The organism is Planococcus sp. TJ-307 (assembly GCF_058268435.1).
Map to the genome: position 1 here is coordinate 401,237 of NZ_JBZDOJ010000001.1, position 57,404 is coordinate 458,640.

A 57,404-nucleotide genomic window follows, 5' to 3' on the forward strand; every position below is an offset into this window, starting at 1 on the left:
GGGTTTTAATTCGTTATTTTGGTTCTTTTTGATAGATTATAAAAACCGATAAATTTTATTAGAATAATTATTATATTCTAATTTGTATTAAAAATTAATTTTCTACAGGTGAAGTGGCACTGGAATGAATAATAATCTTTAAAGTGTCTATTTACCTGCTATTTGAAAAAACTTTTAATATGGTAAATTAAGTAACGATAATATCCTATTAAATAACCATATTTAGTAATCTTTAGTTAGTGTTCACTAATTATTCACACTTATTTAAAGAATTATCCAAAAAAGATTGTGAAAAAGCGCAAGGTGCAGTATATTTAAAATAGTTAGAATATTAATTAGGGAGCAGGAGTATATATGAAACAGTTGAGTAAACGAATCAAGGACTTGAGAGAAGCGAAGGGACTATCTACTGAAGAGTTGGCAGAAGCAATCGGCTTTGCGAAAAGTACGGTCTGGGCTTATGAAAGTGGAAAGAAACAAGTTTCTGTAGTACATCTCGAAAGACTTGCCGACTATTTTGAGATATCGGTCGACAGTTTGTTGGATCGCAGCGAACGGACAATTAATGTGGACCTTCAGAATACGAGTTTCTTAAACGATTACAACCTAATGCTTGATGATCAGCCGCTTAATCAGCACGAGATTGCTGAAGCTGCTTCTTTTATCCAAGTTAAGCGCCGTATGGGCAGTTATGGAGTAGCGACTTCATAATTGCTGCAAAGACCAATATAAATGCCCAATCCATTTCTGTGGATTGGGCATTTATTGCGTTGTTTAAAAAAACTGGAGAAATGCGCGAGCTTAGTTAAAACTTCGTTTACTTCATACTTTACCGGGAAGACAAGTAGTATGGGAATTTAATTATTAGGAGGATGAAATAAATGAGTAAAACAATCTTTATCACAGGTGCAGGAAGTGGACTGGCGAAAGGAACAGCATTCGGGCTGGCGGCGCAGGGGCATAAAGTTATCGCTCCGGTAGAAACAGCTCCGCAAGTAACAGCATTGCGTGAAGAAGCCGCCGCAGAAGGTTTGGATCTAGAAGTGTTCAAGATGGATATTAAAAATCCCCAGGACTTAGCGCAAATGTTGGATTACGACTTTGACATTTTTGTGGCCAATGCCGCAGTCAACGAAGGCGGACCGCTTTCGGAAGTGCCAATGGCGAATTTTAGAGAGTTATTCGAGGTAAATGTTTTTAGCACTTTGGAAACTGCTCAGATCGCTGCACGAAAATTTGTGGATAAAGGCAAAGGCAAAATTATTTTCATGTCTTCAATGGCTGGAATCATGGCAACTCCTTATGTAGGCCCATATACGGCGACAAAGCATGCGATTGAAGCTATTGCGGCGACGATGCAGCAGGAGTTAGAAGGCCACGGCGTTCAAGTGGCAACCATCAATCCTGGAGCATTTGCGACAGGCTTTAACGACCGCAGTGCAGAGGCAAAATGGAAGTGGTACGATGAATCCATCCATTTCACTAGAAAAGAAGATATGGAAGAAGGCGACAAAGCGCTGGAAAATCAATACGATCCAGCAGACATGATCAAGAAAATGATTGAAGTCATACCGCTGGATACACATAAATTCCGCACAGCCTTTCCTGAAGAAACGGAAAAGCAGATGAAGGAAGAAGAAGCCAAGCGATGGGATTTGGAAGTTTAAAACTAATAGTATGCGTTATAAAGGAAAAAAGTCAGTTGATTTACTGGGAAAACAAGCATTCTTTTCCTTTGCTTGAAAATATGTCTTGAACGAGAGAACCGTCTTGAAAGCGAAAGCTTAAGGGACGGTTCTCTCTGTGTTTTCATAGCAGTTAATCAAAGAAAAAGGGGCGAAAATGTGGTAAGCTAACTCATACGATACGAGTATTAGGAGTGTTCTATTTTGTTGGAAAGTGCGAAAAAATTATTGCAGTCCCATTTCGGTTACGAGTCTTTCCGGGTCGGTCAGGAACAAGCAATTACGCAGGTATTTGAAGGACACAATTCGATTTGTGTCATGCCGACAGGCGGGGGCAAGTCCATGTGCTATCAAATTCCAGCGCTAGTTATGGAAGGGACAACGATTGTCGTGTCTCCTCTGATTTCATTGATGAAAGACCAAGTGGATGCCCTTTTGGCTGCCGGTATTCCAGCAGCTTATATAAATAGCTCTTTAGGTTTTGATGAAGTACGAGAAACGCTGATAGATGTTCAGCGTGGAGCCATCAAGTTGCTGTATATTGCTCCTGAACGGCTGGACTCGGAAATGTTCTTGAATGAACTGCAGGGAGTCCATGTTCCGTTGATTGCGGTCGATGAAGCTCACTGTATTTCTCAATGGGGCCATGATTTCCGCCCGAGTTACCGGTTGATCAGCCGTATGACAGAACTGTTTCCAAATAATCCGACAGTACTTGCTCTAACGGCGACAGCTACACCTCAAGTGCGTGAAGACATTTGCCGAATTTTGAACATTGAAGAACAACATACTATAATGACTGGATTCGAACGGGCCAATTTGACGTTTTCCGTCATACGGGGACAAGACCGGGAACGTTTTGTAAAGGAATATGTGACGAAAAACGACAACGAAGCAGGAATCATCTATGCTGCCACTCGCAAAACAGTAGATTCAGTATATGAAATGCTGGTAAAAAAAGGCATTAAGGCAGCGAAATATCATGCGGGAATGCCGGATCAAGAGAGAAAGATTGGGCAAGAACGTTTCTTAAATGACGAGGTGACGGTCATGGTAGCTACCAATGCGTTTGGCATGGGTATCGACAAATCCAATATTCGGTTTGTCATCCATTATCAAGTCCCTAAAAACATGGAAAGCTATTATCAGGAGGCAGGACGTGCTGGGCGAGATGGTTTGCCGAGTGAATGCATCGTGCTATACGCGTCACAAGATGTCCAGACGCAACGTTTTCTGATTGATCAAGCGCAAGATCCTAGCCGTATTCCAGGTGAATTGGTGAAACTTCAGGGAATGGTTGATTATTGCCATACTGAAAGTTGTTTGCAGCAATTTATCATCCACTATTTTGGGGATACAGCCGCTGAAAAATGTGGACACTGTGGCAATTGTTTAGATGACAGAGAAAGTCTGGATGTGACAAAAGACGTTCAAATGGTGCTGTCATGCGTCATCCGGATGGGCCAAAAATTTGGCAAGGCGATGACTGCCCAAGTGCTGACGGGATCACGAAACAAAAAGGTGCTGGATTTTGGTTTTGATAAGCTGTCGACTTATGGCATTTTAAAGCATCAAAATGCCAAAGAAGTTTCGAACTTGATTGAATTCATGATTTCACAGGAACTTTTAGCAGTTGAACATGGTTCATTCCCTACTATTTATGTACCGGATGGTGGAAGAGACGTGTTGCTCGGCAAGCGCCAAGTGTTGAGAAAAGGGGCGGTTGTTACGAAGCGCATTGCTTCAAACGATCCTTTGTTTGAGGAGCTGCGGGTAGTTCGAAAGCGGCTGGCTGACGAAGCAGGCGTGCCGCCTTTCGTCATTTTCTCAGATAAATCCTTGCAGGATATGGTAGCGAGAAAACCCAAAAATGAAGAAGATTTTTTAGAAGTCAATGGCGTCGGCGCCAACAAGCTTGAGAAGTATGGCGAAGCTTTTTTACAAGCTATTCGGTCATTTGATAGCCTTGAAAAGTGAATAAATATAAGCAGAAAACTCCGTTTAAATCGGGGTTTTTTTATTTTTAAATTGTCTGACTTGTATAAATATGCAGGTTTCTATTATAAATAACGATTTCATTTTTTAGGATTTGGAAGCGTTTTCAAATAGGTATAGGATTTTTGACTTAGAATTAACATTTTTTTACTCGGAGTAATTGTATATATATTCAGACTTATGATATACTATCAAAATATTATGACACAACAGTGTAATGAAGGAGGCGGTTTGATGAGCAAGAAAGAATATCCAATCCCACAAGGACTTTATCATCCAGATCAAGAGCATGAGGCGTGCGGAATAGGTATGATCGCCAATATTAACGGACATAAATCACATGCAATCGTTCAAAATGCCATAAATATATTGTGTAACCTGGAACATCGCGGCGGCCAGTCGTCTGATACAAGCACGGGAGACGGTGCTGGAATCTTAACTCAAATTCCCCATCGTTTTTTCCTAAAACAATGTGAAAAAGAAGGCATTACATTGCCTGAAGAAGGCAAGTATGGAATTGGTATGCTATTTATGCCGCAGGATTATGATCTTCGCATGAAAACAAAAGAAATGATTCAGCAAATCATTCAGGAAGAAGGACAAATCTGCCTTGGATGGCGTCCGGTTCCGGTCAATGATTCGTTTGTTGGAAAAGTTGCAGCAAAAAGCAAGCCAGTTATTCGCCAAGTATTTATTGGAGCTGCCCACGGTTTAGAAAACCGAATAGACCTTGAGCGCCGGTTGTATATTATTCGCAAGCGGATCGAACAGGTAATGCTTGGCCACGAGGATTTTAAAGATGTGTATTTTAGCAGTCTTTCAGCGGGTACCATTGTCTACAAAGGCATGTTAATCCCTGAACAGCTGGATTCCTTTTACATTGACTTGAACCATCCGGAATTTAAATCGGCAGTAGCCCTTGTCCACTCACGCTTCAGCACGAATACCTTCCCGAGCTGGCAGCGTTCACACCCTAACCGCTACTCAATCCACAATGGCGAATTCAATACACTGCGAGGCAATGTCAATTGGATGCGAGCCCGTCAGATGCTGTGTACGTCCCCGGCATTCAACGAAGAAGACCTTCAAAAAGTTCTTCCAGTCATTGATGAAACAGGCAGTGACTCATCTATGTTTGATAACTGTTTTGAATTTTTGCATTTGTCTGGCAGATCGTTGGCGCACACTGCGATGATGATGGTACCAGAACCTTGGGTCAATGATCCGACCATCAAACAGGAGAAAAGAGATTTTTATGAATACCACAGCACATTGATGGAGCCATGGGATGGACCGGCTGCATTGGTCTTTACTGACGGCAAACAGATTGCGGCTTGCCTGGATCGAAATGGCCTTCGCCCTGCGCGTTACTATGTGACAAAGAGCGGCATGATTGTTATGGGATCAGAAGTAGGGGCATTGGATATTTTTGCGGACGATATTATTTACAAAGATCGTCTGCGTCCAGGAAAAATGCTTTTGGTGGACCTGGAAGAAGGAAAAATCATTCCGGACGAAGAAATTAAGCTTCAAATTGCAGCGGAACTGCCATATAAGGATTTTATCGAGAAAAATATGTTCGATTTGGAAGATCTTCCAGAGCCGGTAAAACCTTCAAACCCTGACGTTGCGCAACCCTTGATCAAACGGCAGTTGGCTTTTGGCTATACGATGGAAGAAGTCCAAAAAATCATCAAACCGCTTGCAACCGAAGGCAAAGATCCTGTCGGTTCAATGGGCTATGATTCGCCATTAGCTGTCTTATCGAAAAAACCACAGCTACTCTACAATTACTTTAAACAATTGTTTGCTCAAGTGACGAACCCGCCAATTGACGCGATTCGTGAACATATTATTACAGCTGCACGGACCACTATCGGCGCAGAGGGAAACCTGGTTCAGCCAAGCCCTGAAAGTGCCCGCCACATTCGACTGGAAACTCCAGTTTTGACTGATGCCGAACTTGAAAAGTTGCGTCAGCAGAATATAGAGGACTTTAAAGCTGAAACCATTTCTATTTTGTTTTCAAAACATGATGGTGTGGAAGCAATGGAACAAAAGTTGGCAACAGTTTTTGCGGAAGCAGATCAAGCACTTGAGAACGGTGCGACATTATTGATTTTATCTGATCGTGGCGTAAATGAAGACTTTGCAGCCATCCCTGCGCTTCTTGCTGTATCAGGCCTTCACCATCACTTAATTCGTCAAGGAACGCGCACGCAAATGAGTATTTTATTGGAATCTGCGGAACCACGCGAAGTGCATCATTTTGCGGCTCTTCTTGGCTATGGTGCAGAAGGCATCAACCCTTATTTGGCTTTTGAGACGATCCAGAACCTCGTTGAAATTGAAGATATTCCAAATATGAGTTTTGAACAAGCAGAACAAACATATGTGAAAGCTGTTACAGACGGCATCATCAAAGTGCTGTCCAAAATGGGTATTTCAACTATCCAAAGTTATCGTGGCGCACAAATTTTTGAGGCAGTCGGCATTCATATGGATGTAATTGATAAATACTTCACGCGTACATCTTCACGCTTGGGCGGTATTGGGCTTGATATCATTGCAAAAGAAGTCCTTATGCGGCATGCAACAGCTTACCCATCTGCTCAGGGAGATGACCAAGCACTGGAGTCGGGTGACGAATTCCAATACCGTGAAAATGGGGAAAATCACCAGTACAATCCAAAAACGATTCATACTTTGCAGCATGCATGTCGGACCAATAATTACGATGTTTTCAAAAAATACACCAATCTTTTAACTGATGAAAAAGCCAATCTTCAATCCCTGCGCGGTTTAATGTCCTTTAAAAAACAGACGTCAGTCCCGATTGAAGAGGTAGAAACAATTGAAGAAATCTGTGCACGTTTTAAAACAGGTGCTATGTCTTATGGTTCTATCAGCAAGGAAGCGCACGAAGCTCTTGCGGTTGCGATGAACCGGATCGGTGGAAAGAGCAATTCTGGAGAAGGCGGAGAAGAAATTTCACGCTTTATTCCCGACGAAAATGGCGATAATCGCCGCAGTTCCATTAAACAAGTGGCATCCGGACGTTTTGGTGTAACCAGCCACTATTTAGTGAATGCAGATGAAATTCAAATTAAAGTAGCACAGGGAGCAAAACCAGGAGAAGGCGGACACTTGCCTGGCAAAAAAGTTTATCCTTGGATTGCAGAAGTCCGTGGATCAACTCCGGGTGTCGAATTGATTTCGCCGCCTCCGCATCACGATATCTATTCGATTGAAGATTTAGCAGAATTGATTTTCAACTTGAAAAATGCAAATCCAGATGCGCGTATAAGTGTTAAATTGGTATCTGCCGTCGGTGTCGGAACAATTGCTGCCGGCGTTGCAAAAGGCCGTGCTGATGTTGTGTTGATTAGTGGCTATGATGGCGGTACAGGTGCAGCACCGAAAACCAGCTTGAAGCATACGGGTCTTCCATGGGAAATTGGTTTGGCTGAAACGCATCAGACCCTTCTATTGAACGGTTTGCGTGATCGGATCGTTGTCGAAACAGATGGCAAGATGATGACTGGACGCGACGTAGTAACAGCGGCTCTTCTTGGCGCTGAAGAATTTGGTTTCTCCACTGCACCACTTGTCGTGCTTGGCTGTGTTATGATGCGCGTCTGCCATTTGGATACGTGTCCTGTCGGCATTGCTACTCAGAATCCAGAGCTGCGTGAAAAATACGGCGGAGATCCGGAACATGTGGCGAACTTCATGCGCTTTATCGCACGAGAAACGCGTGAGCTGATGGCAGAACTCGGCTTCCGTACTATTGATGAAATGATTGGACGGACCGATGTTATCGAAGCCAATCAGGCAGTAGACCACTGGAAAGCTGGCGGTATTGACTTGAGTGCCTTGTTGTATCAGCCGGAACTTCCTGAAAAAGTTGGGCGTTATGCAACTATCAAACAAAATCATGAATTGGAAAAAACTTTGGACCATCAGGAACTGTTGCCGCGTTGCCGGAATGCTATTGAAACGGGTGAACGCGTTGAAGTAGCGACTGCTATCCGCAATATCCACAGAGCGACTGGTACAATTGTGGGCAGCGCGATTTCGAAGCGTTACGGTGCAGAAGGCTTGCCTGAAGACACGGTTAACTTGAACTTCCAAGGGTCTGCAGGACAAAGTTTTGGGGCGTTCATTCCAAAAGGAATGTCGATGAACCTCATCGGAGATGCCAATGACTTTGTTGGAAAAGGCTTATCGGGCGGTAAAATTATGGTGTATCCGGCATTGGATTCAACATTCCTGCCAGAAAACAATATTATTATCGGAAATGTATCGTTTTATGGAGCATCTGCCGGTGAAGCTTATATTTACGGAGTTGCAGGCGAGCGTTTTGCGGTCAGAAACAGCGGAGCCAAAATTGTCGTCGAAGGTGTGGGCGACCATGGCTGTGAATACATGACGGGCGGCCGTGTTGCGATTCTCGGACAAACCGGCAAAAACTTTGCAGCCGGCATGTCTGGCGGCGTAGCGTATGTACTTGATGAAGAAGGTACATTCAGCGAACGCTGCAATGCGGAAATGGTTCATTTGCAGCCGCTTGCGGACCCAGCAGAAATTGAAGAATTGCGCCAAATGATTCAAAAACACGTACATTACACAAGCAGTGCCAAGGGAACTCGTTTATTGGCGCATTGGGATATTTATACCGCCAAATTTGTGCGTGTCATTCCAAAAGCTTATCTCCAAATTAACGAACGGATCAGCAAACTGCAAAGCAGCGGCATGGCGAAGCCCGAAGCAGAAATGGCTGCTTTTGAAGAAAGCAAAATGGCAGGCGCTGGGAAGTAGAAAAGCGACAGCGCCCATGTAGCTCTGACGGACACAAGACAGGCCAGCGAAGTGGTGCTCTTTGCCACACAGCACGAAAAGCGAAAGTGCCTGTACAGCTCTGACAGGTGTAAGACGATTTGGCGAAGAGGCGTGTTTTCAGCCGCACAGCCAGAGTGGCTTACATCCCGAAGAGCTAGGCACTGCAACTGGACAGCTAGGTTGGTTTATGACCCGAAGAGCTGGGCGCTGGAGTCTGGACAAAGAAAAGCGGAAGCGCCCATGTAGCTCTGACGGGCATAAGACAGACCAGCGAAGTGGCGCTCTTTGCCACACAGCTGGGTTGGTTTATGACCCGAAGAGCTGGGCGCTGGAGTCTAGACAAAGAAAAGCGAAAAGATACTAGAGACTCGACAAAATAAAAATCCCGGGTTTTCGCGAATAGGCGAAAGTTTCGCGGATTCATCATGAGAAACTGTGAGTAGGAGGGAAATGATGGGCAAACCAACTGGATTTATGGAATACGACAGACAAACAGTCAAAGAGCGCCAACCGGCTGAACGGACAAAAGATTGGAATGACTATACAATCCCTATGTCAGACGAAGAAGTGGCAAAACAAGGTGCACGCTGTATGGATTGTGGCGTGCCAACGTGCCATACCGGTATGGACTTGGACAATGTAACGACCGGTTGTCCTGTGAACCATCTTATCCCTGAATGGAATGATCTGGTTTACCGTGGACAATGGAAGGAAGCTTTGCACCGCGAGCATTTAAAGAATAACTTTCCTGAGTTTACTGGAACTGCCTGTCCTGCTCCTTGTGAAGGAGCTTGTGTTCTTGGGATCAACGAACCGCCTGTAGCCATCCGCACAGTGGAAAGATCCATTATTGAGCGAGGTTTTGCTGAGGGATGGGTTGTGCCAGAACCGCCTAAATCGCGGACTGGCAAAAAAGTCGCGGTAATCGGTTCAGGACCTGCTGGACTTGCAGCAGCGGCTCAATTGAACAAAGCAGGGCATTTGGTAACCGTATTTGAAAAAAGCGACCGCGTGGGCGGTTTGCTGACATACGGAATTCCAGAAATGAAATTGTCTTACGATATGGTGCAAAGACGTGTGGATATTCTTAAGCAAGAAGGAATCACGTTTATCACCAGTGTCGAAGTTGGGAAGAACTATCCATCTGCAAAACTGAATGAGGATTTTGATGCGGTGGTTATGTGCACAGGGTCGACTGTTCATCGCAACATTGACGTAGAAGGCCGTGATTTGAAAGGCGTTCATTTTGCAATGGACTTTCTTCACGCCAGCACGAAAAGCTTGTTAGATTCAAATTTTGAAGATGGCCAGTACATTTCCGCAAAAGGTAAAAACGTCATTGTCATTGGAGGCGGAGATACGGGAACTGATTGCTTAGCAACGTCCGTCCGTCATGATTGTGCGAGTCTTGTGCAATTCGATGTTTATGATAAAAAAGGTGCGATTCGTGACGAAAAAGGCAATCCATGGCCGCAATATCCAAAAATTCACCGCATAGAGTATGGCCATAAAGAAGCGGCTGCCACTTTTGGTGAAGATCCTAGAGCATATGCTGTTATGACAAAGAAATTTGTCGGCGATGAAAGCGGGCAAATCAAAGAAGTGCATACAGTAAACGTGAAATTAAAGATAGATGAAAACGGCAATCGAATTCGTGAAGAAATTCCGGGTACTGAAAAAGTATGGAAAGCAGATTTGGTATTGATCGCTATTGGTTTCAGCGGGCCTGAGCAAGATCTCATTCAGCAGCTGGAACTGGAAACGGAAACAAATTCACGAGTGAAAGCAGAGTATGGAAAGTATACAACCAATGTAGAAGGTGTCTTTGCTGCCGGCGATGTACGCCGTGGTCAGAGTCTGATCGTTTGGGCTATCAATGAGGGCCGGGAAGCAGCACGCGAATGTGATCGCTATTTGATGGGTGCAACGGTGTTACCTTAAAAAAAGATGAAACTATTGCGAAAAGCTGCGGCAAACTCGATTTCGAGTCTGCCGCAGCTTTTTCTACAGCAATTATTTGTGCACAAACAATATTATATAGATGAAAAGAAAAATGAAAGACACTGGAATTCTGATAATTACATGATTTCAAATTATTATATGGATGTAAAAATTGTGTCTTTTATCTAAATAATTAAATAATTAGTTGTGCAAAAGACCTGGTAGGTATATACTATAGAAGGTGAGAGCTGTCATTTTAAGTAAAATTTAGGTGATATGATATACACATTCACTTATAAGGTTTAAAATTTCAGTACTTCTAAAAAGAAAATTGGAGGAATGTGTATGTTGAAAAAGAGTTTGATCGCCGTATTATTTTCATTTATCATGGTTTTAGGAATGGGCATGAACGTGTTTGCAGAAAGCAATAATGAAGCTTTAAAATATGAGGTTACAAACGAAATGACACCAGAAATTGCTAAAGCGATTACTGAAGTCAATAAAACAAATGATAAAATATATGATGAAATCAACAAAGCGGTAGAAAAATCCGAAAAGATGTACGCTAAATACCAAAAAGACAAATCGAAATATAAAGATGCAGCCAAACAGGCTAAGTTGACGAAAGAATATGAAAAAAAGTCAGCTAAATTAATCAACGACTTAAAAGAAAAAACTGAAAAAATGACATTAAAAGGGATCGGGAAAGCTGAGAAATCAGGATTAATAGTAGCAATTGAATTTGTTCCAATTGAGTTTGCCGATCGTACTGAATTAATTGATCCGATTGTTGTGATTGCTTGGTAAACAAGTTGTCTAAAAAACTTTAATTGGAGTAATATGAGAGTAGAGAGATTCTTCTCTATTCTCATATTTTTTTGGAAAAGGAAGTGCGTGTGTGAAAGGCTTTAATATATTAACAAACGGTCATCTAGAAAAAGTGAGAAACGGCTCAACCACGCTAAGTCTTTTAGCACGTGGAAGTGGAATAGAATTAATGAAGCAAACTGTTGTTCAAGGAAGTACTTTTATGCTTTTTCCAGGAGATCAGGAAGATGCACAAGAATTTTTCTATATATTAGCTGGTGAAGTAGAAGCCGAAGTAGACGGCGGTGTTTTAAGGCTGACAACCGATGATTTTTTTTCATGTAAAAATTTAGAAAGCGCAATTCATTTTACAGTTTTAAAAGAAGTTACCTTCCTATCCGTTTCTACCACTCCGGTATTTCACTATTTGAGCAATATGATCAGCGAGTTAAGGAAAATTGGCGAAGCTGTTGAAAAAAAAGATCGATATACATTCAATCATAGTTCAAGAGTAGCTAACTACTCGGTAAAAACCGCGGCAAAAATGAAGTTGGGCAAAGATCAGATAGAGAACTTGTTCTTAGCTTCAATACTGCACGATATTGGTAAGATAAATATTCCAGAAGAAGTTTTGAAAAAACCGACCAAGTTAACAAATGATGAATTTGAAGTTGTGAAGAAACATCCTAGCGATGGTGCAGATATGATAAGAAAAACAGCCTATGCTGATTTGGCAAATATTGTTGAACAGCATCATGAACGTGTTGACGGAAGTGGCTATCCATTTGGATTAGTAGGCGAAGAAATATTGATAGAAGCAAGAATTATCGGTGTATGCGATACGTTTGACGCGATGACTGAGGACAGAGCATACCGCTCAGCATTTTCTTCTGAATATGCGATGACTGAACTTAAAAGTCTGGTAGGAGTTCAATACGATGAGAACGTTGTGAAGGCTTTTGAACAAGTTTTGAAAGAAGAAGGAAAGCTAAGTGAATAGCTGCTGAATTTAGACACCAAGAATGTTTTAGGGTGTCTTTTATTTTATTTGAAATGTTTAAAATAATGAAATTTAGTCAATACTTTATACACAATGTTTTATACAAAATTAAGGAGGAGATTCATATGGCTAGAAAATCATCAGGTGGCATGTTCGGCAAACTTGTATTGATTGGTCTTGGTGCAGTGATTGGTGCAGCAATGACACAAAAGAAAACAGAAACAGGCGGAACTTCTCAAACCAATAAAGAAGATATGAAAGCAAACATTAAAAAAGGATTAGACCGTCTAAATGAACAATCAGGCGGTATGGTTGATAAAGTGAAGCCAACCGTCAACAAAGCGGTGGAAAAAGTGAAGACGGCAATTGATGCACAGCAAGATATGATGAACAAAGAAAAAGACGCACTGGATCAAGCCAACAAAACGTTTCAGGATGACGTAGGTGGAAATGCTGATAAGAGCAACGATTCAACGTCTGACAAATCTGATTCAAGCAGCGTTTCTCCTAGCTCCAACAAGCCAACAGGTGGAGTTTATGGAGGCAGCACAGCGTATACTGAATCATTGAAAAAAGATTCATCGGATGATGCGTCTTCAAAGAATGAGTCGACGTTTGGAAAAACGAACTCATCAGCTACCCCTCCTTCCGGTGCAAGTACAGAATATGCGGATTCCCTAAAAAAGGATTTATCGGATAAATCAACGAAAAAAGACGATTCATCTTCAAATGATTCAACATTCGGAAAATAATTTAGGTATAATAGAATGAAGATAAGCTATGCGCATATATAGAAGCGGCATAGCTTTTTCTTAATTCATTTTTTATCTGAATATTCTACGTATGGAAGGAGCTGCTCGTTTGTTTAAACGTTATTCGACAGGAACATTTTTTGATGAAATGTTCACACCGCAAGGAAAACCCAAATCGCATTACCAAAAGTTTTTCGATGTCCTCCAAAATTTCTCAGCGGAAGAACTGAAAGAAAAACATGAGACAGCTCAGCTGTCGTTCTTAAGGCAAGGGATTACGTTCACGGTTTATAACAATAATGTCGGTACAGAAAGAACGATGCCATTTGACTTTGTTCCAATCATTATCCCATCTGAAGAATGGGAAGTGGTGGAAAAAGGAATGATTCAGCGGGCCGAAGCACTCAATCAGTTTTTGGAAGACGTATACCATGAAAAACGGATTCTTCAGGATGGCGTCGTACCAAGGCGATTAGTTGAAGAAAATCCATATTATTACGAGGAACAGGTGAAAGGCGTCGATATTCCGTTGAAAAATCATATTTTTTTAGCGGGAATTGATTTGATTCGCGACGAAAGTGGCAAGTATCATGTGCTTGAAGATAATTTACGCAATCCATCCGGCTTGTCTTATGTTTATCAAAACCGTTATGTGATGCGCCAAGTTTACCCCGAATTTTTTGCAAGCCAATCGGTTCATACCCTCGAGCACCAGCTTTCCCATTTGCACCAAGCGATACTGGATCATGCACCGGAATCGAGAAAAGACAAGGCATTTGCTGTTCTGTTAACACCGGGTATGTACAATTCTGCTTACTATGACCATGTGTTTTTAGCGCAGCAAATGGGAATTGACTTGGTCGAAGGAAGGGATCTGATCGTCAAAAAGAACATTGTCTATATGAAATCGATACGGGGGCTAAAGCGTGTGGATATTATTTACCGCCGAATTGATGACGACTATTTGGATCCGGAAGCATTTCTGGCAGAATCCGCACTGGGTGTTCCCGGTTTGTTAATCGCTTATAGAAAGGGCAATGTGGCCATTTTGAATGGCATCGGCAATGGAGTGGCAGACGATAAGGCTATTTATGCTTATGTTCCGGACATGATTCGGTATTACCTCGGCGAAGAACCAATCATTGACAATGTCAAAACCTACCTATTGGACAATCCAGAAGAGCGGGAATGGGTATTGGACCACTTGAATGAATTGGTGGTCAAAAATGTCGGAGCTTCAGGCGGCTATGATATGCTGGTTGGACCGCACGCTTCTGAAGAATTGATTGCGGAGTTCCGCGAAAAAATTATTGAATCGCCGCATCAATATATTGCACAGCCCACTATAAAATTATCCAGAGCTCCGGCATATCAAGGAGAAGAATTTTATCCGTGTCACGTCGACTTAAGGGTCTTTGTAGTCCGGGGAGTAGATACGCATGTTATGCCGGGTGGACTTTCCCGTGTAGCTTTAAAAGAAGGATCGCTCGTTGTAAACTCTTCGCAAGGCGGTGGAGGCAAAGATACATGGGTGTTCAAAAAAAGAGATGAAGAGGGGGACGCCTGATGCTGAGCCGTGTAGCGAATTCACTATACTGGATGTCACGAAATGTTGAAAGGGCCGAAAACAACGCCCGTATTTTAGATGTACAGTTGCTGCAGATGATTGAAGCAGCTGATGAAGAGCTGATTCGGGACAGCGATTGGAAACTGATTTACGAAATTTGTGCGTCAACTGAAACCATGGAGCAGATTAAATCCTTGCCCAGCTATCAGGAAGACCAGCTTGTCCATTATTTAGCGATGGAGGAAAACAACTTCAATTCCGTTGCAAGCTGTGTAAAAGTTGTTCGGGAAAATGCCAGAATTAGCCGAGATCATATTCCGGATGACTACTGGGAAGCTTGGAACGGATGCTATTTGACTTTAATGGATATGGATCAAAAAAGCTGTACCGTTAAAGAGATGCGCCAGTTTCTCGAACAAGTTAAATTGACCTCGCTGATCACCCAGGGAATTGTTGAATCCGCGATGTCCCGAGGTGTTCCGTACCAAATTATTAGAATTGCAAAATGGCTGGAACGGGCCGAAAAAACAGCTCGGATTTTGAATGTGGTATGCGAGCGCACGCGGGAGCGCGTATTGCAAGCACAGTCTGAAGATTACTATTACTGGCTGGCGGCATTGCGAATGACAAATGGCTATAACGCATATTTGAAAGCAAATCCGCCGCAGATGAATCCAAAAAGAGTTTTGACTTTCTTAATTGCCAATATGGACTTTCCGCGGTCGATTCGCTATTGCTTAACGCATGTCCGAAAAGCGGTCAATGAATTGGAAGGCGGCAAAATCTCTCATTATTCTTGGGAACTGTACGCAAAGTTAGATCAACTGCAGGAAGAGTTTGAAGAGATTAACATAGACGAGTTGAATTCTGATGAAATCATGGACTTCCTCAATGATTTTCAAAATGGCTGCAACGAAGTCGGAGAAGTTTTTTCAAAAACCTATTATTTAAGCGATTCCGAGACTAAACCGAGGGAGTCCAGCCAATCACAGAGCATGGGCGCGAAAGGAATAACTTCTATGAAATATAAAGTTGAACATACCAATATTTTTCAATATGAAACCATTGTAGACCAAAGCATGAACTCAATCCGGTTAAAGCCGAGAACCGATGAATGCCAGCGCCTATTGTCTTACCGTGCGGACATAACCCCTGCCTCATTAACAAAAGAACATATTGATATTTGGGGCAACCATGTTGAAACATTTTTTATCGCAGAACATCATCAACATTTGGAAGTAAAGACAACGTCTATCGTCAGTATCCAAAAAAGTCCATTTATTCATCGAATTGATTATTCTCCCGAAATGAGTGCCATTTTTCATTCGCAATTATTCAGGGAGCATTATTTAGCATTTTTGAGCAATACGGCGTATACGTATTTAACGATGGAACAAATGAGCCAAATCGATCGGGAATTGGGGATTATGAAAAACCCGGTGCAGTATGCGATTGATGTCATGGAATATATTCATCAGCATTTTACCTACGATGGGGAGTCAACCACTGTCGAAACAAAGGCTGAAGAATCTTTTGATTTAAGAAAAGGCGTTTGTCAGGATATCACCCACGTGATGCTGGGAATTCTCCGCAGCAAATACATCCCTGCGCGTTACGTCAGCGGTTATTTATATGTGGGGGAAAATTCTGCGCTGGTCGGTGACGCTGCAAGCCATGCATGGGTGGAAGTGATGGTTCCAGGCATCGGTTGGGTTGGGTTGGATCCGACCAATAATGTAGAGGCGCTGGAAAATCACATCCGTGTTGGTGTGGGACGCGACTATAACGACGTCAGCCCTGTCCAAGGCGTTTACCGGGGCGGCAGCCAGTCGTTGGATGTTAAAGTCTCCGTGAGCCTGATGGATCAATAAAAGCCAATTGGTGGCCAAGAGCATTGAATGGGATAAATCTTAATAATTGTTTAACAGCAGAATTTTCTAATCCGTGCGATAATAGGAGAACCTGAAATTTTGAACGGAGATGGAAAATAATTATGAAAACGCAAAAATTTAGCGATTACGAAATAAGTGAACCTATTGTGAAGGCGCTTGAAGGCCTTGGCTATACAGAACCTACAGAGGTTCAAAGAAAAGTCATTCCAGTCGCGCTGTCAAAGACTGACCTAACGGTAAAGTCTCAAACAGGAAGCGGTAAAACAGCGGCATTTGGCATTCCGATTTGTGAACTGGTCGATTGGGAAGAAAACAAACCACAGGCGTTGATTTTAACGCCTACCCGTGAATTGGCGGATCAAGTAAAAGAAGACGTCACGAATATTGGCCGTTTCAAGCGCATTAAAGCGGCGGCGGTCTATGGCAAGCAGCCTTTTGCTTATCAGCAGGCTGAACTGAAGCAAAAATGCCACGTAGTAGTTGGAACGCCGGGGCGTGTTTTTGACCATATTGAACGCGGGACATTAAACCTTGAACGAATTGAGTATCTGGTCCTGGATGAAGCAGATGAAATGTTGAATATGGGCTTTGTGGAACAAGTGGAAGCCATCATTAACAAATTGCCAAAGCAGCGTACAACGATGTTGTTTTCAGCCACCTTGCCTGAAAATGTTGAAAACTTGCAAAGAAAATACATGATCGATCCTCAGCACATCGAAATTGCTGCTTCAGAAAATTTAACAGCTCAAATCGATCATTCATTATTTGTTGTGGCCGAACAGAAAAAATTTGCTTTGCTGCGTGATGTTTCCATTATTGAAAATCCGGACAGCTGCATTATTTTTTGTCGGACAAAAGACAATGTCGATTTTGTCATGGAACAATTGGAGAAACATTTTTACACGTGCGACAAATTGCACGGGGGCATGCTTCAGGAAGACCGTACTGCGGTCATGAACGATTTTAAACGTGGTGAGTTCCGTTATTTGGTAGCGACAGATGTCGCAGCAAGAGGAATTGATATTGACAGCATCACACATGTTATCAATTATGATTTGCCGATGGAAAGAGAAAGTTACGTGCATCGTGCTGGCCGTACCGGCCGTGCAGGAAAGACTGGGAAAGCGATCTCGTTCGTTACACCAAACGAAGATAAATTCTTAACTGAGATTGAAGAATATATCGGATTTGAAATTCCGCGCAGAACGTCACCTTCTACATACGAAGTAGAAGAAGCAACGCAGGCATTCACCGAAAAACTTGAAAGCCGTCCGAAACTGAAGAAAAATAAAAATGAACAAGTCAATAAAGATATTCTGAAGCTCTATTTTAACGGAGGCAAGAAAAAGAAGCTTCGCGCCTTTGATTTTGTCGGAACGTTAACTAGCATCCCAGGAGTAACAGCAGAAGACATTGGGATCATCAAAATTCAGGACACGGTAACGTATATCGATATTCTGAATGGCAAAGGACCAATGGTATTGAAAGCGATGAAAGACAAGACCATTAAAGGCAAGACATTGAAAGTGCACAAAGCAAATAAATAAACAGAAAGCATAGGCAAATCAAAGCCTATGCTTTTTTATTTCCCTGGAAATAATTCTATGGCAATGTCATATAGAATGGTAAAAAAGTCTTTTTATGTTCCATTATTTAGGGTTCTAAAAGAAGTTAAACAATACTTATGTCACAAGTTGAAGCGGTATTGTAATGAAACATGCGATTTATTGTTACGTGTTTGTAATATTCCCATGCTATTTTAATTGTACTTACAAAAAGCAAAGGGGATAGCAAATTGAAAAAAATAGTAGCAATCTTAAGTTTTGCACTGATTTTATTCCTAGCAACTTCGATTGACAGCTCAGCTGCATCAAATACATACACAGTAAAAAGCGGGGATACATTATATAAAATTTCAAAAACGCAAAAAGTGTCAATCAGCAACTTGAAGATTTGGAACGGCTTAAAGTCCAACACAATTCACCCAAAACAAAAACTCCAACTAAAGAAACCTGTAGCTAAGACAGTTTCCAAAAAAAATACTCCATCCCGTTCAACAAGCGGATCGGTAGTAAAAGAATTTACGGTTAGTGCAACGGCTTATACGGCCTACTGCAAAGGATGTTCAGGGGTTACAAGAACTGGGCTTAACTTGAAAAAGAATCCGGGACTGAAAGTTATTGCGGTAGACCCGAAAGTCATTCCACTAGGAACAAAAGTCCATGTTGAGGGCTATGGTTATGCTGTCGCTGGAGATACAGGCGGCGCCATCAAAGGAAACAAAATCGATGTCTTCATTCCAACTCAAAGCAATGCACTGAAGTGGGGACGCAAGAACGTAAAAATAAAAATATTGAAGTAAGCAATTCCGGCTCATAAATTCGAGCCGGATTTTTTGTGCTTTTAATTTCTTGAAAAGCTCTAAGGGGTAGTTTTCATCAGTGATGCGTCCGCTCTGTGATCGGATGTTCATTCTAGAGTTTATTCTGCTAAATGGAGATTCGATGGGCTAAAAGAATATAAAAGAGGGTAAATTCAAATAAATAGTCTTTTTTTGAGATTGACGGTATAATATTTGTATAATAAATGTAGAATTATTAGGGTTAATTGAATTGGAGGCATCTGTTATGTCGGAAAAGATGATTGTGATAGGAGCCGGTCCTGGCGGCTTAGCTGCGGCTATGTTATTGGCCAGTAGAGGTTACGAAGTGGACGTTTACGAGAAACAGCCATGGATTGGCGGCAGAAATGCAGAGCTGCGTTTAGGTGATTTTACGTTTGATACGGGCCCGACCTTTTTGAGCATGCTTCATTTAGTAGAAGAGTTATTTGAAACGACTGGCCGCAATTTAAAAGATTACATGAATGCAGTTGAATTAGATCCGATGTACGAGTTGATCTTTGAAGATCAGAACCTGATTATGACACGCAACAACCAAGAAATGAAAAAACAAATCAATGAAAACTTTAAAGGCGACGGAGATGGCTACGAGCGTTTCATGAAAGAAACAGGCAAGAAACTGGAAGTATTGTCGCCTATGCTGCAATCGAAAATGGACAGTTATTTCAGCATGATTCAACCGAAAGTGTTAAGAGCTTTGCCTGAACTTGAAGTGAACAAGACTTTGTACGATGTGTTGTCTCGATACTTTAAGGATGAACGACTAAAAATGGCTTTTGCGTTCCAGTCTAAATACTTGGGGATGTCTCCATGGGAATGTCCTGGAGCTTTTTCAATCCTGTCTTATATGGAACATGCTTATGGCATTTACCACCCGATTGGCGGAGTGAACCAATTATCTCAGGCAATGGCTAAAGTTGTTGAAGAACTTGGCGGGAAGATTCATACTAGCACAGGCGTCAAAAAGCTGTGGATCGAAAACCGCAAAGTTAAAGGAGTAGACCTTGAAAACGGTGAACGGATGGCCGCAGATGAAGTCATTATAAATGGTGACTTTGCCCATGTCATGAATCATTTGGTCGAACCAGGGATTTTGAAAAAGTACACGCCGGAAAAACTGGCGAAGAAAAAATATTCCTGTTCCACATTTATGTTGTACTTAGGTCTGGATAAAAAATATGACCTTTCTCACCACACCATTATTTTTTCGAAAGATTACAAGAAGAACGTGGAGGAAATGACGAAATCGCGCATTCTTTCTGCTGACCCTTCCATCTATGTACAAAATGCGAGTGTGACAGATCCAACGCTTGCGCCTGAAGGAAAATCAGCGATTTATATTTTAGCTCCAGTGCCAAACAACTTCAGTGACATTGGATGGGAAAACGAACAGCATGCATTCCGGGAACTGGTTTTGGATATTATTGAAGAAAAATCCGAGTTTAAAAATCTGCGCGACCATATCGAAGTCGAAAAAATGCTGACGCCTATGGGATGGCAGGAAGATTACTCGGTGTACCAAGGGGCGACCTTTAACCTGGGCCATCAATTAACTCAAATGATGGTATTCCGTCCACACAATAAGTTTGAAGAGTTAGGCAATTGCTGGTTGGTTGGCGGGGGAACTCATCCTGGAAGCGGATTGCCAACGATTCTGGAATCTGCTCGCATTACAGCCAATGGTATTCTGGAACAGCATGGCAAAAAAGGAATTCCGATTCTGCCGCTTCCGGCACTGGAGGGATTTGCATGAAAATTGCTATGATTGGCGGGGGCGTCGGCGGTATGATGGGGGCCCTATATTTAACGAACATGGGCTTTGATGTGACCATTTTTGAAAAAGAGGAAAAACTTGGCGGTCGTTTGACTTTTGTGGAAAGAGATGGCTTTAAGGTCGATCAAGGACCTACCATTGTTTTGCTGCCCGAAATGTTTCAGGATTTGCTTCAACAAGCAGGGATTGCTGCTGAAGATATCGAATTATTACTGTGTGACCCACTTTATTCAATTCGTTTTCCGGACGGTACTGTGTACACGAAATATCCCGATATCGATCGTCAGTTGGAAGAAATTGAAAGTGTCTTTCCGACTGAAAAAGAAGGGTTTCTTCGGTATATTTCAGAAGGACGCAAGCGGTTTGAAATCGGAAAATCTTCATTTTTAGAGCATTCATTCGTAAATAAATCCGATTTTTTTACCGCTGCGAACATAAAGAAATTAATGAAGTTAAAACCTCAGCAGTCTGTGAAAAAGCTAACGTCTAATTACTTCCGTGATGAGCGGCTTCAGTTGGCTTACTCTCTGCAATCTCTGTACATTGGTGGGGATCCATTCCGTGCACCAGCCATGTATTCACTTGTTCCTTTCAGTGAACATGAACATGGCGTCTATTATTTAAAAGGCGGCTACGGCAGCCTCATTCCCGTGTTGGAAAAAGCATTGCGGTTACGGCAAAATGTCACCATCAAAACAAGCAGACCGGTTAAGCAGATTGTGACAGAAGACGGAAAAGCTAAAGCAATCGAAACAGCAGACGGCTATGAAGAGTTTGATGCTATCGTCTATAACGGTGATTTCCCTGGCATTGAAAAAGTACTGCCTGAACAGAAGAAGAAAAGCTACACAGCTTCTTCCGGATGTGTGTTATTGTATTTTGGCTTAAACAAAGTGTTTGAAGAAGGAAATGTCCATCAATTCTTCATCGGGGATAGCTACGAAGACCATATGGATGATGTATTTGTGAAAAAGCGGAAAACAGAAAATCCAGCCATTTATACCTTCCATCCGTCGAAGATAGATGATTCATTGGCTCCTGAAGGAAAAGGCGTCCTGTATGTATTGGTTCCTGTGCCTTCAGGGACGGATATTGATTGGGCAAGTGACACAGCTTGGATCGAAAAAATCATTGACCGTATGGAAGAGTTGGCTTTCCCGAATTTCCGGGAAGCAGTTGAATGGATGGAAGTCCGTACGCCGACCGAAGCCGAAGCTTTTGGCCTATTTAAAGGCGGCAGTTTTGGAATCGGTCCAACCTTGTTCCAGTCGGGTGTTTTCCGTCCTCAAGTCAAACCTTATAAAACGGATCGCTTGTATGCAGTTGGCGCTTCTGTCCATCCCGGAGGAGGCATTCCAATTGTCATGCAAGGTGCAAAGCTGCTGGCAGAGCAAATCCAAGGCGATTTTGCAAAGGAAAGGAGCAATGCATGATGAATTTAAAAGATGCTTATACCTCCTGTGAACAAGTTATCGCTGTAAATTCAAAAAGTTTTTACAAAGCATTTTCCTTGTTGCCGAAGGAAAAACGCAAAGCCGTTTGGGCTGTTTACACGTTTTGCCGGACAGTAGATGACATTGTGGATGAAGGGCAGAATTCCAAAGAAGAACTTGAACAATTCAAAATTGAATTCGAAAAATTTCTAACTGGCATTTATGATACTGAAAATCCGATGTGGGTAGCTTTAGCGCATGTTTTCGAAAACTACGAGATGGATGTCGAAGCCTTCTCTGGCCTGATTACCGGTCAGGAAATGGATTTGACCATCAACCGGTATCGAACGATGGAAGAGCTGTTGAATTACAGTTACCATGTCGCGAGTACTGTTGGACTGATGCTGCTGCCGATTTTGGCGCCAGGCAAGACTGGTGCTCTAAAGGAAGGCGCGATTTCACTTGGATATGCGATGCAAATCACGAATATTCTCCGTGATATCGGTGAAGACCTGAAAATGGGTCGAATTTATTTGCCAGAAGAAATCATGGGAAAATATGAACTGTGCGAAGAAGAGCTGCGCTCCGGCGTGGTAACCCCGCAATTTATCGCAGTGTGGGAAGAACTGGCGGAAAAAGCCGAATTTCATTACAAAAAAGCGTTCGAAACGATACAGGATTATCCATTATCTTCGAGAGTTCCTGTAAAAGGCGCCGCATTAGTTTACCGGGAAATTCTCGTCACCATCCGTTCCAAGCAATACAATGTCTTCCGGGAAAAACATTACGTCCCGGAAGAATCAAAACAAGCAATACTCGCTTGTTTGTAACAAGAAAAGCGTAAGCGCCCGTGTAGCTCTGCCGGGCATAAGACAGACCGGCGAAGCGGCGTTCTTTGCCGCACAGTCGGGCTGGCTTATGACCCAAAGAGCTGGGCGCTGAAGCCTGGACAATAAAGAAAAGCGTAAGCGCCCGTGTAGATTCGACGGGCATAAGACGCACTGGCGAAGCGGCGTTTCTTCAGCCGCACAGCCAGAGTGGCTTATGACCCTAGAATCTGGGTGCTTCCAATAACTGCAAAAGACACCGCCATCACACTGATGGCGGTGTCTTTTTGGCTTTCGCAATGATGTTATTCGCTACATTCAAACCGCTTAAGACGACCATGGGCGACCCGCCGCCAGGGTGAGTGCTGCCGCCGACAAAAAACAAATTGCGAATATCACGGCTGGCATTTGGCGGCCGCAGGAAGGCATCTTTTGGCCGATTGGAGGAAGGGCCATAAAGAGCGCCGCGGAAGGAACCGAATTTGTCACGGATAAACGATGGTGTAAAAATTTTTTCTTCTGCTAAATAGCTGCGAATATCGACCCCGTAGCTCAAGAGAAAGTCATAAATTCGTTCTTTATAAGCTTCCGGTTCAATTTGCAGGTGTCCTTCTTTGGTCAATGCGGGTGCGTTAACTAAAATAAACAAGTTGTCGCCATCTGGTGAAACCGAAGGATCAGTGAAGGACGAGTTGCTGATGTAAACGGTTGGCTCATTGCTGTAGAGTGAAGCGTCAAATAAATCACGAAACTCCTGACGGTAGTCCGATGAGAAAAAAACATTGTGGTGCTTGAGCACCTCAAGCCTTCGAGTCAACCCAACAGTGATGACAAAAGCTGAAATGGAGGGTTCAAAAGCATCCACCTTCGCATCGTTCAGTGAGGGACGTTCAGATTCTTCGACCAATGCTGGGAAAGCTGATAACAAATCTCCATTCAAAATGACGAGATCCGCTGCGATTTGTGTCCCATCTTGAAGCTCAACGCCTTGTGCTTTTCCGCCATCTGTCAGGATTTTTTTAACTTCTGTATTGGTATGCAACCGAGCACCACATTTTCTCGCTACAGCAGCAAAAGCGTTAGCGATGCCTGTATTGCCGCCGTTGGTGTAATAGACACCTTCTACCAATTCCAGGTAAGCAATCATGGAAAACGTCGCCGGTGCTTTGTAGGGTGAAGAGCCAATATACGTGGCATATCGATCGAATGCTTGAACAAGCAAAGGATTTTTGAAATAGCGCTGAAAAAAATGGTGCATTGATTCTGCTGGACGCACTTGAAGAAGTGCAAATCCAAGAGAGGGTGACAGATAGTCTCTCCAGGACTGAAATGTTACCGGAAAAAAATACCGTTCTGAATAACGATACAAACGGCTGATTTCTTTGATAAATGCCGGGTAGTTAGCGGCGGCAGCCGGATCAAGAATTTTGAGTTGTTGAATCATTTGTTCTTGGTCGTTGGTAAAGTCGAATCGACTGCCGTCTGAAAAGTGATTGCGGGTATGGGCTTGTAACAGAATGAAATCCAAGTAATCTTTTGGATGTTCACCTGTCTGTGAAATGACTGTATTGAAGACAGCTGGCATCGTGATGGTATTGGGTCCAAAGTCAAAACGGTAGCTTCCCAGCTCGACAGGCATTAATTTGCCGCCCAAGTGGCTATTTTTTTCAAAGAGTTCTACATCGAATCCAGCGTGGGCGAGCGTCACTGCTGCAGCAAGTCCACCCAATCCACCACCGACTATGACAATTTTTTTCATGAGTAATGCCTTCCTTTCCACGAATACGGCTGTTTTTTAAAGGATTTGCGCATTGATTCCACCAACACAGCAAGCATGGCAAGTGCCTGAAGGGGGATAAGAAAAGACAGGTACCAGCGCTGATTGGTCACCATGTCCACATACCAGCGCTGCGCAACTGTCAGTGCGTACGGAAGAACCCACCAGTAAAGTCCGCTGAACAAGCCGTAAATCGCTAGGAAAGGCGGCAAAATGTAAAAGAAGGAATAAAATAAGATCAGAATTGCTGCTATCACGGGTGATCTGCCAATTCCGGCATAGCTGTTTTTTAGAAAACCTTCCCATACGTCAGCATTGGTCGTATACATACGACATTTTACGGACATTGTAATGTTTGCCAGCACAACTTTAAAGCCGTGCGCTTTTACTTGGCGAGCAATATGGACATCCTCGACCAGTGAAGTTGAGACAACTGCGTGTCCACCTATTTGTTCATAGCTGTCTTTTTCAAACATCATCCACATGCCATTGGCTGCCGTAGCCGCTTTAAATTTGGTGTAGTTGGCCAATGCGAGAGGCAGATGGAATAAAATCACGAAATGCAGCATTGGGACAAGAAGTTTACTGAGAAAAGGCGCAACATCAAAAGCAGGAAAGCCCGTCAACAGCTGGGCATTTTTTCGCTGCAGCAACGACAGCGACTGTTCAATCGCTTTTGGCCGGAAGCGGACATCTGCATCCACAAACAGCAAATACTCACCGGAAGCTGCTTGTTGCAGCTGATGGCAGGCATGTACTTTGCCGACCCAGCCATCCGGGAGTTGAGCGCCCTGCAGGATAGTAAAACGGGGATCTGCGGCAATCTCCCTTTCCAGTTCAGCTTGAGTTCCGTCCGTCGACTGATCATTTAAAATAATAAATTCTGTATTGCCGTAAGAGGAGTTTTTTAAGGATTTTACTAGAACTTCGACATTGCGTTCTTCATTTCTCATCGGCACCAGAACGGATACCAGAGGTTCAGTTGAGAATTGTACTTGCTTAGGCAAGGCTGGAAGAAACAGGCGGTTAAGGATGATCCAGGCAAGAAACAGCAGGTGGATTCCGATATAGGTGGCCATAATCATGTTCTCCTTTTTCCAAGCGGCTGAAACGCTTCGCTGTCTTCACGGATTACTGTACTTTTCAAGGAATCGAGCTGTTCGATGCAAAGTTTTTGAAGAAAGAGTGTTTTTTCTTTACGGGTCATGTGTTTGATTGTATCGGTAGCTATCGCCTGGTGTTGGCGAACCCAGATTTCCGGTTTTTGCTGGTGGCCGAACGAATAATAAAAGCTGAGTGGCACAACAGGCACTTCCGGGCAATGTTCCATCAAGTAAGCGACGCCTGTCTGAAAAGTCAGGGGCCTTGTTTCAAGATGGAATTCATCTCCTTGAGGGAACAGCACAACAGACTTTCCTTGTTTTAGCAAGGCTTCTGCATACTGGAGAGAAGTTAAAATTTCTTTCGGTTTTTTGCGGTTGATGGAAAATGCACCTAAATAGCGGAAATAACGATGCTTTTGGAGTCCTTCTTCGTGCATCATCATATGGATATCATGCCGCCAGACTGTGCGGTTCAGATAGAAAAACAGCAGACCGTCCCACCAAGAACTGTGATTAGCAATAAATAATACCGGCTTCTCAGGAATGGGTTCTACACCTTGCCCGAGCAACCGTGAAAAAGATGTACGGATGAGCGGCGTCAAGTACATATTAAAACCAGTTTCAAACAGCGCAGATTTTTTGGCATTGATCATACAGGTCGCCTCTTCCATGCTACTAAAACAATCAAAGCAGTTAAACTAGTGGTTAAGAAAGCAGCCAGCCATAATCCACCGATTGCTCCAAGCATAATGAACATGGCAATCATCAAGACATACAGAAGAACCATCCGTTTTTCAGGCAATTCAGATGCCATAACCATAGATTTCTTTTTCATCAGCATATCGATTATCAGATGAAGGACAAATGCCACAATGAACCAGCCGGAAAAATTAGTCCACGGTATATCATAGTAAAGTCCGGTATCTTCCCAAATCCAATACTGTTTGATTTGAAAGGCTACAGGATCAATAATCAAATCAATGATGACCGCCCCGATGCCTCCAACTGCTGCATACAATAAACCGCCGCCAGGCACAATCCAACGTGCCACAACGTGTGTCGTAGCCATGACCATTAACCAGGCAAAACCAATGGCAATTGGTACGCCGAAAAGATTCGGTGCAAAGCGGTCTGTATAGTCATAGGACCCAAACAGGAAGCCGCTGTCTGCACCTGCCCACTCCACAATAAACGTGGAAAAGAAAATAACAATGCCTAGAGCCGAACCGCTAATAGCGCCAAAACGCTTTATGAAATATAAAAAACCGAGTGTACCGGCCAGCATCAGAAAGAATGCATTTGCCCATTCCAGCCAGGAAGGCAGAAGGTCAAAGCCAAGCAAAATGACACCACATATGTACCAAAAAATAAAAAGCTTAAAAATTCGATTTTCCCACACCCTGAACAGCCCCTCAATAAAATTGACTTATACAAAGATTATACAGGAGTAGGATCGAAATATGAAAACCATAGCCGTCGGGAAAGCAGAATCTATGTAGTTAAAGTCGAAACAATGCTCTGCAGCGTTTTGATTTTGCGAAATGAGGGCATAAAATCGTATATCTCTATGCATTCATATAATATTTTTGCATACTCTGCGGCCATAATTTTTAGGAAATAGCGTGTTTATTTAGATAAAAGTAATAATTTTAATAAATTTTTTTGAGTTAAATTCTAACCCTAATGCCTTCTATAGCAAGCTCTCAGCTTGTTATTCTGTTTATCTGATAATATTGTCAGTGTTGAATTTTCTGTAAACTGTTGCAGGGTTTCCTGCATAATAGTATACTTTAGAAGAGTAAACGAGTGTGTTCTTCATGTGGAGGCGTTAAATGTGCAGGATTTACTGCGGAGTGTGTCTAATTCTTATTCGGAATTTAGTTCCGGGCAAAAAAAAGTTGGTGACTTGTTCTTTAAAGAGCCTATTTTTTTAGCGTTTTCTTCTGCTCTCGAAGTGGGCAGAAGAGTCAATGTTAGTGAGTCAACGGTGATTCGGTGGACACAAAAGCTTGGTTACACAGGGTACACTGAATTCCAACAGGTCGTGCAGCGAAAATTGGCTGAAGAACGCATCGAAAAGGCAGAGCAAAAAATACCAGAACCTGTCGCAGATCAGTCTTTTTTAGAAAATCTTCTTGACGCGGACATCTCGAGCATTGTGAAACTGAAAGAAACCATCAAAGAAGACGAACTTCTTCGAGTGGTCGACAGCATTAGTCTGGCGGATCGGATTTATGTAACAGGGAATTTTTTCGATTATGGTATCGCGCATTGGTTTTCCAACTGGCTGAATATGGCACTTGATCATACGGAGATGATGTATTCATCAACCGGAGAGTACTACACCCAACTTTCTAAAATGGGTAAAGGAGATTTGGTTATTGCTTTCGTGTTCCCACGTTATACCAGGGCAGTCATCGATACATTAAAAAGCGCCAAATCACAAGGTGCAGATATCGTAGTTTTGACAGATTCGGCAGATTCTCCAGCTCTTGCTTATGCCGATCACGTTCTAAAGGTATCTGTGAATACGAACCTAAACATTGATTCCTATACTTCTGTACATGCACTTTTGACTTCAATTATGCGATTTGTCTACGTGAAAGAACAAGAAAAAATAAACGGCAACTTGGCAAAAATTGAAGCGCTCTACAAAGAGCGGAATATCTTTATGTAATCACGCTCAATTTACTGGGAACTTCCAAAACGTCTCGACGATTTGGTCAATTATAAACGAAAAGGGGAGAGAAAGATGAAAAAGAATTTATCATTTTTAACCGTAGTTTTTTCCGCAGGAATGTTATTGGCAGCTTGCGGTGGGGACGACTCAACCAGTTCGGAAGAAGGATCAAGTACAGAGGGCGACAACAGTGATTTGAATTTGCTGGAAGAAGGAATGTTTACAACTGCATCAAGTGGACTTTACAAGCCGTTTAATTTTGAAGAAGGCGGCAACTTGACTGGATTTGATATTGATATTGGCAATGCACTTGCAGAAGAAATGGGTCTGGAACCAAACCCAGTGACAACGCCATTTGAAACGATCATCCAAGGATTAACGACAAATCGTTACGATGCCATTTTAGGATCTATGGCTATTACTGAAGAGCGTGCAGAGCAAGTCGCATTTTCTGATCCTTATTACTATTCAGGCGGTGTTATTTTCGTACGTTCCGGAAATACGGAAATTACTTCAGAAGCTGATCTTGAAGGCGCAACAATTGGTGTTGTTGGACAAAGTACGTATGACACAGCTGCGCAAAACTATACAGATGATATTCAATACTACAGCAGTGATGTAGTGGCATTGCAGGATTTAGAAGTTGAAGGACGTTTGGACGCAGTTATCACAGCGGATGTAGTAGGATTCGAAGCGCAAAATGCTGGAATTGAAATCGAAATGATTGGCGATCCATTATGGATCGAACAAGCTGCTGTTGCTGTACGACAGGAAGATGAGGCTTTGCTCGAAGCGATAAATGAAGCTCTAGCTGCGATTGTTGAAAATGGCACATACGATGAAATTTCTCAGGAATGGTTCGGACGTAACCTCCTCGATGTAGATCTTGAAGGAATTGAAATTCTCAACTAAACAAGCTGAGAACGGGAGGAGTGGCGTTTATGCCAGAGATATTTGCAACAGTTTACGATGTATTTATGCGAACATACCCTGGATTTTTAGAAGCCACTGTCGTTACACTGCAATTGACAGCAATTGGTGTTATTTTGGGAACAGTTATCGGGTTGGTCTTTGCACTGATGAAAATTTCAGGATCGAAAATCTTACAGGCTATTGCCAATATTTACATCACAATCATTCGTGGTACACCACTGATTGTGCAAATCATGTTTTTATATTTCGGGATTGTTGAAATTTATACCATGTCCAATTTTTGGGCAGGAGCTATAGCACTGGGTATTCACAACGGTGCCTATATTGCAGAGATTTTCCGCGGCTCGATTCAAGGGGTTGATCCAGGGCAGCGTGAAGCCAGTATGTCGCTTGGGATGGGACGTCGCCAGACCATGAGCCGGATCGTCTTTCCGCAAGCTTTGCGCCGTTCGATTCCGCCGCTTGGCAACCAGTTTATCATTACATTGAAAGATTCTTCACTTGTCTATATTATCGGTGTAGCAGAAATCTTCTCACTCGGAAATCGGGAAGCTGCGCAATCGTACCAGCCATTTGAGTCTTTCTTGGTCGTTGCACTTTACTACCTGGTGCTCGTCATGATTTTCACATTCTTGTTGCGTTTGTATGAAAACAAACTCGATGTCGATAAAGCCTAAGGAGGGCCTAACATGATTATTGGAGAAAACATTCATAAATCCTTTGGTGACCTCGAGGTGTTGAAAGGCGTAGATCTTCACGTCAAACCCCAGGAAGTTGTGGTTCTTGTCGGAGTCAGTGGCTCCGGGAAAAGCACACTCCTCAGGTGCTTCAACTTTCTTGAAATGATTAATGATGGCAAAATCACCATCGACGGCCATACCGTCGATCCGAAAAAGGATAATTTAACAAAAATCCGCGCTGAAGTTGGTATGGTGTTCCAGCACTTTAACCTTTTTCCTCATAAAACAGTATTGGAAAATGTAATAGAAGCACCCGTTACTGTAAAAAAGATGAAAAAAGAAGAGGCTAAAAAACTGGGAATGGAATTGTTGAAAAAGGTAGGCTTGGAAGAAAAAGCAGATGTTTACCCGAGCAAGCTATCTGGTGGGCAAAAACAACGCGTTGCAATTGCCCGGTCACTTGCCATGCAGCCGAAGGTCATGCTGTTTGATGAACCAACGTCAGCACTTGATCCAGAGCTTGTGGGAGAAGTTCTCCAGGTCATGAAGCAACTAGCTGAAGAAGGTATGACCATGGTCGTTGTTACCCATGAAATGAAGTTCGCGAAAGAAGTGGCGGATCGCATCATCATGATTGACGAAGGAACGATTATTGAATCAGCAGATCCAAAGAATTTCTTTGAAAATCCACAAAATGAGCGGACAAAGCAATTTATTCAGCTAGTTGAGTAACGAATTGGGTAATGGGCTTAAAATACTAAGCGGATAAGGGGGAGTCAGTTCAAATGAACTGATTCCTTTTTTCTTTTATTAATTGGTGTTTGCTGAATCACAAATCGGTTAAGCTATAAGTAATTAGAGAACTTGAGGAGGCAGAAGGGATGAGAATCGAAGATATTATGACGACAGACGTCGAGACATGTAGACCTGGATCAACGCTTCAAGAAGTTGCCTCGATGATGCGTGAAATAAACGTAGGATCAATTCCGATCTGTGAAGATGGCCGCTTGGTTGGAATTGTTACAGATAGAGATATTGTAGTTCGTGGAATTGCTGAACAGATTCCAAGCGACGCTGCTATATCAGAAATTTTGTCAGCGGAAGTTATTACCGGAACGGTGGGCCATACCATAGAAGAAGTGGCTGAATTGATGGCAACTCACAAGATTCGCAGACTGCCCATTGTGGCAAACGAACGAATCGTTGGGATTGTTTCATTAGGAGACTTGGCTATAAAAGACCTTTCGTCTAATCACAATGCAGAAAATACCATTATTGAAATCTCAGAACTGGATTAAACTGAAGATCGCAAAGAAAGCCCTTCCACGTAGGAAGGGCTTTCTGCAGCAAAATTATTCATCTTTTTCAATGATAGAAGCCGAAATCATCGGCATATCTTCTTCGGCGTTTCCTTCAAAGATGCCATCCGCTGTAATGCTGTCACCCACTTCTACTGGAGTTTCTGCCATATTTCGAACGTAGATACGGTTTTCTCCAGCAACAATAATAAACGAAGGAAAGGCGATGTCGTCTGCCAACTCTTCGACAGTTCCTTGTACAGAAACTCCAGTGCCTTCTTCAACCGTTCCGGAAGCAAGTTCTTCAAAACTCACAAATTCCGCGTTTTCAGCTTCTTCTGGCGCGGTTGGATCCAATTCTCCATCAGGGGCAGTCACTTCCGTCTGGCTTTCTTCCGTTACATCAGGTGCCTCGTCCCCACAGGCAGTCAACAACAAAACTAAACTTAGTGGAACCAAAAATTTATACATACTGCCACGCTCCTTCAAAAAATACTAATAGTTGAATATACCCTGTATAAAACACTTCCTAACCCTTAAGTTTGAGTGCGGAAGTAGCGGACATTATATATTGTTAAACCGAGAAAGAATCAAAAGTATTTATTTTAATCCATTGAAACGGTCGAATGCATGAAGCGTCCATATATTTGGTTAGAAAAACAAGCTTATTCAAAGGTCTTGATTTTGAAACATACGGAGTTGCAAAATAGAAAAAATGAAATACAGGATCCTGCGATGAATATTGTCACTATCATCCAAATCAAAAGTTTTTGGGGAGGAGTTGAGTACATTTTATATACGATCCAAAAGATCAATATAGCCTACTCGCACTCAACCAATCGATGCATTAGTGCTATAAATTAGAACATGAAAAAAGTTCACGCATCGTCAACGTGAACTTTTATATAGTAAGATGTCTTGCTTATCTGTCTTCTGCCTGCAATTCTCACTGACTTCTTCCGCATTTCACCAGTCAAACTCTTCCGGATACTCTGCTTTTACAGCAATTTCATGAATCGGCTTTTTGTGAGGTGTAGCGGCTGCCAGTACCTGATTGCGGAAGGCTGTATAGTCCTGATCCTGCACAGCGAGTTTCATGGCGATAGCGGACAAGCTTTGTTCCCGCTGCTGTTTGGTCATGCCGATGTATTTCAAGTTTAAAAGGTCAACATATTGGATGGCATAATCATTTACTGTCACCGGTTGGTTGAAAGCTTTTGCAATTAGAGCGAATTCTGTCTCGGGAATATGCCCTTGCAGGCAGTCGAGAACCAAAGATTGAAAGCGGATAATGACTGGCAAGTGAACATCCCATGTTGGAAACTCTTTATCTTGCTGATAAAATTTCACGAAATCCTTCAAGGCGATGGCGGCGTAAATCAATTCCGGCCATAATACTTCGACAGAAAAGTAGATGTTTTTATCAGGAGCGATAAACTTGTGCTGTTTCATGGTATGTTCGTGCAGTCCGTTAAAGACGAAATCCACATTGCGGTCTCCCTGGGCAGCGTGGCGAATTTCATAGGAAATGCCAAGAATCCGCATGCGCGATCCTTCGTAGCCGTAATACTGGTCTTCCTGTCCGATTACTCGGTAGATGGCCTGATTCAGTTCATCCAAATCAAAATAATCACCGCTTATTTTAACACCTGTATGGTTCGGCGTGCTTTTCATCGTCAGCATGTCAATGTCCTCCTCAGCGTTTAGGTGTGTAACCGAGTTGCTTAAAAAGCTCGTCGCGTTCTGTTTGGGTCAAATCGCGCCATTCGCCAACAGGCAAGTCCCCCAACGTAATATTCATAATTCGCACACGCTGCAAGGTCCGAACCTCATAGCCAAGTGCTGAACACATCCGCCGAATTTGGCGGTTCAACCCTTGCTGTAAGGTTAGTTTAAATGTGTAAGTGGATAGTTTGTCCGCTTTTGCAGGAAGCGTCTTTGTATCAAGTATTTCTACGCCAGATTCCATTTTGGCTAGAAAGGATTCCGTAATGGGCATATCCACTTTGACGATGTATTCTTTCTCGTGTTCATTTTCTGCACGCAAAATTTCATTGACGATGTCACCATCATTGGTCAAAAGGATAAGCCCCTCAGAATCTTTGTCGAGGCGCCCCACATGAAAAATGCGCTCGGAATGATTTACATAATCGACAATGTTGCCTTCAATATGCCGTTCGGTTGTACTGGTAATGCCAACCGGTTTGTTTAAGGCCAAATAAACATATTGATGTTTTGGCTGTTTGATGAGCTTGCCGTCTACATAGACTTGGTCGCCGGCCTCGACTTTGCTGCCGAGTTCTGCTGGCTGTCCATTGATCGTTACACGGCCCGCTTCGATAAATTTATCGGCTCCACGCCGGGAAGTAATTCCTGTTTCGCTTAAAAACTTATTGATTCGCATAATCGTTTCCTTTCAGTTCCAGATTTCCGACTGTCGTTCTTATTATACATGAACTAGATAAGCGAATAAAAATTTTTGATGTTTCACAGTTGCAATTTTTAGATTAGTTTGACAATATAGAAGGGAAGCTGTTATTGATGCGCCACGGTTAAAAAAGGATAATGTAAGCGCGTACATAACGGTAAACTGAGAAAAAGGGAGAGATGGGAATGGTCTATGCAGTTCCAAACACAGAGGGCTCGAAAGTTACGTTTAAAAACAGATATGAAAATTTTATAAACGGAGAGTGGAAAGCACCAGTAAAAGGTCAATATTTTGACAACGTGTCACCAGTAACCGGCAAAAAGTTTACGGAAATTGCCCGCTCTACGGCTGAAGACGTCGAACTGGCTTTGGATGCAGCGCATGCAGCAAAGGATGGCTGGGGCAAAACTTCGGTCACTGAACGTGCCAATGCACTGCTAAAAATTGCAGATCGGCTGGAACAGAACCTGGAAATGCTGGCAGTTGCTGAAACTTGGGATAACGGCAAGGCTGTTCGTGAAACGTTAAATGCTGATTTGCCTTTGGCCATAGACCATTTCCGTTATTTCGCTGGAGCAATTCGGGCGCAGGAAGGTTCACTGAGCCAAATTGACAACGACACTGTAGCTTACCATTTCCATGAGCCGCTGGGTGTTGTCGGTCAAATCATTCCGTGGAATTTCCCGATATTGATGGCTGTCTGGAAACTGGCACCGGCTCTTGCTGCTGGAAACTGTGTGGTTTTGAAGCCTGCTGAGCAGACACCGGCAAGTATTCTGGTGCTGGCTGAACTGATTAGCGATATTCTCCCTCCTGGCGTATTAAATATCGTCAATGGATTCGGCCTTGAAACAGGGAAGCCTCTTGCTTCGAGTCCACGCATCAGCAAAGTTGCATTTACAGGTGAAACAACTACCGGACGCATGATTATGCAATATGCTTCCCAAAACCTGATTCCAGTAACCTTAGAGCTGGGCGGAAAATCACCTAATATTTTCTTCAAAGATGTTATGGATCAGGATGATGCGTTTCTTGATAAAGCAATCGAAGGATTTGTCATGTTCGCTTTGAACCAAGGAGAAGTTTGTACATGTCCATCCCGTGTGCTGATTCATGAAGACATTTATGATGAGTTTATGGAACGTGCAATCAAGCGCGTGGAAGCAATCAAGACCGGCAATCCGCTTGATCCGGAAACAATGATGGGTGCACAGGCATCTACAGAACAAATGGAGAAAATCCAATCTTACTTGGATATCGGCAAACAAGAAGGCGCTAAAGTACTTGCAGGAGGCGACCGCAATCACTTGGATGGCGAACTGGCTGAAGGTTTTTATATCCAGCCGACAGTATTCGAAGGCCATAACAAGATGCGTATTTTCCAGGAAGAGATTTTTGGGCCGGTCGTATCTGTTACGACGTTTAAAACAAAAGAAGAGGCACTTGAAATTGCCAATGATACCTTATATGGACTTGGTGCAGGGATTTGGACGCGCGATACGAATACCGCTTACCGTTTTGGCCGCGGCATTCAAGCGGGTCGCGTTTGGACAAACTGCTACCACCAATATCCTGCTCACGCAGCATTTGGCGGGTACAAAATGTCCGGATTTGGCCGTGAAAACCATTTGATGATGCTCAATCATTACCAACAGACGAAAAACATGCTGGTCAGCTACAGTGAAGACAAGCAAGGGTTCTTTTGATCCCACGGAATATCCATCCAGAATTTTGAGGATTACTTGAAAGTAGGGATAGCAATGGTCGAACGTGTAATTGCGACAGATGCTGCCATTGAATTGATCGAATTGCTGAAGGAAAAGCACGGACCCGTCATGTTTCATCAATCTGGAGGCTGCTGTGACGGCAGTTCACCGATGTGTTACCCAGAAGGTGATTTATTTATCGGAGATCAAGACATCCTGATGGGAGTCATCGGGGACAGTAAATTTTACATGCACAAAAATCAGTTCGAATACTGGAGCCACACCCAGCTAATCATTGATGTCGTACCTGGGCGCGGCGGAATGTTTTCTTTGGAAGGCGTAGAAGGCAAACGATTTTTGACAAGGTCAAGAGCGTTTACCACAGAAGAAACCAAGGAATTGCAGGAACAGATGTAAAAGCAAGCCGGATGCAATTGCATCCGGCTTTTTATCGTCCATTAATATTGAAAAATCTCTGGAAACCTTTATGCATCAAGGGTTTTGGGTGGAATTCATGCTGGGGAAATGGTATAATTTCAGTATGAAAGGTGGTCATCCAGTTGACGAAATTAGTGAACCGAGTTTCCCATGAACAAGCCAATCACGCGATTTCCCGCGCTTCGCATTCTCTGGTTACAGAAGGATTTGATGTAACACATGAGGATGAGAACTTCGTTCGATCGGTATTGACTGGTGAACGGACGGAAGCACAATTCCATCAGGCCATCAAAAGGAAGTTTAATGTCTAAGTATCAACACAGTTCAATGTATTGCTATCCTGGGACCGACGTATTGATTAATCTATTCGATGTGCAGGATGAAGAAAAGCTGAAGGAGCTTGAGAAAGTCTACTCGCTGCTTCGTCTTTCAGAACTTCAAATACAAAAACCGGCAGACCCTTTGGATGTTCAGGCATTTTTAGCTATCCATAAAGTTCTTCTCCAAGACATTTATCCTTTTGCCGGGGAGTTGCGGAAAGAAATGATTTCCAAAGGGTCTTCTTCTTTTGCTCATCCGAAGCACATTGAGGTCCACTTGCTGAAAATTTTTGCTGAATTAAAAGCAGAGAAATACTTGAAAGAAATGCCGCGGGATCAGCTGATTTTACGGCTTGCTTACTTTTTATCAGAATTGAATGCACTTCATCCTTTCCGGGAAGGCAATGGGCGCAGTGTCCGTGAATTTGCACGTCAATTGCTGCTGAATGCCGGCTACCGGCTGGACTGGGAAAAAGTGCTGGAACCCGCAGAGATTATCAATGCTTTTGTTGATTCGTTTAACAAAGACAACGATCGTCTGGAAGGGCTATTGGATGAAATTATTACGCCATAAAAATGCCAGTTGCTCAAGGAGCGCTGGCATTTTCTATTCGCTGGGATTAGGATGCTTCTGAAGCCAGTCGATGCCAAATTCGATCAGTGAGTTCATCTGCACAATTTGGGTTTGTGCTTGGCCTAACCAGCCTTTTGAAATATTGCCTGGAAAAGCTTTCGCGATTTCCGGAAACCGGTCTGAATCCATCTCGACGCAATCGTAGGTCTGCCAAACGCGATTTCCATCTTTTAAAACCGCTGCTCCCTGCGGGGAAGTAGAACGGTTTTTTTGTACAAATTCAGCATAATGGAGAGCTGTACACGAATCAAAACCGACGCCAACCAACAGGATTTTCACATTAGTCTGGAGCATTTTTGCGAGTGGGGATCGTTTTCCGAACGAATCATCTATCGGCTGTTCACTCATCCAATCGGCTGCTTGGCTGCCCCACGCAATAAAAGAATGCGAAGGGTGAGGGCTCCGTATCGTCAATGGGTGACGATGGAAAGTTTCCGCGATTTTGCCCATGCCGCGCATTCCGCTTAAATGGGGATCGAATGCCGGCAGCTGTTCACGGATTGGCTGATGCCAATTTTCAGGAACTGGCGGCTCCATCCAGTACACAGGGTCTGAGTTGTCCGCTGACTGGGCGGGCATGACCAATGTGCCTGTTTCAGTAATTGTCTCCATCAACGCTTCTACGACCGCTTGAGCGCCCCCTGCGATCCACCCCATAGACTTCAGCGAAGAATGAACCATTAGCGCATCTCCTGCCGCAATGCCAAGTTGCTGAAGTTGTCGTTTTAACGTCGTTTTTGATTGAAATTCGGGTGTGTTTAAAATATTCAATAACTCTGACATAAAGTATCCCTCCGATTTCATTATATTATAAAGGAAAGCCTGCTGTTTGGGGAAACCCCCCATCGGTCCGGCAATAGAGAAAGGAATGATGGCAATGGAAGCAAGACCTATGAAAGACTCAAGAACCATTCAGACAAAATTGGTGCTCCCGCCGGACACCAATCACATGGACTCTATATTTGGTGGCAAGGTATTGTCCTATATTGATGAAATTGCAGGAATTACAGCGATGAAGCACGCACGGCGCCAAGTTGTAGTAACCGCATCCATCGATTCAGTGGACTTTCTGTCTTCTGCGCGTGTTGGGGATGTATTGGAGCTCGAAGCGAACGTTACATCGACGGGACGGACTTCGATGGAGGTTTACGTTCGAGTAAAATCGAAGAACCTGCAAACAGGCGAAGAAAAACTGACGACTGAATCGTTTTTGACGATGGTCGCCATGGGAGACGATGGCAAACCAACGCCAGTTCCACCAGTTTTAGCTGAATCAGAAGGCGAAAAACGATTTTTTGAAACAGCTCCTGCCAGACGCGAACACCGGAAAATGAGAGTAAAAACACCAAGATAACCAAAAAGGTGCATGGACTAAAATCCATGCACCTTTTTTCATTATTCAATCGGTGTTTCACTGCCTGATTTTACATTTTCCAATGCATTGCCTGGTTCGCTGCTGATGACAGACAGGCTGCCGTCTGTTTCCAAAACCACTGCCTTAACTTTCTCGGTAGAACCGAATCCCGTATTGCGGATCGCCTGCAAAATTTCAATTTCTTTAATTCGCTCTTTTTTCATGGCACCCCTCAAAAATTGTCCATCCAAGAACAGCAGGCTGGGTTCTGATTTGATGATGTTATTAAACCAGCTGGAGTGGACGGACATCAAGGTGAATACATACTGCAAAAATATCAATGTAGCAAAAGCAGTAAGCCCTTCAAGAAGGCTGGTACTGCTGTTTAATAAAACAGTGGCCAAGGTTGAACCTAAAGCTACTGTCACCACCAAATCAAAAGCGTTCAATTTCGTTAATGTCCGTTTACCTGAAATGCGTAAAAAAATGACCAATCCAACATAAGCCAGGAAGCCAACTGTCACAATCCGAATAAAACTGTTGAGTGTAATTTCAAACATAATTATTCCTCCTCAATTTGTATTTCTCTTATGAATTTATCCACATGTTGATAAGTTCTTTTTATGCAAGAATATCAGCAAAATTCAAATATCTTATCCACATAGCACACAAAATCGAGGCTTTTTCTGTGTATAAAGATGAGGAAATCAGAAAAATCACTCATGAATGACAAGCTTGGGTGTTTTTGCTGATGTTCCCTGTGTTTCCCTCTAGGGTTATCAACAAACATGATTTGAAAAGAAAGGGTTGCTGTTTTGTGCAGCGGGAATAGAAGGAGAAATAAATTGAAGCGGGGAGCAATTGCCATGAAGGATATTTTAAAACTGACTCGTTATGTCGGCCTGTTGATTTTTTCGTTAGGAGCATTGTTTACGATTGCAACTTTAGTCAATTTTATATTCAGTTTGACGGAGGCTTTGTGGCTTCAAATTTACTTTATCCGGTTGTATTTGTTTTTTGCAGTTTCCGGAATTCTGCTGTATATTCTTATCACATTTCGACGAAAAAAAGAGTAGCCGAGGCTACTCTTTTTCTGTCTGAATGAATTTTATTTTTTGGCCAATAATTCTTCGAAATATGTGCCAAACTCTTTCGAACGCTTCAAAATGGTACTTGAAGACACACCGAATTTTTCGCTTAAGTCTTTTGCAGACAACATGGGGCCTTTAACCAATTCATGGTCCTGCAAGAATCTCCAATAGCCGGCTACAAGAGCTTCCGGTTTTTGGACAGTTGGCTGCTGGCTGACGAGATAGCTGTTTAAGATGCTAGTGATGTTGTTGATTGTTTCTTCATCAAAATCCGCCTGCTCAATGTGCTTATCAAGTTCTGCCATCACCGAATCGTGTTCTGGAGAAAGCTGGATGCTTTCTTCTACGCTGCCAGTTGAATACTTAACGATCTGTTCAACAACCGCTAAGTAATTATCGCGCAAGTAACTTTCATCCTCTGAAGCATTGTCAGCAGCGATTTGCGCTTTCAACTGCTCGAAGAACGGAGTAAACTCTCCGACGATCGTCAAATAGCCATTAAGGAACAGAACGCCTTCTTTGCCAATGCGGGAGTCCGGAAGCAAGATTGCAAGCAAGCCTTGTCCGTTTTCCATATCTGTTGGCGGCTGATCAGCCATTTGGAACGATTCGCCTGTAAAGATGTCCGTGAACTGAGCCATTTCAGCATTGCCTTCGATGTATTGTCCAAGGAATACTTTTACGTCTTTCCAGTTTTCAAGCACTTCTTTTGTTGAAGGGCGTTGAGCCAATTCAATTTGTTTAGCTAAAAAGTCTTCCCATAGTTCTGGTTTTTTCATGAACAGGAAGTTTTCGATAACAAATGCCTGCGCATCGTTCTCAGCCATCGATTGCATTAAGCGTGGCTGCCATTCCTGCTGAAGTTCACGGAAGTCAGCAAGCTGCTCCTGATTCGGGTTTTCCGAGAAGAACTGCTGGCGTACTTTGAACAGTTCATCATTTACCAAATCATTGATGGACACAGTTTGTTGTTTCCCGTGACATTTCTTGTATTTTTTGCCGCTGCCGCATGGGCATGGATCATTTCTTCCTACCATTCTAATCACCTACATTTTTTATTGAGTGTAACATAAAATTGCGATACGCTCAAAAGTCTGACGATTCAGACGTCGCAAGACTCAGCTAAACTAATTCAAAAAGGCTTGTAGTTAGCCTTTAAGCGGCATAGTCTAACCAAACTTTCCGGAAGAGGTTAACAAAAGTAGGTTTGGCGCAAAAGCCGTATTATAATAAAGTGAAACAAGCGATGAGCAGGAGGGGCAAATATGTTTGAAGATCCCGTAAAAGAGTCATTTTTGTGGATGAGAGTCATCTTTTTGACAGTGCTGATTGTCCTGGTGTCCCGTCAGTTCCTGTTTGAACCTGTAGCCGTCCATGGCGAATCCATGATGCCAACGTTCGAAGACGATGACAAAGTCATGCTCGTAAAAATTTATGCGATAGAGAATTTCGATATGATCGTGTTTACTGCACCAAATGGAGTGAATTTCATCAAGCGGGTAATTGGCGTGCCGGGTGACCGTATTTCCATGGAAGGTGATCAGTTGTACGTAAATGGCAAAGCTACAGCAGAGCCTTATTTGGATAATAATCGAAAAAAAGCCAAGCAGCAGGGATTGTCCCGGTTAACTGAAGATTTTAATGAATTTATTGTGCCTGCCGAATCTTATTTTGTATTAGGGGATAACCGTTTAAACAGCATGGATTCAAGAGTGCTCGGATTTATATCACAAGACTCGGTCGTGGGTGAAGTGAAAATCAGGCTGTCACCTCTTGATCATGTGGGAATTGTGGAGTGAGAAGAAGCTGCTTGCCATTCCGAAACGCAAAACAAGACAACTAGCCTATAGCGGGCAGCTGTCTTGTTTTGCGTCAAAATAAGTTTAGTTTATCAATGCGGTTGATCGCTTCGACGATACGGGTTTCATCAACCAGTAGTCCAACGCGGACAAAACCTTCTCCGACATCACCAAATCCGCTGCCAGCAGCAACGGAAATATCGGCTTTTTCCAAAAGGAAGTCGGCAAATTCCACACTGGTAAATCCTTCGGGAACCGGCAGCCAAGCAAAGAAAGAGCCGGGTGGGGCGTCAATGTTCCAGCCGATGCGTGCACATTCTGCTGCGAGGACGTTGCGGCGTTTTTCGTAAAGGTCCACCAGCTTATCCACGCATTGCTGATCAGCGTTCAACGCTTCAGCTGCAGCCAGTTGGACGGCAGGAAAAAGACCGGCAAATAAATGGTCTTGAATTAAATTCAATGCTTCAATCATTTTTGAGTTGCCGACAGCAAATCCAATGCGCCAGCCGGCCATATTATAAGTTTTTGACAAGGTATACATCTCGATGCCGACTTCTTTGGCTCCTTCAGATTGCAAAAAGCTTACCGGTTTTTTCCCATCGTATCCAACGGCGCCATAAGCAAAGTCATGAACGACTGCAATGCCGTTGTCTTTCGCAAAAGCGACGGTTTCATCAAAAAATGCTTTGTTCGCGACGGCACCTGTCGGATTGTTCGGATAGTTTAAGTACATCAGTTTAGCCTGTGCTCGAATGGATTCCGGCAGTTCGTCGTAGTCTGGCAAATAGCCGTTTTCAGGGTCCAGCCGCATCAGCTCATAGCCAATGTCAGCAAGTGGCGCACCGGACAAGTAATCAGGGTATCCTGGATTCGGCAGCAGCAGGAGATCCTCGGGATTCAGCAGGGCCAATGGCAGTTCAACAAGGCCAATTTTAGTGCCGGCGAGGATGGCCACTTCAAGGTCGGGATCAATATCGACACCGTATTCGCGTTTGTAAAAGGTTACTGCAGCTTGCCGAAGTTCGGCAATGCCGCGAAAAGGTGAGTATTTATGCGTTTTTGGATCAGCCGCCGCTGTTTGCAGCGCTTTGATAATATGATCAGGCGTCGGCTGGTCGGGATTGCCCTGGCCAAGGTTGATAACATCGCGTCCTTCAGCGATGGCTTTGCTTGTTTTGGCAACCAGCGAAGCAAAAAATTGTGTAGGCAGGTTTTGCAGGCGATTTGAAAATTCCATGAGATTCTCCTTGTTTTCGAAATAATTGCACATCTACCCCAAATCTTATAGAGTTTAAGGTAACTTGTCTACTGGAGGAGAAAATATGAAAATTGCATGCGTACAGATGGACATTGCTTTTGGAGAACCGGAACGGAATTACCAACAGGTAATGGCGTATTTGACAGAGGCAGCCAATAATGGAGCAGAGACCATTGTTCTGCCGGAAATGTGGAACACCGGCTACGCGCTGACAGAACTGGAGACTTTGGCAGACAGCACGAACCGAACATTGGAGATGCTAAAGCGTTTTGCAAAAGAGCACACTGTGAATATTGTGGGAGGGTCGGTTTCCACAAAAAAGAAAGACGGTTTCTATAACACAATGCTTGTTGTCGATAAAACGGGTGAACTTGTTTCGGAATACGACAAAGCGCACCGCTTCGGTTTGATGGATGAGCATATTCATCTGGAAGAAGGCGTTTCGCTTGGCACATTCGAATTGGACAATACCGTATATGGAGGCGTAATCTGTTACGATATTCGTTTTCCTGAATGGATTCGTGCCCAAGCGCTGAACGGTGCGAAACTTATTTTTGTGTCAGCAGAATGGCCGGAAGCCCGTATTGACCACTGGCGTATCTTGTTGCAGGCGCGCGCCATTGAAAACCAGTGTTTTATCGTGGCGGTAAACCGCATCGGCAGCGATCCAAACAACGAATTCGGCGGCAGCACGATGGCTATTGCCCCTTGGGGAGAAGTTCGCCTCGACATGAAAAAAGATGAAGGCATCGGTTACGTGGAAATTGATTTAGCTGAAGTTGAAGAAGTCCGGAAACGGATTCCGGTGTTTGATGACCGGCGCGAAAAGTTGTATGAAAAGTTCAAAAAGCCAAACACCTTTCAGCAACTCCTGTAATTCCGCAATAAAACATATTTCTTTATAGTAAGAGCCGCTTCAGATATTTTCTGAAGCGGCTCTTTGATAATTTAAAGATAGGGTGTTGTTACCCCGTACTCAATCACTTTGGGAAATCACTTTGACCATGTGGTGAAAAGGTTCGCCGATAATCGTCCACGGTTCAGAAATGGAATAGCCTAAGTGTTTGTACAGGCGGATAGCGCCTTCTTTATCGACATCTACATTCAGCGGAAGTTTGCCGCCTCCTTTAGAAGACACCAGCTCTTCCGCAAATTCAAATAGTTTGGAGCCAATTCCTTGGCCCTGGTATTTCGGATCGACTGAAACGGTGTCGATGTACCATTCGTCGGTATGGGCTTCGGGTTCAATTGTCCGTTCGTGTCCTTGCTTTTTAAGCTGATCAATTAAATAGCGGTCCAAGCTTTCGGCTTGATTGCCGTGATAAAGCACTAAAATACCGGCGATATCGCCATTTACTGGAGCTGTGTAAGTGTAGCGGTAGCTATGGCGTGTGTGTTCACCGCGAACCATCTCTTCTACTTTTTCCAGCACAGCTGCCGGCTCTTGCTGCGCCGTCATATGGTTGGCAATGTCTCCAATGGCATTGATGATGAGCGGTGCAACTTTTTCAGCGTCTTGCGGCTGGGCTTGTCTAATGAGGATATTCAATGGGATCCACTCCTTTTGCTTGCATTAAGTCTGGTTTGGCTGAAATAATAGTATATCAATCAAACAGCCCTTTAGCATGAAGGAGGCAACAGTTATGGGAAATACTAAGCACGTCTTGACCTATGGAGACGCATTTGTCGATTATATTGCAGCAAATACAACAAACGATCAGTTTAACCGCCACCTGGGTGGCGCGACAGTAAATGTGGCCGCAGGCGTCAGCCGACTTGGCTTGCCTTCAAGGTTTGTCACGATTACTGGCAATGATGAAACCTCAGCTTTTGTTCGAAACGAATTAGCAAAAGAAGGCGTTGATTTAACGCACGCGATTCTAGTGCCTGAAAAGCGGGTAAGCGGCGTGTATATTCACCTGACACCGGAATTTGACCGTGTGTTTGCAGATTATGTCAATGAAACACCGGACCTTCAAGTAGCAGGCCGTGAACTAAAAAAGGAAGCTTTTGAAAGAGCCAGTGTCTTTCATTTTTGTTCCGGAACGCTTTTCCACCCGGAAGCGAGAGCCACAACTCGTAAAGCTCTGGAACTGGCAAAAGAGCATGATGTTTTCTGTTCCTATGACGTGAATATTCGGCCATTACGCTGGGAAAGTGAAGAGCATTGCCGCGAAACAGTTCTTGGCTTTTTGCCATTGGCAAGCATTGTTAAGCTGACAACGGCGGAACTCGCCTTCTTAATGGAAACCGAATCTTTAGACGAAGGAATAGCCCGGTTATCGAATTTTGACATTCCGCTGGTTTTTGTGACCGACGGTGAAAATGGCACACATGCAGTTTTTCAAAACAATGTTCTGCATGTTCCAGTCATCCCGGTAAAGCCAGTGGATACTACCGGTGCAGGAGACGCCTTCATGGCAGGCGTCATTCGCCACATTCATTTGCGCGGCTTGCCCGAAAACAGGCAGGACGTTATAGAATGTGCTGATTTTGGCAATAAATTAGGAGCGCTTTGTGCAACCAAAGCGGGTGCGTTAACGGCAATGCCACGCCTCGAAGAGATAGAAAAAATCATGAATCAAGGGAGCGAAACTCGATGACATTGCACAGTTTTCATTTAAAGGCGGATTGGCCTGGACTCCGCAATGATGTGGGAGATATTGAAGTCGGACGTTTAAAAACACAAATTTCGATTCCACCTGAAATGGATGGCCCGGGAGTCGGCACGAATCCGGATGAAATGCTGTTGGGCGCAGCAGCCACTTGCTACATTATTACGCTAGCAGCCATGATGGAACGCAGCAAGCTGGAAAAGCAGTCCCTGACGATGGAATCGGAAGGCATTGTGGAAGTGGAAAAAGGTGTGATCACTTATAAGCGCATCATTCATAAACCTAAAGTCGTGCTGAGAGCTGACGCATCTGAAAAAGACTTGTCCTTGGCACAAAAATTGGCGGAAAAAGCTGAGAGCTCCTGTATGATTACACGTGCCATCAAAGGCAACGTGGAAATTGAATTGCAGGCGGATATCAAAGCAGGAAGCTAAATTTTAAAAAACCTTCAACCTAACAGGATTGAAGGTTTTTATTCGGCCTATTTTCTCTGTGGTGTTTACTAATTTATATACCGGGTAGGGTACTTATAGATCGGAAAAATAAGAGGAGGAACAAACTATGTTTAATTATACAGTTAATACATCAAAAACAGTCAGCGAGGCAGTGGAATCATTAGAGGAAAACTTAAAGGCGGAGAAATTTGGCGTCCTATGGAATTTCGATTTAACGGCCAAGCTTCAGGAAAAAGGAGAAGATTTCGATACCCCCTACACTATTTTGGAAGTCTGTAATCCAAAAGAAGCAAACCGTGTGCTGTCGGAAAACTTAATGATCGGTTATTTCCTGCCCTGCAAAATTGTCGTCTATAAAGAAAGCGATGGCGTAAAAATTGGGATGCCAAAGCCTACTGCATTGATCAGCATGGTAGAAGATGCCAATATCAAAACGATTGCTGAAGACATTGAAGAACGGTTAATCAAGTGCATCGATCAGTCCGCGTAGAAGTGTAAGGCAGTCCAATTTCACTCGAAAGCGATTAAGTTGACTTTATACCTCAGGGGGTATAATCTGTAACTGAACAACATATCCTTTGTATTACAGGAGGCAAGATGAAGATGAAATACGATAAACTCGTCGAAAATCGATTGAAAAGAATAGAAGGCCAGCTTCGTGGTGTTCTCAAAATGGTTGAGAACGAGGAAGATTGCAGAGATGTTGTCATGCAGTTGTCCGCAGTAAGAAGTGCAGTTGACCGTGCTATTGGTGTGATCGTCAGTGATAACCTGGAAACATGCGTACGTGAAAGCATTGAAAAAGGTGAAAGTACAGAAGGCATGGTAAAAGAAGCTGTAGACTTGCTGGTAAAGAGCCGTTAGAAAGTTTTTTATTTGACAGCAGATAATATATCCTCTAATATACCGGGTAGGGTATAAAGTGCGGCGCCACTATAAAACGTTCTTTTTTTTCGCAAAAAAATATACCCCTATGGGTAATTTAAACTGGAGGCAATAAAATGGCACAAGAACAAAAGAAAACAACGATCGTATTATTCAGCGGTGACTATGACAAGGCGATGGCAGCTTATATCATTGCCAATGGTGCGGCGGCATACGATCACGAAGTAACAATCTTCCACACTTTCTGGGGATTGAATGCATTACGTAAAGAAAACCCGCCAGCGTTGAAAAAAGGACGCTTAGAAACGATGTTCGCAAAAATGATGCCAAGAGGTGCAGATAAACTCGGTTTATCGAACATGCAGTTTGGCGGAATGGGACCTAAAATGATCAAGACGGTCATGAAAAAGCATAACGCAATGACTTTGCCACAATTAATTGAAATGGCAGAAGAACAAGAAGTTAAAATGATTGCTTGCACCATGACGATGGATCTTCTTGGTTTGCAGAAAGAAGAATTGCTTGATGGAATTGAATACGCAGGTGTTGCTGCTTATCTTGGAGATGCAGAAGACGGCAACGTTAACTTATTCATCTAATCGGACTTAAAGTGGAAGGGAAAGATGCAGCATGGAATGGATGATATGGGCTTTGATCGGAGCAGCTCTTCTATGGATGGCTTACCGGTTCACTTCACCGGCTAAGGGAGTCGAATCGATTTCTACAGAAGATTTGAAAACGCAGCTCGGTAAAAAAGATAAGCAGTATATTGATGTTCGGACACCAGCAGAATTTAAAGGAAACCACATAAAAGGCTTTAAAAACATTCCGTTAAATGAATTGCCCAAGCGTATGAATGAATTGTCAAAAGAAAAAGAAGTGCTGGTGATTTGCCAGAGCGGTATGCGCAGCAGCAAAGCCAGCCAACTATTGAAGAAAAATGGATTTACTGCGATCACGAATGTTAGAGGCGGCATGAGTACTTACCGCGGATAAAGAAGGAGGAATCGGTTATGAAAACAATGACAACTCAGCAAGTTCAGGAACTAGTGGAAAGCAAACAGTCTATCAATTTGATCGATGTTCGGGAAACCAATGAAGTGGTAGCAGGGAAAATTCCAGGTGCCATCAATATTCCTCTGGGATTATTGGAATTTCGGATGAGTGAACTCGATAAATCAACGGAATACATCATGGTATGCCGCTCAGGCGGACGCAGTGGACAAGCAACACGGTTTCTTGAAAATCAGGGATACACAGTCACGAATATGGATGGCGGAATGCTGGATTGGAACGGTCAAACAAACTAATCGCCTGCAGAAAAACAGGCAAATTTCCAAGGAGGAAACCAAGTGGTACAAACAGATTTAACATTAGATGCAAAAGGATTGGCATGTCCAATGCCAATCGTGAAAACAAAAAAGATAATGAAAATGATGGATTCAGGTAAAGTGTTGGAGATCCTGGCAACAGATAAAGGATCCACAGCCGATCTTCAAGCATGGGCAAAGAGTTCCGGACATCAGTATATCGGAACTGATACAGAAGGGGATGTATTGCGCCACTATCTTCGGAAAGATGGAGCAGGAGCTCCTGAAGAAACCATCACCATACCAGAAATCTCACTGGCTGATTTCTCTCAAAAGGTTGACGGCAATGAGCAGATGACGATTCTGGATGTTCGGGAAAAAGATGAATTCGAAGAAGCGCATATTCCTGGAGCAATCCACATTCCTTTAGGCGAAGTGAATGAGCGGATGGATGAGCTGAAAAAAGAAGAAGCAATCTATATTATTTGCCATTCCGGCAGAAGAAGTGGCATCGCAGGAGATATGATGGCTAAAAAAGGATTTGGCAGTCTTTATAATGTAGTTCCTGGCATGAACAATTGGACAGGAAAAACAGAATAAAAAATTTTAAGCGAATATATACCCCTGGAGGTAATTGGAGAATGACTGTAAAAGCAATGAAGGCCAGTGAAGTGGCAAAAAAAGTAGTAAATAACGAGCCGTTGTTCATTCTGGATGTACGAAACGGCGATGCCTTCGCTGATTGGAAAATCGAAGGCGGCAATATCCAATATTTGAATACACCTTATTTCGATTTATTGGACGGCGTCGAAGAAGTGGTTTCAGAACTGCCGACAGACAGAGGTATTCTTGTCGTCTGTGCAAAAGAAGGCTCTTCCGTCATGGTAGCCGAAATGTTATCAGAAGAAGGCGTTCATGCCGCTTATCTTGAGGGCGGCATGAAAGCCTGGAGTGAGCACCTGGAACCAGTGAAAGTCGGTGAGTTGCAGGGCGGCGGCGAATTGTATCAATTTGTCCGTCTTGGCAAGGGATGCCTTTCGTATATGGCCATCTCTGATGGGGAAGCTGCTGTTATTGATGCAACGCGTATGGCAGATATCTTCTTGGACTTCGCGCAGGAAAAAGGCGCAACCATCAAGCATGTATTTGATACTCATTTGCATGCTGATCATATTTCTGGAGGGCGTGCGATTGCAGAAGCAACGGGCGCAAGCTATTACTTGCCTTCAAAAGATGCTGAAGAAGTCGTATTTGAATATGAGGACCTGGAAAATGGCTTGGAAGTAGCGATTGGAAGCTCGAAAATTGAAATTGAAGCTCTTTATTCACCGGGGCACACGATTGGCTCTACGTCATTCATCGTGGACCAGAGCTATTTGATGACTGGCGATATTTTGTTCATTGACTCGATCGGTCGCCCGGATCTTGCAGGTCTTGCGGATGACTGGGTAGGCGATTTAAGAGAATCCCTTTACACACGCTATAAAGATCTAGCAAACGAGCTTGTTGTTTTGCCGGCCCATTTTATGATCATTGAGGAGTTGAATGAAGATGGCAGTGTCTCCAAAAAGTTGGGTGACCTGTTCGAGGAAAATCATGGTTTGAATATTGCAGACGAACAGGAATTCCGTGACATGGTCACGAAGAACCTGCCGCCGCAACCGAATGCATATCAGGATATCCGTAAAACCAACATGGGTAAAATCACACCGGACGAAGAAGTACAGCGTGAAATGGAAATTGGACCAAATCGCTGTGCAGTCAGATAAATAAAAGAAAAGACAACTCAAAGGAGAGATTTTGATGAACGCAGATAAAGTATTGGACGCAAAAGGGCTGGCATGCCCGATGCCGATTGTAAAAACAAGAAAAGTTATGAAAGAAATGGACAGCGGAGAGGTTCTTGAAATTTTGGCAACTGACAAAGGAGCAAAAGCAGATTTGGCAGCTTGGGCTAAATCAGGCGGCCACGAATTGTTGGATTCACAGGAAAACGGCGATGTCTTTTCATTCTGGATCAAGAAAGGCTAAGAGCCGGATTGAAGGGTATCGACCAGATGCCCTTTCCCTTTTAGAAAGGTGAAATAAAATGAGTATGGACTTTATCATTGTCATTTTTATCATCGGCTTCATTGGCTCCTTTATCTCCGGTATGGTGGGAATTGGCGGTTCAATTATTAAGTATCCGATGCTGCTTTATATACCGGTCATGCTGGGATATACGGCATTTAGTGCCCATGAAGTATCCGGCATCAGTGCCATTCAAGTCTTTTTTGCGACCATCGCAGGAGTATGGGCATACCGTGGCAGCGGGTATTTGAATAAAACATTGATTGCTTATATGGGCGGCGCCATTTTAGTGGGGAGTTTTATCGGTGGCTACGGATCTACCTTGATGTCAGAGCAAGGAATCAATATTGTGTACGCGGCATTAGCCACCATTGCGGTCGTGATGATGTTCATGCCGAAAAAGGGAGTCGACGACATTCCACTCGATCAGGTTACTTTCAATAAATGGCTGGCCGCAGGATTGGCGTTTATTGTCGGAATCGCAGCGGGAATCGTTGGAGCAGCTGGCGCCTTTATTTTGGTGCCGATTATGCTGGTTGTACTGAAAATACCGACTCGGATGACCATCGCAACTTCGCTCGCGATTACGTTTCTTTCGTCTATCGGTTCAACAGTCGGCAAAATTGTTACGGACCAGATTTTATATGGTCCCGCAGCAGTAATGATTGTTGCAAGTATACTGGCAGCACCGCTGGGAGCGAAACTGGGGCAAAAAATGAACACCAAATACCTGCAATGGATTTTGGCGTTGCTGATTTTGGGAACAGCCATTAAAATTTGGACAGATATCCTGTAATGCAAAAAGAGAGGACGCCTTGCTTAAGGCGTTCTCTCTTTTTATCTGACAGTGCTTTCTGCACTTATATTTTCAATGCGATGGGATGGATAAGTGTAGTTTCCGGAGCGCTCGACTTGCGCTGCCTCGTACATGGCAAGTGCCACATTTCTCGCTTCGACAGGCTTGTATTTTTTCATCTTTCCCTTCAGCAATTTGCTGAAAGCTGGGCTTAGGATCGTTGCTGCTTTTTCGCCTAAGCGAAATTCCTCGCGATCTCCAAGCAGCAAAGACGGCTGGAATATGTGCAGGGCAGCCAAACCGATTTTTTTCAGTCGGACTTGCAGCTCTCCTTTGGTTCGGCTGTAAAAGACTTTGGATTCAGCATCAGCACCGAGAGCCGTGATGATGAGGAAATTCTTAACTTGCTGCGACTTGGCCAATTCAGCCATTCTTAGTGGGTATTCATAATCGACTTTTTTGAATGCATCCTGCGATCCTGCTTTTTTAATGGTAGTGCCGAGGCAGCAAAAAACATCATCAACGTCAAAATGCTTGGCGCAATGATCCAGCTTGTCAAAATCCGTGATCACTTGTTCGAGCTTTTCATGCGTCATGTCCAGTGGACGGCGAACCAGGATTTTTACTCCGCTGTAATTGGGGCTGTTTAAAAGGATATGGAGCAATTCGTTGCCAACCAGTCCGCTCGCGCCTGCTAGTAACGCAGTTTTGTTTTTCATAGTGAACCGACTCCTTTTTCTTTGTCTTCTATCCGTTAAAATCTACTATACCCCAAACGGCAGGGAATTGTCTTTTTGCTTTGAATCTTTGGCTAGAAGAGTACAATAAGAGTAGGAACGAACCGAAAGGAAGAAGTGCATGAAACCAGTGATCGTCGCTGAAAAACCAAGTCAGGCCAAGGCCTATGCCGAAGCGTTCAAAACCACAAAACGCGACGGTTACATTGAAGTCGCACCTGATGCGATTTTTCCGGAAGGTGCCTACATCACGTGGGGCATCGGACATCTTGTGGAATTAAAAGAGCCAAAGGCCTATGATCCGAAATGGGGCAAGTGGTCGCTGGCTGCGCTGCCGATTTTGCCGGATACCTATCAGTTTCAAGTGGCAAGAGGCAAAGCACAGCAATTTGGCATTATTAAGAAATTGATTTTCCAAACCGATACGGTCATCAATGCTTGTGACGTTGACCGGGAAGGATCTAATATATTTTATAGCATTTACTATCAGACAGGCGCTAAAAACAAAAAGATTCAGCGTTTGTGGATCAATTCACTGGAAGCCGACGAAGTCAGAAAAGGCTTTCAGGAGCTGCGGGACAACCGGCAGGATCTCCTGTTGTATCAGGAAGCCAAAGCGCGCCAAATCAGCGACTGGCTGGTCGGCATGAATGGATCGCGTCTTTATTCCTTGCTGCTTCAGGAAAAAGGGATTCGCGAAGTCTTTGCCATCGGCCGTGTCCAAACGCCGACTGTGTTTTTGATTTATCAGCGCGAAAAAGAAATTGAAGCGTTTGTGCCGGAACCTTTTTATGAAATTGAAGGTGTTTTTGACGCGGAAAAAGGCCGCTACAAAGGAAAGGCCAAGCTGCGGGCAAAAGAGCGGAAAGAGGCAGAAGAGCTGTTGGGAAAACACGCCATTGCCGCCAAAGAAGAAGGCATCGTGGCGCAGGTAAAGACCACAGAAAAACGCACACCGCCGCCACAGCTGCATTCCCTATCCACCTTGCAGGCAACGGCCAACCGAAAATGGAAATATAGTCCGGCTAAAGTATTGTCTGTCATGCAGGGGCTGTACGAAAAAAAACTTGTCAGTTATCCAAGAACCGACACCCAGCACATCACGCCGGGTGAATTTAATTATTTGGCGGGACAAGTTGAAAAATATCAGCAGTTGATTGAAGCACCATTCCCGATTGCTTCCAAAGCGCCGAAAAAGCGATTTGTGGACAGTTCCAAAGTCCAGGAGCATTATGCCATCATCCCAACAAAAACCATCCCCACAGCTAAAAAATTAGCGGGGCTGGCAACAGACCAGCGCAACTTATATGAGGAAGTCTTGCGCACAACGTTGGCAATGTTCCATAAAGATTATCGCTATGCCGAAACCAAAGTGACGACAGAGGTTAAAGGGTTAGCGTTTTTCACCACCGGCAAAACGGAACTTGAAAAAGGTTGGAAAGAGTTATTTCCTGTTGCTAAAGAAGCGAAGCAGGAACCTTCTTTGCCTGAGTTGCGGGAGCAGGAACCGGTGAAAGGTAAGATTGATATAAAAGAAAGCATGACCTTGCCTCCAAAACCTTATACGGAGGGCCAGTTGATCGCCATGATGAAAACTTGCGGGAAGTTTGTCGAAGACGTGGAAGATACTGAGATCCTCAAAGAAATTGAAGGGCTTGGAACAGAAGCGACCAGAAGCGGCATTATTGAAACGATCAAACGCCATGAGTATATTTCGGTTGCCAAAAACATCGTTTCCATTACGGACAAAGGGCGTATTCTATGCCAATCGATCGAAGGGAATTTACTCTCCAGTCCATCGATGACCGCAAAATGGGAGACTTATTTAAAGAAAATTGGCAAGGGCGAAGGCTCATCAGAAGTGTTCTTGGCAACCATCGGCAAGTTTATCCAAAAGCTGCTTGATGAAGTCCCGGCACAAATGCAAAAGAACGGGTTGCCGGACAAGATGGCGACACCAGACGCTAAAGATGAAATTGCCGTCTGCCCCAGATGCAAAAAAGGGATGATCGTATCACGGAGAGGCTCGTACAATTGCACCGAATACGACAATGGCTGCAAGCAATCATTCCCCGCCACATTCCTGAAAAAACGGTTGACGGCCAAACAGATTGAATACCTGTGCACAAGAGGAAAGACACCAGTCATTAAAGGCTTTGTGTCGAAGAATGGCAAAAAGTTTAATGCCAAACTGGTATTGGAAGATGGCAAGTTAAAAATGGAGTTTTAAAATGGCAGATAAAAAATTCACTTTCAACGGCTGCTTTAAAATCAGGAAGCTTGTTTGGTTGCAATGGTTCCTTTTTTTCTTTAATAATGAAGAGCGAAGGTAAGGCATATCATCCAAAAGAAAGGGAGTTTCGTATGAAATATAATTTTGATGAAATTGTTAACAGAAGAGGCACCTATTCCATGAAATGGGATGGAGGAGAATTGATCAAGCAATTCGGGCTGACCGAACGATACGACGCGGAAACCATTCCGTTGTTTACGGCCGACATGGATTTGCCGGTTCCCCAGCCATTGGTTGATGCGCTTCACAAGACAGTGGACCACCGGATTTATGGATATTCAGTTTTTCCGGATGAGTATTTTGACGCCATTCAGTCATGGCTGCAAAACCGGCATGGCTGGAAAGTCGAGAAAGAACAGATTGTCTACAGCCCTGGAACGGTTCATGCATTGAATATTGCGGTTAAGGCATTCACAGATGTAGAAGAAGGCATTATCATCCAACGTCCTGTTTATCCGCCTTTCACTTCAGTGATTGAAGGAAATGGCCGCAAAGTGGTGAATAACGCGCTGAAAGCAGATGACAAAGGGTATTATTCAATCGACTTTGAAGATTTTGAAGCGAAAGCAAAGGATGACAATACGACAATGTTCATCTTATGCAACCCACATAATCCGACAGGAAGAGTTTTCAACGAAGAAGAGTTGAAGAAAATGGCTGCCATCTGCCACGAAAACAATGTGTTGATTGTCGCCGATGAAATTCATGGAGATTTGCTTCGCCGCGGAAAGACATTTGTTCCAATGGCAAAAGTCGCCGATCACACTGAACACATCATCACTTGTACTGCGATCAACAAAACTTTTAACGTTGCTGGGTTGCATTGTACGAACGTCATCATTTCCGATGAAGAGTTGCGGACTAAGTTTGCTACTGAAATGGGTATGCAATTGGCGTCGCCATTTGCCATTGCGGCGTTGATTGCGGTCTATAACGAAGGGGAAGACTGGCTGGAACAGTTGACCGACTATATCGATGGGACAATGTCCTACATAAAAGAGTTTTTGGCTGAGAAAATGCCCGAAGTGAAGGTTTTTATTCCGGAAGGGACGTATATCATGTGGCTGGATTTCAGCGGATACGGCATTTCGGCAGAGGAAATTCATGACCGCATTTATAACAAAGCCAATGTTTTACTGGAAGATGGCAGCATGTTTGGTGAAGAAGGAGAGTTTTACCAACGGATTTGCACGCCTTCTCCTCGACCGCTTATTCGGGAAGCTTTGGAAAGAATCACCCATGAGTTTGAAGATATTTCCGGAAAAAAGCTTGAGAAATCAAGCAACCAATGAGTGAGTTGTCTGAAAAGATGCGCAATTGAACCTTTAGGCTCTCTTTACCTTTGGTGGAAAATCTAGTACAATAGAATGACTGGGAAAACAATAGCGTTTCCAACTTGGTATGAAATTTCATTCATCTGTTAAGATTTTTGTCCATACAATATGTAATTTTATATCTTGGTTAAATATTTCAGACAATAGAGCTGTTGTAAAAGCCGAAAAGAATGCCGCGAAAAAGGCGGCTCTTTTCGGCTTTTTTTATTTCTGAAAAAGAAGGGAAGCGATTTTTCATGCATTACTTCGTGGATCATAAGAAGAAAAAGATTCATCAACGGCAATTTGCCGGAGACCGGTGTGGATTTGTAGAAACACCTGTAGAAAAAAGAGAATTTACTGATCGAGCTGATTATATTGAGCAGCTGGAGGTTAAAAATTCATATGAATTCTGCCCCCATTGCCAACAAGCTCAAATCATCAGCTGAAATTGCTTCAATCTTAAATTTAAGTCAGCTGAAAAGTCTGATCAAATTTCATAAAAAATGGAGGCTGCTTTGAGCAGCCTCCAACCTGGAAAGTCAGCTAAAAGCTGGCTTTTTTATTTGGCAGGATCCAGAAGTACCACAATATAACCTTTGTCTGTGATAAAATCCCAATCCAGAAAAACTTCTGAGATGGGGTGCTTTAAAATAATTTCAATGCGCGTATCCAGCAATAACCTTCGTTCCAGCGGACGTTTGACTAATTTTAATTCTTCAATAAAACCGCCGCGTATCAACTCTTTTTCGATTTCAACAAAAATTCCTGAGCGCTCGATTAACAGCGTGCGCTTATTCAGCCAGTACAGCTCAGTCGCTTCAGGTGTTTTTTGTGCTTTTCGGCTGGCTTCATTTACTTGCTCGCGAATGCCCTCTACTTCAATATCCGAGTCCCATTCAAAATCTTTGGCAGGTGATTTGTCTGCCATAACAGCCAAAATCATGCCTGTGTGGTCATCTAAATTCCAATCGGCATATACTTCTTGCACTTCAAGCTTGCCAATTTTCCATAAATCCAGTTTAATGTCCGCGGCCAATTGATTCATCAGTAAGTCCCTTGTTTCCAAAATTCTCCGGTGTTCCTGCTGCTTGAGCAGAATTTTTTCAGTTGGGGCCAAAAAGCCGCGAAGGTGGATAGAGATAAACGGCGGTTTTACGGTTACGAATACAGATGTAGGGCCTTTTCCAAAATGATCGCGCAATAAAGTTGAAATATAGCTGCCGACTTCTGTGTGAATTGCTTTTTCATTAGACATGATTCGGTCTCCTTTAGTCTATAGCTATAACCATGTTGGCTTTTTAGCTTATAGTAGTGCATGTCCTCTAGACTTATTTAAGCCCCCAAAAGCACAATGACGTACTTTTGCTAGGAGCAGTAGTTTTGTAAAAGACACTCAGCTTAATGTGCTTAATTATACGGGATTTGCGCTATTTTATAAAGAAGTGATTGAATGATGTTAGAAATTTGATGACTAATTCATTTATTTTGCGAGAAACAAAAAAGTAAGTAATTAAATTAGTCTTATTGAATCAAATTTCAAGCCTTTTCAATAGTTTTTTTGTTTTATCATGATACAAAAAGGGTATTATCTGGAAAAAGCTAAAATAAAGGTTTTATTAGCCCAAAAACGGTTGAGTGAATATGAGAGGGGGATTTTATGCCTTCAGCTACTGTCAAGACCACTGACTATACAAAAGAAAGAAATCGAAGAGTCCATGCCAAGAGAAATGTCTGGTCTGGACTCCTATTTGGAATCGGGTTGGTGGCTTTCATAGATGAAACAGTTTTTCATCAATTGCTGCATTGGCATCATTTTTATGATCGTTCTACTGCGGATGCAGGGTTGGTTTCAGATGGCCTTTTTCATGCTTTCAGTTGGTTTGCGACCGTAGCGTCTTTGTTTCTGTTGGCCGATCTTCAACGCCGCAAAGCCTGGTGGCCAAAGCGGTGGTTAGGCGGAGTGCTGCTCGGTGCCGGTGCTTTTCAATTGTATGACGGCATCGTTCATCATAAATTATTGGAACTTCATCAAATCCGTTATGGAGTAGACTTGCTGCCATATGATCTCGTCTGGAATATAACCGCAGTGATGATGCTGGTAATTGGTCTGGTATTGCTATGGCAAACGCCCAATACACCGGTAAAGCCAAATGGCAGCCGTGAAACTACCTAATTCAGAAAATAGAAATGCGCTCCACTATGGCCAAAGCCAAGTAGAGCGCATTTTTTATTTTTCATATTTCCCTTTTAGTGGAACAAATCTTACATGATTCAACAACGTGGCGAAAATTTTGCCATTATCGTCCTTCTCAATCAATCGAAGTTCCTGGTCAAAAGAGCTGCCTACAGGAATAATCATCTTGCCTCCAGTGCTCAATTGCTCGAGCAGCTCAGTTGGCACTTTAGCTGCCGCCGCTGTCACTATAATCCGATCAAAAGGAGCCTGTTCTTCCCAGCCTTCACTTCCATCGCCAAACTTAAAATAAATGTTTTGGAAGTCCATTTGCTCGAG

The 57,404-nt window shown here is 43.3% G+C and carries 58 protein-coding genes (1 of these 58 cut by a window edge); 43 read left to right on the forward strand and 15 right to left on the reverse strand.

The annotated features are described in order from the left end of the window. Positions 1-354 precede the first annotated feature (354 nt). The 15 genes from AC4EHK_RS01940 (at position 355) to AC4EHK_RS02010 (ending at position 22,919) form a co-directional block, all read left to right on the forward strand. Complete coding sequence (locus AC4EHK_RS01940; protein ID WP_490977112.1) at positions 355-711, forward strand: helix-turn-helix domain-containing protein; 357 nt, start codon at positions 355-357, stop codon at positions 709-711. Positions 712-881: 170 nt separating this feature from the next. Further along, complete coding sequence (locus AC4EHK_RS01945) at positions 882-1,667, forward strand: SDR family oxidoreductase (protein WP_490977113.1); 786 nt, start codon at positions 882-884, stop codon at positions 1,665-1,667. A gap of 222 nt (positions 1,668-1,889) precedes the next feature. Beyond that, positions 1,890-3,662, forward strand: coding sequence for a DNA helicase RecQ (recQ, locus tag AC4EHK_RS01950; protein WP_490977114.1), 1,773 nt, complete (start codon positions 1,890-1,892; stop codon positions 3,660-3,662). Between the two features lie 252 nt (positions 3,663-3,914). After that, positions 3,915-8,501, forward strand: a complete 4,587-nt coding sequence (gene gltB, locus AC4EHK_RS01955) for a glutamate synthase large subunit (protein ID WP_490977115.1) — start codon at positions 3,915-3,917, stop codon at positions 8,499-8,501. A gap of 474 nt (positions 8,502-8,975) precedes the next feature. Continuing rightward, positions 8,976-10,463 (forward strand): glutamate synthase subunit beta, encoded by a 1,488-nt coding sequence (locus AC4EHK_RS01960; RefSeq protein WP_490977116.1) that lies wholly within the window; start codon positions 8,976-8,978, stop codon positions 10,461-10,463. A 345-nt stretch (positions 10,464-10,808) separates the two neighbouring features. Beyond that, positions 10,809-11,270 carry a hypothetical protein gene (locus AC4EHK_RS01965; RefSeq protein WP_490977117.1) on the forward strand — a complete coding sequence of 154 codons (462 nt, stop codon included), beginning with the start codon at positions 10,809-10,811 and terminating at the stop codon, positions 11,268-11,270. 91 nt (positions 11,271-11,361) lie between these two features. Then, positions 11,362-12,270, forward strand: a complete 909-nt coding sequence (locus tag AC4EHK_RS01970) for an HD-GYP domain-containing protein (protein ID WP_490977118.1) — start codon at positions 11,362-11,364, stop codon at positions 12,268-12,270. Positions 12,271-12,395: 125 nt separating this feature from the next. Then, positions 12,396-13,022, forward strand: a complete 627-nt coding sequence (locus tag AC4EHK_RS01975) for a hypothetical protein (RefSeq protein WP_490977119.1) — start codon at positions 12,396-12,398, stop codon at positions 13,020-13,022. 109 nt (positions 13,023-13,131) lie between these two features. Continuing rightward, positions 13,132-14,589 (forward strand): circularly permuted type 2 ATP-grasp protein, encoded by a 1,458-nt coding sequence (locus tag AC4EHK_RS01980; protein ID WP_490977120.1) that lies wholly within the window; start codon positions 13,132-13,134, stop codon positions 14,587-14,589. After that, positions 14,589-16,460: an alpha-E domain-containing protein gene (locus AC4EHK_RS01985; RefSeq protein WP_490977121.1), complete on the forward strand. Its 1,872-nt coding sequence runs from the start codon at positions 14,589-14,591 to the stop codon at positions 16,458-16,460. Before AC4EHK_RS01980 ends, AC4EHK_RS01985 begins: the two co-directional genes overlap by 1 nt. Before the next feature lie 122 nt (positions 16,461-16,582). Next, complete coding sequence (locus AC4EHK_RS01990; RefSeq protein WP_490977122.1) at positions 16,583-18,028, forward strand: DEAD/DEAH box helicase; 1,446 nt, start codon at positions 16,583-16,585, stop codon at positions 18,026-18,028. Between the two features lie 248 nt (positions 18,029-18,276). Beyond that, positions 18,277-18,843 (forward strand): 3D domain-containing protein, encoded by a 567-nt coding sequence (locus tag AC4EHK_RS01995; RefSeq protein ID WP_490977123.1) that lies wholly within the window; start codon positions 18,277-18,279, stop codon positions 18,841-18,843. A 265-nt stretch (positions 18,844-19,108) separates the two neighbouring features. After that, positions 19,109-20,635, forward strand: a complete 1,527-nt coding sequence (locus tag AC4EHK_RS02000; RefSeq protein WP_490977124.1) for a phytoene desaturase family protein — start codon at positions 19,109-19,111, stop codon at positions 20,633-20,635. Beyond that, complete coding sequence (locus AC4EHK_RS02005; protein ID WP_490977125.1) at positions 20,632-22,089, forward strand: phytoene desaturase family protein; 1,458 nt, start codon at positions 20,632-20,634, stop codon at positions 22,087-22,089. The genes AC4EHK_RS02000 and AC4EHK_RS02005 overlap by 4 nt, the downstream gene beginning before the upstream one ends. Continuing rightward, positions 22,086-22,919 (forward strand): phytoene/squalene synthase family protein, encoded by an 834-nt coding sequence (locus tag AC4EHK_RS02010; RefSeq protein ID WP_490977126.1) that lies wholly within the window; start codon positions 22,086-22,088, stop codon positions 22,917-22,919. The genes AC4EHK_RS02005 and AC4EHK_RS02010 overlap by 4 nt, the downstream gene beginning before the upstream one ends. A 262-nt stretch (positions 22,920-23,181) precedes the next feature. Here the strand turns inward: AC4EHK_RS02010 and AC4EHK_RS02015 are convergent, their stop codons facing one another. The 4 genes from AC4EHK_RS02015 to AC4EHK_RS02030 are packed head-to-tail and all read right to left on the reverse strand — an operon-like array spanning position 23,182 to position 27,195. Further along, positions 23,182-24,675 (reverse strand): phytoene desaturase family protein, encoded by a 1,494-nt coding sequence (locus AC4EHK_RS02015; protein WP_490977127.1) that lies wholly within the window; start codon positions 24,673-24,675, stop codon positions 23,182-23,184. Then, complete coding sequence (locus AC4EHK_RS02020) at positions 24,672-25,772, reverse strand: glycosyltransferase family 2 protein (protein ID WP_490977128.1); 1,101 nt, start codon at positions 25,770-25,772, stop codon at positions 24,672-24,674. The genes AC4EHK_RS02015 and AC4EHK_RS02020 overlap by 4 nt, the downstream gene beginning before the upstream one ends. A 2-nt stretch (positions 25,773-25,774) precedes the next feature. Next, positions 25,775-26,449: a lysophospholipid acyltransferase family protein gene (locus AC4EHK_RS02025; RefSeq protein ID WP_490977129.1), complete on the reverse strand. Its 675-nt coding sequence runs from the start codon at positions 26,447-26,449 to the stop codon at positions 25,775-25,777. Continuing rightward, entirely contained in the window at positions 26,446-27,195 is a 750-nt protein-coding gene (locus AC4EHK_RS02030) for a carotenoid biosynthesis protein (protein WP_490977130.1), read from the reverse strand. Before AC4EHK_RS02030 ends, AC4EHK_RS02025 begins: the two co-directional genes overlap by 4 nt. A 435-nt stretch (positions 27,196-27,630) precedes the next feature. Between AC4EHK_RS02030 and AC4EHK_RS02035 the strand changes: the two genes are divergently transcribed. From AC4EHK_RS02035 to AC4EHK_RS02055, 5 genes are all read left to right on the forward strand, one after another. Beyond that, positions 27,631-28,473 (forward strand): MurR/RpiR family transcriptional regulator, encoded by an 843-nt coding sequence (locus AC4EHK_RS02035; protein WP_490977131.1) that lies wholly within the window; start codon positions 27,631-27,633, stop codon positions 28,471-28,473. Between the two features lie 75 nt (positions 28,474-28,548). Next, entirely contained in the window at positions 28,549-29,388 is an 840-nt protein-coding gene (locus AC4EHK_RS02040; protein WP_490977132.1) for a transporter substrate-binding domain-containing protein, read from the forward strand. A gap of 29 nt (positions 29,389-29,417) precedes the next feature. After that, complete coding sequence (locus AC4EHK_RS02045) at positions 29,418-30,086, forward strand: amino acid ABC transporter permease (RefSeq protein WP_490977133.1); 669 nt, start codon at positions 29,418-29,420, stop codon at positions 30,084-30,086. 12 nt (positions 30,087-30,098) lie between these two features. Beyond that, entirely contained in the window at positions 30,099-30,821 is a 723-nt protein-coding gene (locus AC4EHK_RS02050; RefSeq protein WP_490977134.1) for an amino acid ABC transporter ATP-binding protein, read from the forward strand. 149 nt (positions 30,822-30,970) lie between these two features. Beyond that, positions 30,971-31,387, forward strand: a complete 417-nt coding sequence (locus AC4EHK_RS02055; RefSeq protein WP_490977135.1) for a CBS domain-containing protein — start codon at positions 30,971-30,973, stop codon at positions 31,385-31,387. A 54-nt stretch (positions 31,388-31,441) separates the two neighbouring features. Here the strand turns inward: AC4EHK_RS02055 and AC4EHK_RS02060 are convergent, their stop codons facing one another. The 3 genes from AC4EHK_RS02060 to rluF form a co-directional block, all read right to left on the reverse strand. Further along, positions 31,442-31,858, reverse strand: coding sequence for a hypothetical protein (locus AC4EHK_RS02060; RefSeq protein ID WP_490977136.1), 417 nt, complete (start codon positions 31,856-31,858; stop codon positions 31,442-31,444). A gap of 495 nt (positions 31,859-32,353) precedes the next feature. Continuing rightward, complete coding sequence (locus AC4EHK_RS02065; RefSeq protein ID WP_490977137.1) at positions 32,354-33,070, reverse strand: DUF6904 family protein; 717 nt, start codon at positions 33,068-33,070, stop codon at positions 32,354-32,356. A 13-nt stretch (positions 33,071-33,083) separates the two neighbouring features. Then, positions 33,084-33,791 (reverse strand): 23S rRNA pseudouridine(2604) synthase RluF, encoded by a 708-nt coding sequence (gene rluF / locus AC4EHK_RS02070; RefSeq protein ID WP_490977138.1) that lies wholly within the window; start codon positions 33,789-33,791, stop codon positions 33,084-33,086. A gap of 209 nt (positions 33,792-34,000) precedes the next feature. Between rluF and adh the strand changes: the two genes are divergently transcribed. The 4 genes from adh to AC4EHK_RS02090 all read left to right on the forward strand — a co-directional run bounded on the left by adh (position 34,001) and on the right by AC4EHK_RS02090 (position 36,853). After that, positions 34,001-35,521 carry an aldehyde dehydrogenase gene (gene adh, locus AC4EHK_RS02075; RefSeq protein WP_490977139.1) on the forward strand — a complete coding sequence of 507 codons (1,521 nt, stop codon included), beginning with the start codon at positions 34,001-34,003 and terminating at the stop codon, positions 35,519-35,521. Positions 35,522-35,575: 54 nt separating this feature from the next. Continuing rightward, positions 35,576-35,938, forward strand: a complete 363-nt coding sequence (locus tag AC4EHK_RS02080) for a DUF779 domain-containing protein (RefSeq protein ID WP_490977140.1) — start codon at positions 35,576-35,578, stop codon at positions 35,936-35,938. A 143-nt stretch (positions 35,939-36,081) separates the two neighbouring features. Then, on the forward strand, positions 36,082-36,270 hold the full coding sequence (locus tag AC4EHK_RS02085; RefSeq protein ID WP_490977141.1) for a hypothetical protein: 189 nt from the start codon (positions 36,082-36,084) through the stop codon (positions 36,268-36,270). Next, a complete protein-coding gene (locus AC4EHK_RS02090) occupies positions 36,263-36,853 on the forward strand; it encodes a Fic/DOC family protein (RefSeq protein WP_490977142.1) in 591 nt (196 codons plus the stop codon). Before AC4EHK_RS02085 ends, AC4EHK_RS02090 begins: the two co-directional genes overlap by 8 nt. A gap of 33 nt (positions 36,854-36,886) precedes the next feature. On the opposite strand, the gene AC4EHK_RS02095 is transcribed toward AC4EHK_RS02090, so the two are convergent. Next, a complete protein-coding gene (locus AC4EHK_RS02095; protein WP_490977143.1) occupies positions 36,887-37,696 on the reverse strand; it encodes an AAC(3) family N-acetyltransferase in 810 nt (269 codons plus the stop codon). Positions 37,697-37,790: 94 nt separating this feature from the next. Between AC4EHK_RS02095 and AC4EHK_RS02100 the strand changes: the two genes are divergently transcribed. Continuing rightward, the gene (locus AC4EHK_RS02100) at positions 37,791-38,267 is read left to right on the forward strand and encodes an acyl-CoA thioesterase (RefSeq protein WP_308786219.1); all 477 of its coding nucleotides are present in this window, start codon (positions 37,791-37,793) and stop codon (positions 38,265-38,267) included. Between the two features lie 41 nt (positions 38,268-38,308). On the opposite strand, the gene AC4EHK_RS02105 is transcribed toward AC4EHK_RS02100, so the two are convergent. Further along, positions 38,309-38,827, reverse strand: coding sequence for a DUF421 domain-containing protein (locus tag AC4EHK_RS02105; protein WP_490977144.1), 519 nt, complete (start codon positions 38,825-38,827; stop codon positions 38,309-38,311). A 285-nt stretch (positions 38,828-39,112) separates the two neighbouring features. Here AC4EHK_RS02105 and AC4EHK_RS02110 point away from each other — a divergent pair, with 285 nt between their 5' ends. Beyond that, the gene (locus tag AC4EHK_RS02110) at positions 39,113-39,343 is read left to right on the forward strand and encodes a hypothetical protein (protein WP_490977145.1); all 231 of its coding nucleotides are present in this window, start codon (positions 39,113-39,115) and stop codon (positions 39,341-39,343) included. A gap of 32 nt (positions 39,344-39,375) precedes the next feature. Here AC4EHK_RS02110 and AC4EHK_RS02115 read toward each other — a convergent pair whose 3' ends face one another. Then, complete coding sequence (locus AC4EHK_RS02115) at positions 39,376-40,395, reverse strand: YecA family protein (protein WP_490977146.1); 1,020 nt, start codon at positions 40,393-40,395, stop codon at positions 39,376-39,378. 228 nt (positions 40,396-40,623) lie between these two features. Here AC4EHK_RS02115 and lepB point away from each other — a divergent pair, with 228 nt between their 5' ends. After that, complete coding sequence (lepB, locus tag AC4EHK_RS02120) at positions 40,624-41,157, forward strand: signal peptidase I (protein WP_490977147.1); 534 nt, start codon at positions 40,624-40,626, stop codon at positions 41,155-41,157. Between the two features lie 73 nt (positions 41,158-41,230). Here lepB and AC4EHK_RS02125 read toward each other — a convergent pair whose 3' ends face one another. Beyond that, on the reverse strand, positions 41,231-42,394 hold the full coding sequence (locus tag AC4EHK_RS02125; RefSeq protein ID WP_490977148.1) for a pyridoxal phosphate-dependent aminotransferase: 1,164 nt from the start codon (positions 42,392-42,394) through the stop codon (positions 41,231-41,233). Between the two features lie 85 nt (positions 42,395-42,479). Between AC4EHK_RS02125 and AC4EHK_RS02130 the strand changes: the two genes are divergently transcribed. After that, positions 42,480-43,292, forward strand: coding sequence for a carbon-nitrogen family hydrolase (locus tag AC4EHK_RS02130; protein ID WP_490977149.1), 813 nt, complete (start codon positions 42,480-42,482; stop codon positions 43,290-43,292). Between the two features lie 99 nt (positions 43,293-43,391). Here AC4EHK_RS02130 and AC4EHK_RS02135 read toward each other — a convergent pair whose 3' ends face one another. Then, entirely contained in the window at positions 43,392-43,964 is a 573-nt protein-coding gene (locus tag AC4EHK_RS02135) for a GNAT family N-acetyltransferase (RefSeq protein ID WP_490977150.1), read from the reverse strand. A gap of 94 nt (positions 43,965-44,058) precedes the next feature. Between AC4EHK_RS02135 and AC4EHK_RS02140 the strand changes: the two genes are divergently transcribed. From AC4EHK_RS02140 to AC4EHK_RS02190, 11 genes are all read left to right on the forward strand, one after another. After that, positions 44,059-45,018 carry a carbohydrate kinase family protein gene (locus AC4EHK_RS02140; protein ID WP_490977151.1) on the forward strand — a complete coding sequence of 320 codons (960 nt, stop codon included), beginning with the start codon at positions 44,059-44,061 and terminating at the stop codon, positions 45,016-45,018. Continuing rightward, the gene (locus AC4EHK_RS02145) at positions 45,015-45,464 is read left to right on the forward strand and encodes an OsmC family protein (protein ID WP_490977152.1); all 450 of its coding nucleotides are present in this window, start codon (positions 45,015-45,017) and stop codon (positions 45,462-45,464) included. Before AC4EHK_RS02140 ends, AC4EHK_RS02145 begins: the two co-directional genes overlap by 4 nt. A 127-nt stretch (positions 45,465-45,591) precedes the next feature. Beyond that, positions 45,592-45,975 (forward strand): DUF302 domain-containing protein, encoded by a 384-nt coding sequence (locus AC4EHK_RS02150; protein WP_490977153.1) that lies wholly within the window; start codon positions 45,592-45,594, stop codon positions 45,973-45,975. A 113-nt stretch (positions 45,976-46,088) separates the two neighbouring features. Next, positions 46,089-46,349, forward strand: coding sequence for a metal-sensitive transcriptional regulator (locus tag AC4EHK_RS02155; RefSeq protein WP_490977154.1), 261 nt, complete (start codon positions 46,089-46,091; stop codon positions 46,347-46,349). 137 nt (positions 46,350-46,486) lie between these two features. Then, positions 46,487-46,969, forward strand: coding sequence for a DsrE/DsrF/DrsH-like family protein (locus AC4EHK_RS02160; protein ID WP_490977155.1), 483 nt, complete (start codon positions 46,487-46,489; stop codon positions 46,967-46,969). A 31-nt stretch (positions 46,970-47,000) separates the two neighbouring features. Next, positions 47,001-47,366, forward strand: a complete 366-nt coding sequence (locus AC4EHK_RS02165) for a rhodanese-like domain-containing protein (protein WP_490977156.1) — start codon at positions 47,001-47,003, stop codon at positions 47,364-47,366. 17 nt (positions 47,367-47,383) lie between these two features. Continuing rightward, complete coding sequence (locus tag AC4EHK_RS02170) at positions 47,384-47,680, forward strand: rhodanese-like domain-containing protein (RefSeq protein WP_490977157.1); 297 nt, start codon at positions 47,384-47,386, stop codon at positions 47,678-47,680. A 42-nt stretch (positions 47,681-47,722) separates the two neighbouring features. Then, a complete protein-coding gene (locus tag AC4EHK_RS02175) occupies positions 47,723-48,280 on the forward strand; it encodes a sulfurtransferase TusA family protein (RefSeq protein WP_490977158.1) in 558 nt (185 codons plus the stop codon). 41 nt (positions 48,281-48,321) lie between these two features. Continuing rightward, positions 48,322-49,449 (forward strand): MBL fold metallo-hydrolase, encoded by a 1,128-nt coding sequence (locus tag AC4EHK_RS02180; protein WP_490977159.1) that lies wholly within the window; start codon positions 48,322-48,324, stop codon positions 49,447-49,449. A 34-nt stretch (positions 49,450-49,483) separates the two neighbouring features. Next, positions 49,484-49,711 carry a sulfurtransferase TusA family protein gene (locus AC4EHK_RS02185; RefSeq protein ID WP_490977160.1) on the forward strand — a complete coding sequence of 76 codons (228 nt, stop codon included), beginning with the start codon at positions 49,484-49,486 and terminating at the stop codon, positions 49,709-49,711. Between the two features lie 58 nt (positions 49,712-49,769). Beyond that, positions 49,770-50,546, forward strand: coding sequence for a sulfite exporter TauE/SafE family protein (locus AC4EHK_RS02190; RefSeq protein ID WP_490977161.1), 777 nt, complete (start codon positions 49,770-49,772; stop codon positions 50,544-50,546). A 41-nt stretch (positions 50,547-50,587) separates the two neighbouring features. On the opposite strand, the gene AC4EHK_RS02195 is transcribed toward AC4EHK_RS02190, so the two are convergent. Next, on the reverse strand, positions 50,588-51,265 hold the full coding sequence (locus AC4EHK_RS02195) for an oxidoreductase (protein WP_490977162.1): 678 nt from the start codon (positions 51,263-51,265) through the stop codon (positions 50,588-50,590). A 139-nt stretch (positions 51,266-51,404) separates the two neighbouring features. Between AC4EHK_RS02195 and AC4EHK_RS02200 the strand changes: the two genes are divergently transcribed. From AC4EHK_RS02200 to AC4EHK_RS02210, 3 genes are all read left to right on the forward strand, one after another. Next, positions 51,405-53,513, forward strand: a complete 2,109-nt coding sequence (locus AC4EHK_RS02200) for a type IA DNA topoisomerase (RefSeq protein ID WP_490977163.1) — start codon at positions 51,405-51,407, stop codon at positions 53,511-53,513. A gap of 134 nt (positions 53,514-53,647) precedes the next feature. After that, positions 53,648-54,868, forward strand: a complete 1,221-nt coding sequence (locus AC4EHK_RS02205; protein WP_490977164.1) for a MalY/PatB family protein — start codon at positions 53,648-53,650, stop codon at positions 54,866-54,868. A 278-nt stretch (positions 54,869-55,146) separates the two neighbouring features. Then, the gene (locus AC4EHK_RS02210) at positions 55,147-55,338 is read left to right on the forward strand and encodes a hypothetical protein (protein ID WP_490977165.1); all 192 of its coding nucleotides are present in this window, start codon (positions 55,147-55,149) and stop codon (positions 55,336-55,338) included. A 113-nt stretch (positions 55,339-55,451) separates the two neighbouring features. Here the strand turns inward: AC4EHK_RS02210 and AC4EHK_RS02215 are convergent, their stop codons facing one another. Further along, positions 55,452-56,147, reverse strand: coding sequence for a Na-translocating system protein MpsC family protein (locus AC4EHK_RS02215; RefSeq protein ID WP_490977166.1), 696 nt, complete (start codon positions 56,145-56,147; stop codon positions 55,452-55,454). A 402-nt stretch (positions 56,148-56,549) separates the two neighbouring features. Here AC4EHK_RS02215 and AC4EHK_RS02220 point away from each other — a divergent pair, with 402 nt between their 5' ends. Continuing rightward, positions 56,550-57,065 carry a DUF2243 domain-containing protein gene (locus tag AC4EHK_RS02220; RefSeq protein ID WP_490977167.1) on the forward strand — a complete coding sequence of 172 codons (516 nt, stop codon included), beginning with the start codon at positions 56,550-56,552 and terminating at the stop codon, positions 57,063-57,065. Positions 57,066-57,119: 54 nt separating this feature from the next. Here the strand turns inward: AC4EHK_RS02220 and AC4EHK_RS02225 are convergent, their stop codons facing one another. Then, positions 57,120-57,404, reverse strand: the final stretch of a protein-coding gene (locus AC4EHK_RS02225) for a protein-L-isoaspartate(D-aspartate) O-methyltransferase (RefSeq protein WP_490977168.1). 300 nt of this gene lie beyond the right edge of the window; only the last 285 of its 585 coding nucleotides appear in the window; its start codon lies beyond the right edge, outside the window; the stop codon is at positions 57,120-57,122.

Excerpts from the sequence above, each read along its gene's own strand:
- AC4EHK_RS02170 (WP_490977157.1), top strand. The coding sequence starts at position 47,384 with ATGAAAACAATGACAACTCAGCAAGTTCAGGAACTAGTGGAAAGCAAA.
- AC4EHK_RS02100 (WP_308786219.1), top strand. The coding sequence starts at position 37,791 with ATGGAAGCAAGACCTATGAAAGACTCAAGAACCATTCAGACAAAATTG.
- AC4EHK_RS02210 (WP_490977165.1), top strand. The coding sequence starts at position 55,147 with ATGCATTACTTCGTGGATCATAAGAAGAAAAAGATTCATCAACGGCAA.
- AC4EHK_RS02165 (WP_490977156.1), top strand. The coding sequence starts at position 47,001 with ATGGAATGGATGATATGGGCTTTGATCGGAGCAGCTCTTCTATGGATG.
- AC4EHK_RS02005 (WP_490977125.1), top strand. The coding sequence starts at position 20,632 with ATGAAAATTGCTATGATTGGCGGGGGCGTCGGCGGTATGATGGGGGCC.
- AC4EHK_RS01985 (WP_490977121.1), top strand. The coding sequence starts at position 14,589 with ATGCTGAGCCGTGTAGCGAATTCACTATACTGGATGTCACGAAATGTT.
- AC4EHK_RS02050 (WP_490977134.1), top strand. The coding sequence starts at position 30,099 with ATGATTATTGGAGAAAACATTCATAAATCCTTTGGTGACCTCGAGGTG.
- AC4EHK_RS02180 (WP_490977159.1), top strand. The coding sequence starts at position 48,322 with ATGACTGTAAAAGCAATGAAGGCCAGTGAAGTGGCAAAAAAAGTAGTA.
- lepB (WP_490977147.1), top strand. The coding sequence starts at position 40,624 with ATGTTTGAAGATCCCGTAAAAGAGTCATTTTTGTGGATGAGAGTCATC.
- AC4EHK_RS02000 (WP_490977124.1), top strand. The coding sequence starts at position 19,109 with ATGTCGGAAAAGATGATTGTGATAGGAGCCGGTCCTGGCGGCTTAGCT.
- AC4EHK_RS02080 (WP_490977140.1), top strand. The coding sequence starts at position 35,576 with ATGGTCGAACGTGTAATTGCGACAGATGCTGCCATTGAATTGATCGAA.
- AC4EHK_RS02125 (WP_490977148.1), bottom strand. The coding sequence starts at position 42,394 with ATGGAATTTTCAAATCGCCTGCAAAACCTGCCTACACAATTTTTTGCT.
- AC4EHK_RS02185 (WP_490977160.1), top strand. The coding sequence starts at position 49,484 with ATGAACGCAGATAAAGTATTGGACGCAAAAGGGCTGGCATGCCCGATG.
- AC4EHK_RS02160 (WP_490977155.1), top strand. The coding sequence starts at position 46,487 with ATGGCACAAGAACAAAAGAAAACAACGATCGTATTATTCAGCGGTGAC.
- AC4EHK_RS02020 (WP_490977128.1), bottom strand. The coding sequence starts at position 25,772 with ATGGCCACCTATATCGGAATCCACCTGCTGTTTCTTGCCTGGATCATC.
- AC4EHK_RS02145 (WP_490977152.1), top strand. The coding sequence starts at position 45,015 with ATGACATTGCACAGTTTTCATTTAAAGGCGGATTGGCCTGGACTCCGC.
- AC4EHK_RS02115 (WP_490977146.1), bottom strand. The coding sequence starts at position 40,395 with ATGGTAGGAAGAAATGATCCATGCCCATGCGGCAGCGGCAAAAAATAC.
- AC4EHK_RS02045 (WP_490977133.1), top strand. The coding sequence starts at position 29,418 with ATGCCAGAGATATTTGCAACAGTTTACGATGTATTTATGCGAACATAC.
- AC4EHK_RS02015 (WP_490977127.1), bottom strand. The coding sequence starts at position 24,675 with ATGAAAAAAATTGTCATAGTCGGTGGTGGATTGGGTGGACTTGCTGCA.
- AC4EHK_RS01965 (WP_490977117.1), top strand. The coding sequence starts at position 10,809 with ATGTTGAAAAAGAGTTTGATCGCCGTATTATTTTCATTTATCATGGTT.
- AC4EHK_RS02130 (WP_490977149.1), top strand. The coding sequence starts at position 42,480 with ATGAAAATTGCATGCGTACAGATGGACATTGCTTTTGGAGAACCGGAA.
- AC4EHK_RS02055 (WP_490977135.1), top strand. The coding sequence starts at position 30,971 with ATGAGAATCGAAGATATTATGACGACAGACGTCGAGACATGTAGACCT.
- AC4EHK_RS02025 (WP_490977129.1), bottom strand. The coding sequence starts at position 26,449 with ATGATCAATGCCAAAAAATCTGCGCTGTTTGAAACTGGTTTTAATATG.
- AC4EHK_RS02140 (WP_490977151.1), top strand. The coding sequence starts at position 44,059 with ATGGGAAATACTAAGCACGTCTTGACCTATGGAGACGCATTTGTCGAT.
- gltB (WP_490977115.1), top strand. The coding sequence starts at position 3,915 with ATGAGCAAGAAAGAATATCCAATCCCACAAGGACTTTATCATCCAGAT.
- rluF (WP_490977138.1), bottom strand. The coding sequence starts at position 33,791 with ATGCGAATCAATAAGTTTTTAAGCGAAACAGGAATTACTTCCCGGCGT.
- AC4EHK_RS02090 (WP_490977142.1), top strand. The coding sequence starts at position 36,263 with ATGTCTAAGTATCAACACAGTTCAATGTATTGCTATCCTGGGACCGAC.
- AC4EHK_RS02215 (WP_490977166.1), bottom strand. The coding sequence starts at position 56,147 with ATGTCTAATGAAAAAGCAATTCACACAGAAGTCGGCAGCTATATTTCA.
- AC4EHK_RS02200 (WP_490977163.1), top strand. The coding sequence starts at position 51,405 with ATGAAACCAGTGATCGTCGCTGAAAAACCAAGTCAGGCCAAGGCCTAT.
- AC4EHK_RS02010 (WP_490977126.1), top strand. The coding sequence starts at position 22,086 with ATGATGAATTTAAAAGATGCTTATACCTCCTGTGAACAAGTTATCGCT.
- AC4EHK_RS02155 (WP_490977154.1), top strand. The coding sequence starts at position 46,089 with ATGAAATACGATAAACTCGTCGAAAATCGATTGAAAAGAATAGAAGGC.
- AC4EHK_RS01960 (WP_490977116.1), top strand. The coding sequence starts at position 8,976 with ATGGGCAAACCAACTGGATTTATGGAATACGACAGACAAACAGTCAAA.
- AC4EHK_RS02060 (WP_490977136.1), bottom strand. The coding sequence starts at position 31,858 with ATGTATAAATTTTTGGTTCCACTAAGTTTAGTTTTGTTGTTGACTGCC.
- AC4EHK_RS02150 (WP_490977153.1), top strand. The coding sequence starts at position 45,592 with ATGTTTAATTATACAGTTAATACATCAAAAACAGTCAGCGAGGCAGTG.
- AC4EHK_RS02190 (WP_490977161.1), top strand. The coding sequence starts at position 49,770 with ATGAGTATGGACTTTATCATTGTCATTTTTATCATCGGCTTCATTGGC.
- AC4EHK_RS01990 (WP_490977122.1), top strand. The coding sequence starts at position 16,583 with ATGAAAACGCAAAAATTTAGCGATTACGAAATAAGTGAACCTATTGTG.
- AC4EHK_RS01975 (WP_490977119.1), top strand. The coding sequence starts at position 12,396 with ATGGCTAGAAAATCATCAGGTGGCATGTTCGGCAAACTTGTATTGATT.
- adh (WP_490977139.1), top strand. The coding sequence starts at position 34,001 with ATGGTCTATGCAGTTCCAAACACAGAGGGCTCGAAAGTTACGTTTAAA.
- AC4EHK_RS02195 (WP_490977162.1), bottom strand. The coding sequence starts at position 51,265 with ATGAAAAACAAAACTGCGTTACTAGCAGGCGCGAGCGGACTGGTTGGC.
- AC4EHK_RS01945 (WP_490977113.1), top strand. The coding sequence starts at position 882 with ATGAGTAAAACAATCTTTATCACAGGTGCAGGAAGTGGACTGGCGAAA.
- AC4EHK_RS02040 (WP_490977132.1), top strand. The coding sequence starts at position 28,549 with ATGAAAAAGAATTTATCATTTTTAACCGTAGTTTTTTCCGCAGGAATG.
- AC4EHK_RS01940 (WP_490977112.1), top strand. The coding sequence starts at position 355 with ATGAAACAGTTGAGTAAACGAATCAAGGACTTGAGAGAAGCGAAGGGA.
- AC4EHK_RS02105 (WP_490977144.1), bottom strand. The coding sequence starts at position 38,827 with ATGTTTGAAATTACACTCAACAGTTTTATTCGGATTGTGACAGTTGGC.
- AC4EHK_RS02205 (WP_490977164.1), top strand. The coding sequence starts at position 53,648 with ATGAAATATAATTTTGATGAAATTGTTAACAGAAGAGGCACCTATTCC.
- AC4EHK_RS02095 (WP_490977143.1), bottom strand. The coding sequence starts at position 37,696 with ATGTCAGAGTTATTGAATATTTTAAACACACCCGAATTTCAATCAAAA.
- AC4EHK_RS02220 (WP_490977167.1), top strand. The coding sequence starts at position 56,550 with ATGCCTTCAGCTACTGTCAAGACCACTGACTATACAAAAGAAAGAAAT.
- AC4EHK_RS02065 (WP_490977137.1), bottom strand. The coding sequence starts at position 33,070 with ATGCTGACGATGAAAAGCACGCCGAACCATACAGGTGTTAAAATAAGC.